55 protein-coding genes, 1 pseudogene and 1 riboswitch (1 of these 57 only partly in view) are annotated in these 56,081 nt (G+C 71.1%); of the genes and pseudogenes, 22 read left to right on the top strand and 34 right to left on the bottom strand.

The features are described 5' to 3' along the window. Positions 1–29: 29 nt before the first annotated feature. From IF11_RS0103215 to IF11_RS0103195, 5 genes are all read right to left on the bottom strand, one after another. Entirely contained in the window at positions 30–1,550 is a 1,521-nt protein-coding gene (locus tag IF11_RS0103215) for a mannitol dehydrogenase family protein (RefSeq protein ID WP_051745445.1), read from the bottom strand. A gap of 5 nt (positions 1,551–1,555) precedes the next feature. Next, entirely contained in the window at positions 1,556–2,779 is a 1,224-nt protein-coding gene (gene manD / locus IF11_RS0103210; RefSeq protein WP_030349846.1) for a D-mannonate dehydratase ManD, read from the bottom strand. Further along, the gene (locus IF11_RS0103205) at positions 2,776–3,813 is read right to left on the bottom strand and encodes a 2-hydroxyacid dehydrogenase (RefSeq protein ID WP_051745410.1); all 1,038 of its coding nucleotides are present in this window, start codon (positions 3,811–3,813) and stop codon (positions 2,776–2,778) included. The genes manD and IF11_RS0103205 overlap by 4 nt, the downstream gene beginning before the upstream one ends. Then, positions 3,810–4,850, bottom strand: coding sequence for a LacI family DNA-binding transcriptional regulator (locus IF11_RS0103200; RefSeq protein WP_037726823.1), 1,041 nt, complete (start codon positions 4,848–4,850; stop codon positions 3,810–3,812). Before IF11_RS0103200 ends, IF11_RS0103205 begins: the two co-directional genes overlap by 4 nt. A gap of 261 nt (positions 4,851–5,111) precedes the next feature. Continuing rightward, the gene (locus tag IF11_RS0103195) at positions 5,112–5,696 is read right to left on the bottom strand and encodes a helix-turn-helix domain-containing protein (RefSeq protein WP_030349843.1); all 585 of its coding nucleotides are present in this window, start codon (positions 5,694–5,696) and stop codon (positions 5,112–5,114) included. Positions 5,697–5,806: 110 nt separating this feature from the next. Between IF11_RS0103195 and IF11_RS0103190 the strand changes: the two genes are divergently transcribed. The 3 genes from IF11_RS0103190 to IF11_RS0103180 are packed head-to-tail and all read left to right on the top strand — an operon-like array spanning position 5,807 to position 8,066. Beyond that, positions 5,807–6,643 (top strand): EamA family transporter, encoded by an 837-nt coding sequence (locus tag IF11_RS0103190; protein ID WP_030349842.1) that lies wholly within the window; start codon positions 5,807–5,809, stop codon positions 6,641–6,643. Positions 6,644–6,669: 26 nt separating this feature from the next. Then, positions 6,670–7,317: an FMN-binding negative transcriptional regulator gene (locus IF11_RS0103185; protein WP_030349841.1), complete on the top strand. Its 648-nt coding sequence runs from the start codon at positions 6,670–6,672 to the stop codon at positions 7,315–7,317. 41 nt (positions 7,318–7,358) lie between these two features. Continuing rightward, complete coding sequence (locus tag IF11_RS0103180) at positions 7,359–8,066, top strand: B3/B4 domain-containing protein (RefSeq protein ID WP_030349840.1); 708 nt, start codon at positions 7,359–7,361, stop codon at positions 8,064–8,066. A 377-nt stretch (positions 8,067–8,443) separates the two neighbouring features. On the opposite strand, the gene purB is transcribed toward IF11_RS0103180, so the two are convergent. The 6 genes from purB to IF11_RS0103150 form a co-directional block, all read right to left on the bottom strand. Further along, positions 8,444–9,877 (bottom strand): adenylosuccinate lyase, encoded by a 1,434-nt coding sequence (gene purB, locus IF11_RS0103175; protein WP_030349839.1) that lies wholly within the window; start codon positions 9,875–9,877, stop codon positions 8,444–8,446. 59 nt (positions 9,878–9,936) lie between these two features. Beyond that, the gene (locus IF11_RS0103170; RefSeq protein WP_030349838.1) at positions 9,937–10,758 is read right to left on the bottom strand and encodes an SGNH/GDSL hydrolase family protein; all 822 of its coding nucleotides are present in this window, start codon (positions 10,756–10,758) and stop codon (positions 9,937–9,939) included. A 57-nt stretch (positions 10,759–10,815) separates the two neighbouring features. Beyond that, positions 10,816–11,829: a hemolysin family protein gene (locus tag IF11_RS0103165; protein ID WP_106979093.1), complete on the bottom strand. Its 1,014-nt coding sequence runs from the start codon at positions 11,827–11,829 to the stop codon at positions 10,816–10,818. Beyond that, positions 11,829–13,166: a hemolysin family protein gene (locus tag IF11_RS0103160; protein WP_030349836.1), complete on the bottom strand. Its 1,338-nt coding sequence runs from the start codon at positions 13,164–13,166 to the stop codon at positions 11,829–11,831. Before IF11_RS0103160 ends, IF11_RS0103165 begins: the two co-directional genes overlap by 1 nt. A gap of 78 nt (positions 13,167–13,244) precedes the next feature. Beyond that, the gene (locus tag IF11_RS0103155) at positions 13,245–13,673 is read right to left on the bottom strand and encodes a GNAT family N-acetyltransferase (protein WP_030349835.1); all 429 of its coding nucleotides are present in this window, start codon (positions 13,671–13,673) and stop codon (positions 13,245–13,247) included. 55 nt (positions 13,674–13,728) lie between these two features. Continuing rightward, complete coding sequence (locus IF11_RS0103150; protein ID WP_030349834.1) at positions 13,729–14,610, bottom strand: TIGR03621 family F420-dependent LLM class oxidoreductase; 882 nt, start codon at positions 14,608–14,610, stop codon at positions 13,729–13,731. 90 nt (positions 14,611–14,700) lie between these two features. Between IF11_RS0103150 and IF11_RS0103145 the strand changes: the two genes are divergently transcribed. Further along, positions 14,701–14,928, top strand: a complete 228-nt coding sequence (locus IF11_RS0103145; protein WP_030349833.1) for a hypothetical protein — start codon at positions 14,701–14,703, stop codon at positions 14,926–14,928. Next, on the top strand, positions 14,925–15,296 hold the full coding sequence (locus IF11_RS0103140) for a hypothetical protein (protein WP_030349832.1): 372 nt from the start codon (positions 14,925–14,927) through the stop codon (positions 15,294–15,296). Before IF11_RS0103145 ends, IF11_RS0103140 begins: the two co-directional genes overlap by 4 nt. Positions 15,297–15,311: 15 nt before the next feature. On the opposite strand, the gene bioD is transcribed toward IF11_RS0103140, so the two are convergent. Genes bioD through bioB form a run of 3 tightly spaced genes read right to left on the bottom strand, consistent with a single transcriptional unit; the run spans position 15,312 to position 18,480 of the window. After that, on the bottom strand, positions 15,312–16,049 hold the full coding sequence (bioD, locus tag IF11_RS0103135; RefSeq protein WP_030349831.1) for a dethiobiotin synthase: 738 nt from the start codon (positions 16,047–16,049) through the stop codon (positions 15,312–15,314). 3 nt (positions 16,050–16,052) lie between these two features. Next, a complete protein-coding gene (locus IF11_RS0103130) occupies positions 16,053–17,342 on the bottom strand; it encodes an adenosylmethionine--8-amino-7-oxononanoate transaminase (RefSeq protein ID WP_030349830.1) in 1,290 nt (429 codons plus the stop codon). After that, positions 17,335–18,480, bottom strand: a complete 1,146-nt coding sequence (bioB, locus tag IF11_RS0103125) for a biotin synthase BioB (RefSeq protein WP_030349829.1) — start codon at positions 18,478–18,480, stop codon at positions 17,335–17,337. The genes IF11_RS0103130 and bioB overlap by 8 nt, the downstream gene beginning before the upstream one ends. Before the next feature lie 142 nt (positions 18,481–18,622). On the opposite strand from bioB, the gene IF11_RS0103120 reads away from it, so the two are divergent. Then, on the top strand, positions 18,623–19,774 hold the full coding sequence (locus IF11_RS0103120; protein ID WP_030349828.1) for an 8-amino-7-oxononanoate synthase: 1,152 nt from the start codon (positions 18,623–18,625) through the stop codon (positions 19,772–19,774). A 4-nt stretch (positions 19,775–19,778) separates the two neighbouring features. Here the strand turns inward: IF11_RS0103120 and IF11_RS0103115 are convergent, their stop codons facing one another. Both IF11_RS0103115 and IF11_RS0103110 read right to left on the bottom strand, forming a co-directional pair. Then, entirely contained in the window at positions 19,779–19,985 is a 207-nt protein-coding gene (locus IF11_RS0103115; protein WP_030349827.1) for a DUF397 domain-containing protein, read from the bottom strand. A gap of 8 nt (positions 19,986–19,993) precedes the next feature. Continuing rightward, positions 19,994–20,848, bottom strand: coding sequence for a helix-turn-helix domain-containing protein (locus tag IF11_RS0103110; protein WP_030349826.1), 855 nt, complete (start codon positions 20,846–20,848; stop codon positions 19,994–19,996). Between the two features lie 256 nt (positions 20,849–21,104). On the opposite strand from IF11_RS0103110, the gene IF11_RS0103105 reads away from it, so the two are divergent. After that, complete coding sequence (locus tag IF11_RS0103105) at positions 21,105–21,536, top strand: ATP-binding protein (RefSeq protein WP_030349825.1); 432 nt, start codon at positions 21,105–21,107, stop codon at positions 21,534–21,536. A gap of 117 nt (positions 21,537–21,653) precedes the next feature. Here the strand turns inward: IF11_RS0103105 and IF11_RS0103100 are convergent, their stop codons facing one another. Beyond that, a complete protein-coding gene (locus tag IF11_RS0103100; RefSeq protein ID WP_030349824.1) occupies positions 21,654–22,127 on the bottom strand; it encodes a C40 family peptidase in 474 nt (157 codons plus the stop codon). A 3-nt stretch (positions 22,128–22,130) separates the two neighbouring features. Next, positions 22,131–22,313: riboswitch (cyclic di-AMP (ydaO/yuaA leader) on the bottom strand. A gap of 331 nt (positions 22,314–22,644) precedes the next feature. After that, positions 22,645–23,292 (bottom strand): ATP-dependent Clp protease proteolytic subunit, encoded by a 648-nt coding sequence (locus IF11_RS0103095; protein ID WP_030349823.1) that lies wholly within the window; start codon positions 23,290–23,292, stop codon positions 22,645–22,647. A 172-nt stretch (positions 23,293–23,464) separates the two neighbouring features. On the opposite strand from IF11_RS0103095, the gene IF11_RS0103090 reads away from it, so the two are divergent. From IF11_RS0103090 to IF11_RS0103055, 8 genes are all read left to right on the top strand, one after another. Then, positions 23,465–23,779 (top strand): type II toxin-antitoxin system Phd/YefM family antitoxin, encoded by a 315-nt coding sequence (locus tag IF11_RS0103090; RefSeq protein ID WP_030349822.1) that lies wholly within the window; start codon positions 23,465–23,467, stop codon positions 23,777–23,779. A 278-nt stretch (positions 23,780–24,057) separates the two neighbouring features. After that, positions 24,058–24,360 (top strand): urease subunit gamma, encoded by a 303-nt coding sequence (locus tag IF11_RS0103085; RefSeq protein WP_030349821.1) that lies wholly within the window; start codon positions 24,058–24,060, stop codon positions 24,358–24,360. A gap of 16 nt (positions 24,361–24,376) precedes the next feature. Next, positions 24,377–24,688, top strand: coding sequence for an urease subunit beta (locus IF11_RS0103080; RefSeq protein ID WP_030349820.1), 312 nt, complete (start codon positions 24,377–24,379; stop codon positions 24,686–24,688). Continuing rightward, entirely contained in the window at positions 24,681–26,402 is a 1,722-nt protein-coding gene (locus IF11_RS0103075) for an urease subunit alpha (RefSeq protein ID WP_030349819.1), read from the top strand. The genes IF11_RS0103080 and IF11_RS0103075 overlap by 8 nt, the downstream gene beginning before the upstream one ends. Continuing rightward, on the top strand, positions 26,402–27,076 hold the full coding sequence (locus IF11_RS0103070) for an urease accessory protein UreF (RefSeq protein WP_030349818.1): 675 nt from the start codon (positions 26,402–26,404) through the stop codon (positions 27,074–27,076). The genes IF11_RS0103075 and IF11_RS0103070 overlap by 1 nt, the downstream gene beginning before the upstream one ends. Before the next feature lie 52 nt (positions 27,077–27,128). Next, positions 27,129–27,806, top strand: coding sequence for an urease accessory protein UreG (gene ureG / locus IF11_RS0103065; RefSeq protein WP_030349817.1), 678 nt, complete (start codon positions 27,129–27,131; stop codon positions 27,804–27,806). Continuing rightward, on the top strand, positions 27,803–28,576 hold the full coding sequence (locus tag IF11_RS0103060) for an urease accessory protein UreD (protein ID WP_030349816.1): 774 nt from the start codon (positions 27,803–27,805) through the stop codon (positions 28,574–28,576). The genes ureG and IF11_RS0103060 overlap by 4 nt, the downstream gene beginning before the upstream one ends. A 143-nt stretch (positions 28,577–28,719) precedes the next feature. Beyond that, positions 28,720–30,297 (top strand): alpha/beta hydrolase, encoded by a 1,578-nt coding sequence (locus IF11_RS0103055; RefSeq protein ID WP_030349815.1) that lies wholly within the window; start codon positions 28,720–28,722, stop codon positions 30,295–30,297. A 63-nt stretch (positions 30,298–30,360) separates the two neighbouring features. On the opposite strand, the gene IF11_RS0103050 is transcribed toward IF11_RS0103055, so the two are convergent. Both IF11_RS0103050 and IF11_RS0103045 read right to left on the bottom strand, forming a co-directional pair. Continuing rightward, complete coding sequence (locus IF11_RS0103050) at positions 30,361–31,392, bottom strand: NAD-dependent epimerase/dehydratase family protein (RefSeq protein ID WP_030349814.1); 1,032 nt, start codon at positions 31,390–31,392, stop codon at positions 30,361–30,363. 85 nt (positions 31,393–31,477) lie between these two features. Continuing rightward, positions 31,478–32,194: a lysophospholipid acyltransferase family protein gene (locus IF11_RS0103045; RefSeq protein WP_030349813.1), complete on the bottom strand. Its 717-nt coding sequence runs from the start codon at positions 32,192–32,194 to the stop codon at positions 31,478–31,480. A 301-nt stretch (positions 32,195–32,495) separates the two neighbouring features. On the opposite strand from IF11_RS0103045, the gene IF11_RS0103040 reads away from it, so the two are divergent. The 5 genes from IF11_RS0103040 (at position 32,496) to IF11_RS0103020 (ending at position 38,546) form a co-directional block, all read left to right on the top strand. Continuing rightward, positions 32,496–32,738 (top strand): DUF6296 family protein, encoded by a 243-nt coding sequence (locus tag IF11_RS0103040; protein ID WP_030349812.1) that lies wholly within the window; start codon positions 32,496–32,498, stop codon positions 32,736–32,738. Positions 32,739–32,801: 63 nt separating this feature from the next. Beyond that, on the top strand, positions 32,802–33,197 hold the full coding sequence (locus IF11_RS0103035) for a DUF2267 domain-containing protein (protein ID WP_030349811.1): 396 nt from the start codon (positions 32,802–32,804) through the stop codon (positions 33,195–33,197). 221 nt (positions 33,198–33,418) lie between these two features. Continuing rightward, entirely contained in the window at positions 33,419–37,513 is a 4,095-nt protein-coding gene (locus tag IF11_RS0103030) for a Pls/PosA family non-ribosomal peptide synthetase (protein WP_063759112.1), read from the top strand. Continuing rightward, positions 37,510–38,181: a hypothetical protein gene (locus tag IF11_RS0103025; protein WP_037726821.1), complete on the top strand. Its 672-nt coding sequence runs from the start codon at positions 37,510–37,512 to the stop codon at positions 38,179–38,181. Before IF11_RS0103030 ends, IF11_RS0103025 begins: the two co-directional genes overlap by 4 nt. A 152-nt stretch (positions 38,182–38,333) precedes the next feature. Beyond that, positions 38,334–38,546: a hypothetical protein gene (locus IF11_RS0103020; RefSeq protein WP_030349808.1), complete on the top strand. Its 213-nt coding sequence runs from the start codon at positions 38,334–38,336 to the stop codon at positions 38,544–38,546. Positions 38,547–38,714: 168 nt separating this feature from the next. Here IF11_RS0103020 and IF11_RS0103015 read toward each other — a convergent pair whose 3' ends face one another. Then, positions 38,715–39,572 (bottom strand): alpha/beta fold hydrolase, encoded by an 858-nt coding sequence (locus IF11_RS0103015; RefSeq protein WP_030349807.1) that lies wholly within the window; start codon positions 39,570–39,572, stop codon positions 38,715–38,717. Positions 39,573–39,704: 132 nt separating this feature from the next. Further along, positions 39,705–40,154: a winged helix-turn-helix transcriptional regulator gene (locus IF11_RS0103010; protein ID WP_051745408.1), complete on the bottom strand. Its 450-nt coding sequence runs from the start codon at positions 40,152–40,154 to the stop codon at positions 39,705–39,707. Positions 40,155–40,221: 67 nt separating this feature from the next. On the opposite strand from IF11_RS0103010, the gene IF11_RS0103005 reads away from it, so the two are divergent. Next, positions 40,222–40,875: an NADPH-dependent F420 reductase gene (locus tag IF11_RS0103005; RefSeq protein ID WP_030349805.1), complete on the top strand. Its 654-nt coding sequence runs from the start codon at positions 40,222–40,224 to the stop codon at positions 40,873–40,875. Between the two features lie 116 nt (positions 40,876–40,991). On the opposite strand, the gene IF11_RS39890 is transcribed toward IF11_RS0103005, so the two are convergent. Further along, complete coding sequence (locus tag IF11_RS39890) at positions 40,992–42,176, bottom strand: LysR family transcriptional regulator (RefSeq protein WP_133243198.1); 1,185 nt, start codon at positions 42,174–42,176, stop codon at positions 40,992–40,994. A 106-nt stretch (positions 42,177–42,282) separates the two neighbouring features. Continuing rightward, positions 42,283–43,647 (bottom strand): annotated as a pseudogene (locus IF11_RS0102995) (ATP-binding cassette domain-containing protein); the annotation flags it as partial. 367 nt (positions 43,648–44,014) lie between these two features. Here IF11_RS0102995 and IF11_RS0102990 point away from each other — a divergent pair. Beyond that, positions 44,015–45,073: a chitinase gene (locus IF11_RS0102990; protein WP_030349802.1), complete on the top strand. Its 1,059-nt coding sequence runs from the start codon at positions 44,015–44,017 to the stop codon at positions 45,071–45,073. A gap of 27 nt (positions 45,074–45,100) precedes the next feature. On the opposite strand, the gene IF11_RS0102985 is transcribed toward IF11_RS0102990, so the two are convergent. The 10 genes from IF11_RS0102985 to IF11_RS0102940 form a co-directional block, all read right to left on the bottom strand. After that, positions 45,101–45,718, bottom strand: a complete 618-nt coding sequence (locus IF11_RS0102985) for a DedA family protein (protein ID WP_030349801.1) — start codon at positions 45,716–45,718, stop codon at positions 45,101–45,103. Positions 45,719–45,793: 75 nt separating this feature from the next. Further along, positions 45,794–46,495: a response regulator gene (locus tag IF11_RS0102980; RefSeq protein ID WP_030349800.1), complete on the bottom strand. Its 702-nt coding sequence runs from the start codon at positions 46,493–46,495 to the stop codon at positions 45,794–45,796. Then, entirely contained in the window at positions 46,492–47,964 is a 1,473-nt protein-coding gene (locus IF11_RS0102975; RefSeq protein ID WP_240627545.1) for a sensor histidine kinase, read from the bottom strand. The genes IF11_RS0102980 and IF11_RS0102975 overlap by 4 nt, the downstream gene beginning before the upstream one ends. Before the next feature lie 209 nt (positions 47,965–48,173). Further along, complete coding sequence (locus tag IF11_RS0102970) at positions 48,174–49,010, bottom strand: ABC transporter permease (RefSeq protein WP_030349798.1); 837 nt, start codon at positions 49,008–49,010, stop codon at positions 48,174–48,176. Then, entirely contained in the window at positions 49,007–49,942 is a 936-nt protein-coding gene (locus tag IF11_RS0102965; protein ID WP_030349797.1) for an ATP-binding cassette domain-containing protein, read from the bottom strand. The genes IF11_RS0102970 and IF11_RS0102965 overlap by 4 nt, the downstream gene beginning before the upstream one ends. Positions 49,943–50,194: 252 nt before the next feature. After that, the gene (locus IF11_RS0102960) at positions 50,195–51,058 is read right to left on the bottom strand and encodes an ABC transporter ATP-binding protein (RefSeq protein WP_078490369.1); all 864 of its coding nucleotides are present in this window, start codon (positions 51,056–51,058) and stop codon (positions 50,195–50,197) included. Further along, complete coding sequence (locus tag IF11_RS0102955; RefSeq protein WP_106979083.1) at positions 51,055–52,131, bottom strand: ABC transporter ATP-binding protein; 1,077 nt, start codon at positions 52,129–52,131, stop codon at positions 51,055–51,057. Before IF11_RS0102955 ends, IF11_RS0102960 begins: the two co-directional genes overlap by 4 nt. After that, positions 52,128–53,942, bottom strand: coding sequence for an ABC transporter permease subunit (locus tag IF11_RS0102950; protein ID WP_078490368.1), 1,815 nt, complete (start codon positions 53,940–53,942; stop codon positions 52,128–52,130). Before IF11_RS0102950 ends, IF11_RS0102955 begins: the two co-directional genes overlap by 4 nt. Beyond that, positions 53,939–55,441, bottom strand: a complete 1,503-nt coding sequence (locus tag IF11_RS0102945; RefSeq protein WP_030349793.1) for an ABC transporter substrate-binding protein — start codon at positions 55,439–55,441, stop codon at positions 53,939–53,941. The genes IF11_RS0102950 and IF11_RS0102945 overlap by 4 nt, the downstream gene beginning before the upstream one ends. Before the next feature lie 173 nt (positions 55,442–55,614). After that, a protein-coding gene (locus tag IF11_RS0102940; RefSeq protein WP_051745400.1) for a pectate lyase crosses the window boundary here: on the bottom strand, positions 55,615–56,081 show its 3' portion. It continues 343 nt past the right edge of the window; only the last 467 of its 810 coding nucleotides appear in the window; its start codon lies beyond the right edge, outside the window; it ends in the stop codon at positions 55,615–55,617.

The following is a 56,081-nucleotide window of genomic DNA, read 5'->3' as shown; positions in this document are numbered from 1 at the left end:
GGGGGCAAGGGGACGGGGGCAGGGAAGGGTCAGCGGACGGGCCGCGGTTCGGCCTCGGCGGCGCGGGTGGCATCCGCCGCGGCGGCGGCCGGCCCGTAACGGACGAGAACGTCGAGGAGTTCGGCGACCCGGCCGGCGAAGTCGGGGTACTCCGTCAGACCGTCGCCGAGCAGTCCGCTCTCCAGGACGGCTTCGACGAACGCGGTCCGGGATCCCGAGGGGGCGCGGTCCGCGATCCCGGTCAGTGCGGCGCGGGCCGGATCCACCATGGCGGCGGCGTGCGGACCCGGCGAGAAGCCGGACGGCGGCGCCACACAGCACAGATAGGCGGCGACGGTCAGCGCCAGATGATGGGGCATCCGCCCCGCGCGCAGATGCAGCAGCGCGGGCTCGGGCACCCGCTGGCGCAGCTTCACCGAACCGTCCGAGCCGACCTGCTGGGTGCGATGGCCCAGAGCCGTGTTGGCCCAGCGCTCGAAGAGCTGCCCGACGTACGCGTCCAGTTCGATATCGGCGGGCACGGCGAGACTCGGCAGATAGTCGCCGAACAGGACCCCGCGCGCCGCCTCGGCGATGAACGGCCTGCCGATCGAGTCCGGGATGGTCCCGCGCCCGTCCAGCGCGCCCAGGTAGGCGATCAGCGAATGGGTGCCGTTGAGCAGCCGGAGCTTGAGCAGCTCGTACGGCTCGACGTCGTCGGTGAACAGCGCGCCGCCGTGCTCCCAGCGCGGACGCCCCGCGGCGAACCGGTCCTCCATCACCCACATGCTGAACGGCTCGGCCGGCACCGGTACGTCGTCCCGTACCCCGAGCCGCGCGGCGACCGCGTCGCGGTAGACATCGGTGGTGGCGGGCACGATCCGGTCGACCATCGAGTTGGGGAACGCCACCGCGTTCTCCAGCCACGGCGTCAGATCGTCGCGCTCGGCGGTCGGCAGGGCCTCGGTGAACTCGCGGACCAGCCGCCGCGTCTGGTCGCCGTTGCCCACCAGGTTGTCGCAGCTGAGCACGGTCACGGGCGCGGCATTCGCCCGCCGGCGGCGCTGGAGCCCGCGGACGATCTGCCCGATGGTGGTACGCGGCGGACCGTCACCCGCCAGGTCCGCCCGTACCGCGGGTGCGTCGAGGTCCAGGCCGTGCGTGCGCGGCGAGTAGGTGTAGCCGTGTTCGGTGACCGTCATCGTGATGAGGGCCGTACCGGGCGCCGCGAGGGCGTCGAGCACATCCTCGGGCTGCTCAGCCGCCACCAGCGCGCCGGTGTGCACGGCGGGGACGGTGACATGGGTGCGCCCGGGCGAGATCTCCACGACCGCGTAGCGCATCTCCTGCTCACGCATCGCCCGCGCCACGCTCACCGAGCGCCCGGCCACACCGAGAATGCCCCACGGGCCATCGGTGTGGGCCAGCGCGGCGGCCGTGTGCACGGCCTGGTGGGCGCGGTGGAAGTTGCCGAGACCGAGATGCACGATGCCGGTCTCGGCGGGCGGACGCCGGCGCCCCGCCGTCCGCGCGGGCACGGTCGCGGCACCGAGCCGGGGAAGAACCGTCATCGCCGTCACCAGTCCGTCATCGAGCCGTCGCGACGGCGCGCGACCGGCAGATAGGCGGGCTCGTACGGATACCGGGCGGCCAGCGCCTCGTCGACCTCGATCCCGAGACCGGGCTGGTCACCGGGGTGCAGATATCCGTCGGCATAGGTCCACGCGTGCCGGAACACCTCATGGACGACCGGTTCGTAGCCCATGTACTCCTGGATGGCGAAGTTCGGGGTCGAGAGCCCGACATGCAGCGACGCGCCCAGCGCCACCGGCGACACATCCGAGGGGCCGTGCGGACCGAGCGCGATCTGCCAGATCTCGGCCAGCGCCGCGATCCGCCGCAGATGACTGATCCCGCCCGCGTGCGTCACACACGTCCGTACGTAGTCGATCAGCTGCTCGGTGATCAGGGACTGGCACTCCCAGACGGTGTTGAACACCTCGCCGATCGCCAGCGGCACGGTGGTGTGCTGCCGTACATGCCGCAGGACCTGCTGGTTCTCCGCCGGAGTGACATCCTCCAGCCAGAAGAGGTCCACCGCCTCCAGCGCGCCGCCGAGCCGTGCGGCCTGGCCCGGTGTGAGCCGGTGGTGCACATCGTGCAACAGCTTCAGCTCCGGCCCCACATGGTCGCGGGCCGCCGCGAGCACCTTCGGCGCGTGCCGGAGATACGACTCGGTGTCCCAGACCTCCTCCACGGGCGCGGCGCCCCGCCCGGCCGGCTCGTACCCCGGACCGCCCTTGGTGACGCCGTACACCATGTCGTGGCCGGGCACGCCGCTCTGTGCGCGTACCGCGAGGAAACCCCGCTCGCGCTGGGCGTCGATCGAGTCCAGCAGCTGGGGGATGTCCCAGCCGGTGGCATGGGTGTACGTCAGGATCCGGTCGCGTACCGCGCCGCCGAGCAACTGGTAGACGGGCTGGCCGGTCGCCTTCCCCTTGATGTCCCACAGCGCGAGGTCCACCGCGCCGATGGAGGTCATCGTCACGGGACCGCGCCGCCAGTAGACCCCGCGGTACAGGTACTGCCAGGTGTCCTCGATCCTCGCCGGGTCCCGGCCTATGAGGAGCGGCGCGACGTGGTCGCGCAGATACGAGGCGACGGCCAGCTCGCGGCCGTTGAGCGTGGCATCGCCCCAGCCGGTCAGCCCCTGGGCCGTGGTGATCTTGAGCGTGACGAAATTACGGCCCGGACTGGTGACGAGGACATCGGCGGCGACGATCGTGTCGGTCGTGCTCATCGGGCCACCACCACGACATCGCGCAGCTCTTCGCCCGCGGCCAGCCGCCCGATGTTGGCGGCGATATCGGCGGCCCGGCGCGCGAAGGTCTCGCGGGTGAGGCCCGAGGAGTGGGGAGTCATCAGTACGTTGTCCAGCTTCTCGAAGGGGTGGTGGCCGGGGGCGCCGGTGTGCCCGCCGGGCGGATACCGGTACCAGACGTCGAGCGCGGCGGCGCCGATGGCGCGTTCGCTCAGCGCCCGGTAGAGGGCGTCCTCGTCCACGACAGGTCCGCGGCCGACATTGATCAGCACCGCGTCCGGACGCATCCGGGACAGTTCGGCCGCGCCGATCAGCCCCGCCGTCGCCTCGGTCAGCGGCGCCGACACCACCACGATGTCGGAGGTCTCCAGCAGCGTCCCGAGATCGTCGACCGTGCCCGACCAGGCCAGCCGCCGGGCCGCCGCGTCGACATCACCGCGCCGGGTGACGGCCACGCCCCGCGCGCCGAACGCCCGGAACAACTCCCAGCAGCGCGCGCCGATATGACCGAAGCCGACGAAACCGACCGTCGCCGTGGCGAGGCTGTCCACCCAGGGGGAGCGCGGGTCGTACGCGGGGGAGTCCCACTCCCCGTGACGCAGCGCGCGGTGCTGACGCAGAAAGCCGCGGCGCAGCAGGATGGCGGACGAGAGGACGTACTCGGCCATCGAGTCCTCGTGGTGGAACGTATGGGCGACGACGGTGCCCGGCGCCAGCGAGCCGATGTCGATCTTCTCCGTGCCGGCGCCCGCGGCGTGGACCAGCCGGAGGCGCGGGGCGACGGCGGCCATCCGGGCGGAGCACACCGCCGATACGAGGACATCCGCGTCCGCGAGGGCCGCCTCGACCGCGCCGGCGTCCCCGGCATCCGGCCAGTTGACGGCCACGCCGGCGGGGAGAGCGGCCTCGAACTCCGCCCGCAGGGGCACGAGATTGGAGTCGGCGACCACGACGGTCCGTATGCTGGCGGCCGTTGCGGTCTTGCCGGTCTTGCCGGCCTTGTCAGCGGTCATGACGCGTCCTCCCACGCCCGGTCCACGGCGGCTTCCTGCCGGGAGGAGTGCGACGCGGCCGGTCCGCTCGACCCGCGCACGATGAGCTGGGTCGGCAGCCGGAGCATGCGCGGGGTCTGCCGCTCGCCCGCGATGATCTGTCCCAGCAGGTCCAGGCTGAGCGCACCGGCCTTGGCCATCGGCACCGCGATGCTCGTCAGGGACGGTTGTGACACCTCCGCGAACGGGATGTCGTCGACCCCTATGACACTGAGGTCCTCCGGGACGGCCAGCCCCAGCGCGCGGGCACCGGCGATCACACCGAACGCCATCAGATCGTTGTGCGTGATCACCGCGGAGGCGCCGGAGGCCATCACACTCGCCGCCGCGGCGGTCCCGCCCGCCACCGTCTCGGCCTGCCACCCCAGCAACTCCAGCCCGAGCCCGGCCCGTTCGGTCTCGGCCCGGATCAACTCGACGCGGTGCGCGTTGGACCAGGAGCGCTGCATGCCCTGCACATAGGCGATCCGCCGATGCCCGAGCGCGGCCAGATACTCGACGGCCTGCCGCATCCCGTGCGCGGCGTCGGCGATCACGCAGTCCGCGCCGGTCGTCTCGCGATTGACCAGGACGACGGGCGTGCGGCCACAGATGTCGAGGATCTCCTCCGCCTCCAGCCGGGGCGAACACACGATCAACCCGTCCGCGCGGTCCCGCATATGCGCGATCACCTCGCGCTCGCGGTCGGGGCTCAGATCGGTGTCGGCGAGCACGACGGTCTGCCTGCGATGCCACCCCTCACCCTGGGCGGCCTTCACGAAGGCCCCGAACACGGGGTTGGCGATATCGGGCACGACAACGGCCACGGTGGCGGTCTCGCCCTCGGCGGGCGGCTCCGCGAGGCGTGCGACGGATGGCTCGTATCCCAGCTCTTGCGCAACGGCAAGCACCTTGCGCAAGGTCTGGGGTCCGAGCCGGTCCGGGTCGCTGAAGGCGCGGGATGCGGTGGAAAGCGCGACGTTGGCGCGCTTGGCTACGTCGGTGAGGGTGGGGGCCATGGGGACTCCGCTACTGGTTCGACGGAGTGAGGTGGGTGAACGACATGTTGCATGGTCGTCACCGTTGCGCAAACTTGTCAAGGGTTGCCGAGAATTCGGCAAGGTTGCCGTGCGGTGGGGGGTGTTGTGGTGCGGTGCGCCTCCCGGCGGGGGGTCGTTGCGCGGGGTGCGTTGTGGTGGCGGGTGCCGGGGCCTCCGGCGGTCCCGGCAACCCGCCGCCCGGCTGGGGGTCGGGGGCGGGTGCGGCCCGGCGGCCGCGAGTCAGGTGGTGGAAGCGGGGCCCGGCGGCAGGTGGACCGTCATGATCAGGTGGCAGGTTTCGGTGCCCGCGCCGCGGTAGGTATGCGCGGCGTCGCCGTCGAACGTGGCGGTCTGTCCGGCTTCGACGGTGTGCTCGGTGCCGTCGACGACCAGGGTCATCCGGCCGGAGGTGACGCTGACGGTTTCCACGACTCCTGCCTGGTGGGGGTGGCTTGGGTATTCCTCGTCCGGCTCCAGCCGCCAGCGCCAGACCTCGACAGGGGCCGGGCCCGAGGTCGTCAGCATGAGCCGGGCCTCGCTGCCCTGTTTCCCGGTCCACAGCGGCGCGATGGCGTCGGCGGCCACGACGCGGACGCGGCCTTCGGCCGGTCCCTGCATCAGGGCGGACACCGAGATGCCGAGGGTGTCGGCCAGCCGGACCAGGGTGGCGAAGTTGGGGTTGCCCTGGGCTTTCTCCAGTCCCACCAGGGCGCCCTTGCTCACCTGGGCGCGTCTGCTGAGTTCGTCCAGGGACAGGCCGGCGCGCGTGCGGGCCGCCTTGACGTTGTGCGCCACCGCTCGCAGGGCTGCGGCCGTCTCGGTCATCTGATCTCCCATCCTTACCACTGGAATGCACCGTGCGGTCGGTTGGTTGACATCGACCGGTCGATCCGTTGTACGGTTTGGTCGTTCCAGTGAATAGTAAGGGATGCACCGTGATCGCTCTGCTGCTGGCCCTTGGCAGCTCACTCGCCTACGGATGCGCCGATTTCCTCGGAGGGCTTGGCGCCCGGAAAGCCCATGTGCTGCGTACCGTCATGATCGCTGCCCCGGCCAGCCTCGCCGTCGAACTGCTGCTGTGGCCGTTCCTCGGCGCCTCGTTCAGTGCCGGTGCTCTCGGCTGGGGTGCCGCATCGGGGGTCGCCTCGGCCGCCGCGTTCGCCCTGCTCTACCGCACCCTGGCGGTCGGTCCGATGAACGCGCTGTCGCCGGTGACCGCGCTGGTGTCCGCCGCGCTGCCCGTCGGGGTGGGCCTGCTGCAGGGCGAGCGCCTGGCCGCCGTCGGACTCATCGGCCTGCCGCTCGCGCTGGTGGCGGTCGTGCTGGTCAGCGCCGGACACGGCGCCGGCTCGGCGCGTCCCTCCCGGACGGCGCTGCTGCTGGCCTTGGGCGCGGGCGCGGCCATCGCCCTTCAGCTCGTTCTCCTGCACCAGACGCCCTCCGACAGCGGGGTGGCTCCCCTGATCATCGGCCGGGCCGTCTCCTCTGCTGTCACCCTGGCCGCAGCCGGGCTGATGCACCGCAAGCTGGGCCCGGAGCGGCCCGCGTACGCGATGTCGGCGGCCGCGGGTGTGCTGGACTCCGTGGCGAACCTGCTGTTCCTCCTCGCCGCCCGCAGCGGGGACCTCGCCGTCGTCGCCGTGATCACTGCCCTCTACCCGGCCGGCACGGTCCTGCTCGCCCGCGGCGTGCTCGCCGAACGTATCCACCGCGGCCAACTCGTCGGCCTGGGCGCCGCCGCCGTCGCCGTCAGCCTCCTCGCCCTCAGCTGAGCAGCCCACCACACAAGGAGACCAGCATGTTCATCCAGCCCTGGGACGCCACCCTCGGCGAAGCCGAATGGCAGACCTGGATCGCCGACGGCCACGACTTCGGACAGTTGAGCGTCAATGGCCTGCCCGGCCACCCGCCCACCGTCGTCCCCACCCACTTCACTTGCGACGACCGCCACCTTCTCATCCACCTCGCCCGGCCCAACCCGGTCTGGAAGGCGATCGAGCACGACCAGAACGTCGTCTTCACCGTCATCGGCGACTACGCCTTTATTCCCGGCCCCTGGCGCGCCAAGGCCGACACTCCGCCCACCGACGGCGTGCCCACCAGCTACTACGCGGCGGTGCAGTTCGCCTGCCGTGCCGGCATCGTCGATGAGCCCGAGGCCAAGGCCGAGCTGCTGCGCCGCCAGCTCGCCCACTTCCAGCCCGACGGCGACCACGCGCCGGTCGCCGTCGACCAGCCGCCCTACGGTCGGATGCTGTCCGGAATCCGCGGCCTGCGCCTGGAAGTCACCGAGGTACGGGCCAAGTTCAAGTACGACGACCACAAGCCCGTCGAGCACCGCACCTCCGTCGCCGACCGCCTCACTGAGCGTGGCCAGGGCCTGGACGTGCCCACCGCGCGCCAGCAGCTCCGCCGCCTGGACCGCATCGGCCCCTGGAAGCCCTGACCCCCACCCCCGCACGTACACAGAAAACGGAAACCCCGCTCATGCCCGCCTTCCGCATCGCCCCCGCCGTCGCAGACGCCTTCCCCGACACCCTCATCGCCCTGGTCACCGCCACCGGCCTGCGCGGCCGCGAACCCTGGCCCGACACTGCCGCCGCCCTGGAGGACTTGGAGCAGCGGCTCGCCGACGGCATCTGGCAGCCGGCCGACGAGACCGATCCCCGTATCGAGGCGTGGCACAGCGCCTACCGCTCCTTCGGCACCAACCCCCGCCGCATCCGCCCCAGCGTCGACGCGCTCGGCCGCCGCCTGGCCAAGAAGGGGGCCCTGCCGCGCATCAACCCGGCCGTCGACTCCTACAACGCCGTCTCCGTCCATCACGGCCTGCCCGCCGGCGCCTTCGACGTGGACCACGTCACCGGCGACGTCGACATCCGCCACGCGGACGGCACCGAATCCTTCACCCCGCTCGGCGAACCCGACACCGTCGAAACCCCCAAGCCCGGCGAAATCATCTACGCGGACACCACCGGCGTCCTGACCCGCCACTGGAACCACCGCGACGCCCACCGCACCCGCGTCACCGAGGACTCCACCCACATCGCCCTCGTCCTCGAAACCCTCCACGCAGACCGCGACGGGGACCTCCTCAAGGCCGCGGCACACGAGTTGCAGGGCCTGCTCGCCCTGCATGCCGAACAGACCGCCGTGCACTACCTCAGCCCGGCACAACCCCAGGCCACCGTCTGAGTCGTCCGCCAGACCGACCGCATCGCGTCCGGGAGCTCGGTCGTGCCCTGGCCTCCAGGGAAGAGAGCTCGGCCCCGCTCGGCCGGTGAACCCTCCGGGCCGAGGTGGCTTGTGCGGGCGGTGAAGGGGGGCGCGCAGGGGTCGTGTCCGGGACACTGAAGCGTGATTTGTGGCGCGCGACCGCCCGTCTTCCGACTGTGGCCCGTTAGGCGCCGTAAATCATGCCGTCCCGGGCGCGAGCCCCGGAGCGCACCCCGGCGACAACCCGCACTCGGAGTCCGGCCCGAGCCAAAGACCACCCGTACCGAACAACCCGCACTCGGAATCCGGCCCCAGCCAGAGACGACCCGCGCCATACAACCCGCTTCACGCGGAGGTCACAGGATCGAGCCCGGCGTATAGCCCGCGGCCTCCGGGTGGCGCTTCACGATCTCCTCGACGCGGGACACCACCGTCGCGATCTGGTCCTCCGCCGCGCCCGTGAAGGACAGCTTGTCCGCCATCAGCGCGTCCAGCGCGGCGCGGTCGAGCGGCATGCGGTCGTCCGCGGCCAGCCGGTCGAGGAGTTCGTTGCGCTCGGCGCCCTGTTCGCGCATCGCGAGGGCCGAGGCCACGGCGTGCTCCTTGATGACCTCGTGCGCCGCCTCGCGGCCCACACCGGCCCGTACCGCGCCCATCAGCACCTTGGTCGTGGCCAGGAACGGCAGATAGCGGTCCAGTTCGCGCGCCACGACCGCCGGGAACGCGCCGAACTCGTCGAGGACCGTCAGGAAGGTCTCCAGCAGCCCGTCGAAGGCGAAGAACGCGTCGGGCAGCGCCACCCGGCGGACCACCGAGCAGGAGACATCGCCCTCGTTCCACTGGTCGCCCGCCAGCTCGCCGGTCATCGACGCGTAGCCGCGCAGGATCACCATGAGGCCGTTGACCCGCTCGCAGGAGCGCGTGTTCATCTTGTGGGGCATCGCGGACGAGCCGACCTGGCCGGGCTTGAAGCCCTCGGTGACCAGTTCGTGCCCGGCCATCAGCCGGATCGTCTTGGCGACCGAGGACGGCGCCGCCGCCAGCTGCACCAGCGCGGTCACCACGTCGTAGTCGAGCGAGCGGGGATACACCTGGCCGACCGAGGTGAAGGCCTGGGCGAAGCCCAGGTGGCCGGCGATACGGCGTTCCAGCTCGGCCAGTTTCGCGGTGTCCCCGCCGAGCAGGTCGAGCATGTCCTGCGCGGTGCCGACCGGGCCCTTGATCCCGCGCAGCGGGTAGCGGCCGAGGAGGTCGTCCAGACGCCCGTACGCGACGAGCAGTTCGTCCGCGGCGGTCGCGAAGCGCTTGCCGAGCGTCGTGGCCTGCGCGGCGACGTTGTGCGAGCGGCCGGCCATGACCAGCTCCCCGTACTCGCCGGCGAGCTTGCCGAGGCGGGCCAGCACCGCCACCGTGCGGTCCCGCATCAGCTCCAGGGACAGCCGGATCTGGAGCTGTTCGACGTTCTCCGTCAGATCGCGGGAGGTCATTCCCTTGTGCACCTGCTCATGGCCGGCGAGCGCGTTGAACTCCTCGATCCGCGCCTTCACATCGTGCCGGGTGACCTTCTCGCGCTCGGCGATCGACGCCAGATCGACCTGGTCGAGGACGCGCTCGTAGTCGGCCGGCGCGGACTCCGGCACCTCGATCCCGAGGTCCCGCTGGGCCCGCAGCACGGCGAGCCACAGCTGACGCTCCAGCCTCACCTTCTGCTCGGGGGACCACAGCACGGCCAGCTCGGTCGAGGCGTAGCGGCCGGCAAGGACATTGGGGATACGAGGCTTGGCAGTCACGTGAAGGGATTCTATAGGCGCTTTGTGCAGGCCAGCGCCGCGGGCGTTTTTGTGGCTTGCTACGAGAGCCCCCGCGGGCCGGCGTCGGGCGCCGGTGTGCCGTCGGGCCCCGGTATCTCGTACGGCAGCAGCTCCGGCCGCTTCGCGGGCCGGCCGTCCCCCGAGGAGCGTCCCGTGACCCGGCGCATGATCCACGGCCCGAGATGCTGCCGGGCGAACCGGATGTCGCTCGTCCGCCGCGCGGGCCACCCCACGGGCACGGCCGGCGGCAGCTCCGCGCGCCAGTCGTCCTCGGCGTCCAGCCCCAGCGTCTGCCAGACGGCCTCCGCGACCCGGCGGTGGCCCTCGCCGGTGAGATGCAGCCGGTCCGCGTCCCACAGCCGTTGATCACCGAGCACCGGAGCCCCGTACAGATCGACGACGAGCGCGCCATGGCGCGCGGCCAGCTCGTCCACGAGGGAGAACAGCTCCTCCATCCTCGGCCGGAACCTCTCCATCACCGGGCCGTCGCGACCGGGGCTGCGCATCAGCACCAGCTGTCCGCAGGCCGGGGCGAGCCGTTCCACCGCCTCGGCGAGCAGCCCGCGCACCCGCCCCATGTCGACCTTCGGCCGCAGGGTGTCGTTGAGTCCGCCGACCAGCGTCACCAGGTCCGGTTTCATCGCGGCGGCGACGTCCACCTGTTCGTTGACGATCTGGCCGATGAGCTTTCCGCGTACGGCGAGATTCGCGTACCGGAACCCGGGGGTACGGGCCGCGAGCCGCGCGGCGAGCAGATCCGCCCAGCCGCGGTACGAGCCGTCGGGGAGGAGGTCGGACATGCCCTCGGTGAAGGAGTCACCGACCGCGACGAAACTGGTGTAGTTGGCATTCATCTCCATGGCGGAGTGATCGTACCGCTCGGTATGGACCGCGCCTTCCGAGGGTCCCCGGCGGGCCTACGCGTGCCTGCCGACCAGCTCGCGCAGTACGTCCTCCATCGTCACCAGCCCTTCGAGCCTGCCCTCGTCGTCCTCGACCGCGGCCAGATGCGTACGGCTGCGGCGCATCGCCGTCAGTACGTCGTCCATCGGCGTCGTGGCCCGTACCCGCGCGATCGTCCGCATCTCCTGGACGGGGAACGGTCCGTCGCGCGGTACGGCGTCCAGCGCGTCCTTCACATGGAGGTAGCCCAGGATCCGCCGCGAGGTGTCCACCACCGGGAAGCGCGAGAATCCGGTCTCCGCCGCCAGGCGCTCCAGGCCCTCCGGGGTGATCCCGAGCCGCGCGGTGACCACCCCCTCCAGCGGCATCACCACATCGCGCACCGGCCGGCGCCCCAGCTCCAGCGCGTCGTGCAGCCGCTCGGCCGCGCGGTCGTCCAGGAGCCCCGCGTGGCCGGCGTCCGTGACCAGCCGGGCCAGCTCGTCGTCGGAGAAGGTGGCGGTCACCTCGTCCCGCGTCTGCACCCGGAGCAGTCTCAGCAGCGCGTTGGCGAAGGCGTTGACCGTGAAGATCACCGGGCGCAGCGCCCGCGCCAGCGCGACCAGCGGCGGGCCGAGCAGCAGCGCCGCCCGCGCGGGACCGGCCAGCGCGACGTTCTTCGGCACCATCTCGCCGAGCAGCATGTGCAGATACGTGGCCACGGTGAGCGCGATCACGAACGAGATCGGATGCACCAGACCGTGCGGCACGCCCACCGCGTTGAAGACCGGCTCCAGCAGATGCGCGATGGCGGGCTCGGCGACGATACCGAGCACCAGCGTGCACAGCGTGATGCCCAGCTGCGCCGCCGCCAGCAGCGCCGACACATGCTCCAGGCCCCAGATGACGCGGCGCGCCCGCCGGTTGCCTGCCTCCGCCTCCGGCTCGATCTGGCTGCGGCGTGCGGAGATCAGGGCGAATTCGGACGCGACGAAGAAGGCGTTGACGACCAGCGTCAGCAGACCGATGAACAACTGGAGCGCGGTGATCATCGCTCCTCCTCACCGTTGTCCCCGGCCGCCGGGAGGGGCGCGCGCAGCAGCAGCCGGGCCGCGCGCCGGCCCGTGGCGTCCACGACCTCCAGCTCCCAGCCGTCCAGTTCGAGCCGGTCGCCCTCGGCGGGGATACGGCCCAGCTGCGTGGCGACCAGACCGGCGAGCGTCTCGTACGGCCCCTCCGGCATCCGCAGCCCCACGGCCCTCAGCTGGTCGGCCCGCGCCGCGCCGTCCGCCGACCAGAGCCCATGGCCCTCCGCGTCCTCGCCCAGCAGCGCCAGACCGGGGGTCTCCTGCGGATCGTGCTCGTCGCGCACCTCGCCGACGACCTCCTCGACGATGTCCTCCAGCGTCACGACGCCCGCCGTCCCGCCGTACTCGTCGATGACGACGGCCATCGTGGCGCCGCCCGACAGCCGGTCGAGCAGCTGGTCCACCGTCAGGCTCTCCGGCACCAGCAGCGGTTCGCGCAGCAGACCGGCCACCGGCTGCCGGGGCCGCCCCTCGGCGGGGATCGCCAGGACGTCCTTGATATGGACGGTTCCGACGACGGTGTCGAGGCTGCCCCGGTAGACGGGAAATCGAGATAGCCCGGTGGCGCGGCTGGCGTTGGCGACATCCTCCGCCGTGGCGCGTATGTCGAGGGCCATCACCTGCACCCGGGGGGTCATCACGTTCTCGGCGGTCAGCGCGGACAGGCTGAGCGTCCGTACGAACAGCTCGGCGGTATCCGCCTCCAGCGCGCCCTCCTTCGCGGAGTGCCGTGCCAGGGCGGCCAGTTCCTGCGGGCCGCGGGCGGAGGCCAGCTCCTCGGTGGGCTCAAGACCGAAGCCGCGCACGATCCGGTTCGCGGTGCTGTTGAGATGGCCGATGAACGGACGGAACGTCGCGGTGAAGTACCGCTGCGGGGTGGCCACCACCTTGGCGACGGCCAGCGGCGACGAGATCGCCCAGTTCTTCGGGACCAGCTCGCCGACGACCATCAGGACGAGGGTCGACAGGGCCGTGCCGATCACCAGCGCCACCGAGGAGGCGACGGAGGGGGACAGCCCCACGGCCTCGACCGGTCCGCGGATCAGCTTCGCGATGGACCGCTCGGAGAGCATGCCCACGACCAGATTCGTGACGGTGATCCCGAGCTGCGCGCCGGAGAGCTGGAACGTGAGGCTCCGTACGGCCTTCAGTGCCCCCGCGGCGCCCCGCTCCCCGCGCTCGGCGGCCCGTTGCAGCTCTCCGCGCTCGACGGTGGTGAGGGAGAATTCCGCCGCCACGAAGGCTCCGCAGGCGAGCGAGAGCAGCACCGCCACGACGAGCAGAAGCACCTCGGTCATCGATTACACCTCCGTCCCATGATCGGTCAGGGAGGGGAGGACCGCGCGACATCGGCCGTCCCGCGTGCTGCCGATGGATCAGCCGTCCCCCAGCGGCTTCACCCAGCGGGTCCACTGTGGCTGAGGGCCGTAGCCGGACGCCCGCCAGGCGTGGTGCGCCAGTTCGTTGCCGTCCAGCACCATCGCGTCGCCGCGCCGCCCGCCCAGCCGTACGAAGCGCTCCTCCGCCGCGGTCAGCAGCGCCGTGCCGATGCCCAGGCGCCGCTGGTCCGGATGGACCGCGAGCCGGTAGAGATGACAGCGCCAGCCGTCGAAGCCCGCGATCACCGTGCCCGCGATCGCGCCGTCGCGCTCCGCGAGGATCAGGGACTCGGGGTCGCGGGCCACGAGCCGCTCGATGCCGTCGCGGTCGTCCGTGATGCTGGTGCCCTCCGCGGCGTCCTTCCAGAAGGCCAGCACCGCGTCGAGGTCGGCCGGCGTCGCGGCCCGTATCCGGAAATCGTTCATACCGGCGATCCCATCACTGTTCGGACAGGCAGGTCGAACGGTTTCCGCCCTGTGGTCAGCTGCCGCTCAGCTCCTCGATCACCGGCCCGAACGCCTCCATGAACGGGGCGAGGACACAGAGATAGCTGAAGCCGAACCGTTCCCGCAGTCCCCGTAGCTGGTCGGCGATCTGCCGTACGGTGCCGACCGCGATCAGCGGCAGATCCAGCAGCTCGTCCTCGGTCAGCTCCGGCGCGATCGGGGTCAGCTCCCGGACCGCCGCCCTGCGGTCCGGGGTGACGGCGACGTACTGGAGCAGCAGATTCAGCTCGGCGGGGACCGCTCGCCCGGCCGCGAAGCCCCGGTACGCGTCGACGCGCTCGGCCAGCTCCCGCGCGGCGAGCGCGCGCAGCCCCCCTTCCTTGGTGGCCCGGCCCCCGGCGAACGCGGCGATCTCCGCGTGCTCGGCCGCCAGCCGCAGCACCCGGTCGCCGTTCCCGCCGATCAGCAGGGGCGGCCGGGGCAGCTGTACGGGCCGGGGCAGCTCCACCTCGTCACCGAGCAGCCGGTCCAGCTCCGTGACCGTACGGATCAGATGACCCACCCGTTCGCCGGGCGGAAGGAACTCCAGACCGGCCCGCTCATGCTCCTCCCGCACATAGCCGGCGCCGAGCCCGACCTCCAGACGCCCGCCGGTCAGCGCGTCCGTGGTCGCGATCTCCCGGGCGAGCAGCGCGGGGTTCCAGAAGGCGGCGTTGAGGACGAAGGTGCCGAGCCGGGGCCGCTCGGTCGCCGCCGCGGCGGCCACCAGCGCCGGGAAGGGCGCCACCATCCCCAGATGGTCCGGCACGAGGATCACGTCATAGCCGAGGGCCTCCGCCCGTACGCACCGCGCGCGCCAGGCTTCGCCGATATCGGGCGTCGTCATGTTCACACCGAATCGAAAAGGGCGTGTCATGCCGCCGACCCTAGGCGCCCCGCCGTACGTCGGGTAGGGCGCGTGCCTGCCGTGTTGCCGTTGCTAGCACCCGCGCGCTAGCTTTGGCGTATGGCCAAGACGCAGCTGAACGTACGTGTGGACGAGACCACCGCGGAGGCCGCGCGTCTGCGGGCCTCCGAGCGGGGGATGAGCGTGAACCGCTATATCGAAGAGCTGGTCAAACGGGACGCGGGCGAGGCCGGACGTACGTTCGTGGAGTCCGCCGCCGACTTCATGAAGCAGTACGAATCGGTCTTCACCGAGGAGTTCGGCGCGGAGCGCGCGGGCGCGCGTTGACGCTTCGGATCGAGCTCGCCTGGCTCCTCATGGTCGCGGAGCACCACACACCCGGGGATCCACAGGTCACCGACTGGGGCGCGCTGGTCGCCGCCGTCAGCCGCCATGAGGCGGAGATATTCGGCACCCCCGTGTACGGCGACCCGCACGCACGGGCCGCCGCCCTGCTGCAGTTACTGCTCCACGTCCCGGCCCTGGAACGCTCCAACGCGCTGTTCGCCTCCGCCGTGGCCTACGGCTATCTGGTGGCGAGCGGGCTGCGGGTCGCGACCTCGCCCGAGCGCGTCCGGGACCTGGCGAAACTGGTCAAGGACGGCACGGCCGACATCGATGCCATCGCCGCGGAACTGCGCGACTGGAGCCTCTGAGACCCGCCGGACCCCCTATGGAGTTCCGGTGGCTCCCGGCGCGTCCGCTTCCCGTGCGAACGTCCGCGCGTCCCACCGTCCGTCCAGCCGGGGTGCCAGCCAGGACACCGCGCGCTCCCGGAACTCCGCGGGAGTCAGCGCACCCGCGCCCTCCGGGACCGCGCCCAGCAGCGGCGCGCCCGCCGACTCCGGCAGATCCCCCAGATTGCAGCGCGCCGCGAGGTCGGGCACGGCCGGCCAGCGGCCGATCACGACCCCTTCGAGCGTCAGTGACCTCGCCCGCAGCGCCTCCGCGGTCAGCGCGGTCATATTGAGCGTGCCGAGCCCGGCGGGGGCCACCACCAGCACCGGAGCCCCCAGCAGCCGGGCCGCGTCCGCGAGCGTCGCGCCCGTCCCGTCGAACCGTACGAGCAGTCCGCCCGCGCCCTCGACCAGCACCAGATCGTGCTCGGCCGCCAGCTTCTCGGCCGCGTCGGCGATCTCCTCCGGCCCCACCGGCGCCGCGCCGGCCCGCCGCGCCGCGGTCGCCGGGGCCAACGGGTCGGGGTACCGCGCCAGTTCGACGGCCGTGACCGGTCCCGCCAGTCGCGCCACCTCGGCCGCGTCACCTGTCTCACCCGGCCCTAGACCGGTCTGTGCGGGCTTGAGCACCGCGACCGTACGCCCACGCGCCAGCGCGACCGCGGCCACCGCCGCCGTGACGACGGTCTTGCCGATCTCCGTCCCGGTTCCCGTCACGATCATCACCGGCATGCTTCAGCCCTCTCCCGCCGCCGCCGTCACCGCGCGGCAGATCCGTTCGACATCCCGGTCATCCGTGACATACGGCGGCATGGTGTACACGAGATCGCGGAACGGCCGCAGCCATACGCCCTCCCGTACCGCCGCCCTCGTCGCGGCCTCCATGTCCACGGCGTGGTCCAGCTGGACGACGCCGATGGCGCCCAGCACCCGTACCTCCCGTACGCCGGGAAGGGACGCGGCCGGCGCGAGCCCCTCGCGCAGGCCCGCCTCGATCCGCTTGACCTCCCGCGCCCAGTCCTGGTCGAGCAGCAGCTCGATCGAGGCGCGGGCGACCGAGGCAGCCAGCGGATTGCCCATGAACGTCGGTCCGTGCGCCAGCACCGGCACCTCGCCCCGCGAGATGCCCTCGGCCACGCGTGACGTGCACAGCGTCGCCGCCATCGTGAGATACCCGCCGGTCAACGCCTTGCCGATACACATCACATCGGGCGAGATGCCGCCCTGCTCGGCGGCGAAGAGCGTCCCCGTCCGTCCGAACCCCGTCGCGATCTCGTCCAGGATCAGCAGCACATCGTGCGCGTCGCACGCCTCCCGCAGCACCCGCAGATACGCGGGGGAGTGGAAGCGCATCCCGCCCGCGCCCTGTACCACCGGCTCGACGATGACCGCGGCCAGTTCGTCCGCGTGGCGGGCGATGAGCGCGCGCAGACCGTCGGCGTACGGCTCCTCGTACCCGACGGGCGGCGCGTCCGCGAAGATCTGCCGGGGCAGCACCCCCGACCAGAGGTCATGCATCCCGCCGTCGGGGTCGCACACGGACATCGGCTGCCAGGTGTCGCCGTGGTAGCCGCCGCGCCAGGTCAGCAGCCGTTGCTTCGCCGGACGGCCCACCGAACGCCAGTACTGGAGACACATCTTCACCGCGACCTCGACCGACACCGAGCCCGAGTCGGCGAGGAACACATGGCGCAGCGGCTCCGGAGTGATCTCGACGAGGAGCGCCGCGAGCCGCACGGCCGGCTCATGGGTGAGCCCGCCGAACATCACATGGCTCATCCGGTCCAGCTGGCCGTGCGCCGCCGCGTTGAGCACGGGGTGGTTGTAGCCATGGATCGCCGACCACCAGGACGACATGCCGTCGACCAACTCGCGCTGTCCCTGGGCGGGTTCCGCGAGCCGCAGCCGTACCCCGGACGCGGACTCCACGACCAGCGGTTCGGCACGGCCGGGCATGGGGCCGTACGGATGCCAGACATGGGCCCGGTCCAGGGCCAGCAGTTCGCCGGGGGCCGTGTCAGGCATTGGGCGCCAGGTCGGTACCGGCGCCGCGGCGGCGTACCGCCACCAGGTCCGTACGGGGCGCCCCGGTGTTCGTGACCGGTTCCGCCGGAGCGGACTGCCCGGAATCGCCCGATCCGCACGGACCGCATCCCTCGCGACGGTGCTCGGGCAGCGTGGTCGTGTCCGCGCCCTCCACCTCGAAGCCCGCGTCCGCGATCATCTCCAGGTCCGCCCGGCCCTCCTGGCCCTCGCTGGTGAGATAGTCCCCGAGGAAGATCGAGTTGACCAGATGGAGCGCGAGGGGCTGCATCGAGCGCAGATGCACCTCGCGCCCGCCCGACAGCCTGACCTCCACATCGGGGCAGACGAACCGCGTCATGGCCAGAATGCGCAGACAGTGCTGCGGGGTGAGGTTCCACTCCTTGGCGAGCGGCGTCCCCTCGAACGGGATCAGGAAGTTGACCGGCACCGAGTCGGGGTCCAGCTCGCGCAGCGAGAAGACGACATCGACCAGATCCGCGTCGCTCTCCCCCATGCCCGCGATCAGCCCCGAACACGCGGACAGCCCGGCGGTCTGCGCCCGTCGCACCGTGTCCACCCGGTCGGCGAAGGTGTGGGTGGTGGTGATGTCGCCGTACGTGCCCTCGGACGTATTGAGGTTGTGGTTGTACGCGTCGGCGCCCGCGGCCCGCAGCCGCTCCGCCTGGCCGTCCGAGAGCAGCCCGAGACAGGCACAGATCTCGACGTCCTCGTTCTGCTCCTTGATCGCCTCGATGGTCTGCGAGACCCGGTCGACATCGCGGTCCGTCGGACCCCGGCCGCTCGCGACCAGACAGACCCGCTTCGCCCCGCCCGCCACTCCGGCGGCCGCCGCCTTCGACGCCTCGTCGGGCTTCAGCCAGGTGTACTTGAGGATCTCGGCCTTGGAGCCGAGCCGCTGCGAACAGTACGAGCAGTCCTCGGGGCACAGCCCGGACTTCAGATTGACCAGATAGTTGAGCTTCACCCGCCGCCCGAACCACTGACGGCGCACCTTCCCGGCCGCGGCCACCACTTCGAGCAGATCGTCGTCGGAGGTCGCCAGTACGGCGAGCGCTTCTTCGCGGGTCGGCAGCTCGCGCCGCAGGCCCTTCTCCACCAGCGTGTTCAGCAGGTCCATGGTGCTGATCCTTGCCCATCGAGGACGTCCGGGAAAAGGAGGAACCCCACAACACCGTCGGAACGACGTGTGTGTATGACCACACCCTGACCCGGTCGCGACCCGGCTAAGGTCTGTGCGCTGCCTACAAAAGGACCGGACCATGGAGCGCGACCCCTTCGACTGGACCGACGACGAGGCCCGCCGCCGTGAACGGTCGGGGCTGGTCCGTACGCTCCGGCCGCGCCCGGCTGAATCCGGGCTGCTGGACCTGGCGAGCAACGACTATCTGGGGCTCACCCGCCACCCCGCGGTGACCGGCGCGGCGGCGGAGGCGGCGCGCCGCTGGGGCGCGGGCGCCACCGGCTCCCGGCTGGTCACCGGCAGCACCGAGCTGCACGCCGATCTGGAACGTGAACTGGCCGCGTTCTGCGGCTTCGAGGCCGCGCTCGTCCTCTCCTCCGGCTACGCGGCCAATCTGGCCGCCCTCACCGCGCTCACGGCCCGCGACTCGCTGCTGCTGTCCGACGCGGGCAATCACGCCTCGATCGTGGACGGCTGCCGGCTCTCGCGCGCCGAGACCGTGGTCGTACCGCACGCCGAGCCCGAGGCCGTACGCAAGACACTCGACGCGCACGCCGGGCGGCGGGCGCTCATGGTGAGCGACGCGGTGTTCTCGGTGGACGGCGACGCGGCCCCGCTCGGGGAACTGGCCGAGGTCTGCCGTACCCGCGGCGCGGCCCTCCTCGTCGACGACGCGCACGGACTGGGCGTGCTCGGCGCGGGGGGCCGGGGCACGCCGGACGCGGCGGGCATCGCCGGGGCGTCCGGTGTGGTGGCCACCGTCACGCTCTCCAAGTCCCTGGGCAGCCAGGGCGGCGCGATACTCGGCCCGGCACGGGTCATCGGCCATCTGGTCAACGCGGCCCGTACGTTCATCTTCGACACGGGACTGGCGCCGGCGGCCGTCGGCGGCGCGCTGGAGAGTCTGCGGCTGCTGCGCCGGGAGCCCGCCAGAGCGGACCGGGCGCGCGAAGTGGCCCGTACGCTGCACCGGCTGCTGACCGGGGCGGGCCTGACGGCCGTACGACCGGACGCCGCCGTGGTCTCCGTACGAGCACCGTCACCCGAGGCGGCCGTGCGCTGGGCCGCGGAGTGCCGTGCGGCGGGACTGCTCGTGGGGTGCTTCCGTCCGCCGTCGGTGCCCGACGGCGTCTCCAGGATCCGGCTCACCGCCCGTGCCGATCTGACGGATCAGCAGATCGGCACGGCGGTGGACACGATCGTCTCGCTCGCGCCCGGGGACGCGAGCTGAGCGGTCAGCGGGCCGGCGCCTCGTCACGCAGCGCGGAGACGAAGGAGGTCCAGGCGTCCCCCGAGAAGAACAGATGGGGTCGGGTCACTTCCTTGGAGTCACGTACGGCCAGTCCGCCCGCGTCATTGGGGGCGCACTCCACGCAGTTGTTCGCGCCGGTGCTGTAGCTGCTGCGATGCCATGCGGATGGCCATGTCAGGTGGGGGGTCATGATGCTCCCTAGGCGCCGTCACCGATCCCGGCGATGAGATCCAATGAATCCTCGGTCGAGAGGGCATGCGCCTGCATTGTGCCGAACGCCGCGCAGTACGCCTCAAGGTCTTCTTTCCGCTCCAGATAGAGGCTATTCGTCAAATGGTCGAGAACGACCAAATCCAGATCAGTAATGTGCGGAAACGAGAAGATAACGAAAGGACCGGTGAGTCCCACATAGCCGCCCCCCGTGAACGGCAGCACCTGAAGACAGATGTGCGGAAGACGGGCCAGCTCCGACAGCTGTAGCAGCTGCTCCCGCATCACGCCCGGCCCGCCCACCTGACGGCGCAGCACGGCCTCGTCCAGCACGGCGTGCAGCTTCAGGGGTATGCCGGCGCGCAGCACCTCCTGGCGGGCGAGCCGCACCTCGACCAGGGAGTCGACCGTCGCGGAGGGCATCCCGCCGAGCGCCGCACGGGTTACGGCGCGGGCGTACGCGGGGGTCTGGAGCAGCCCCGGGACCACGGAAGTCTCCAGCGTGCGCGCGGTACGGGCCTGGGACTCCAGGCTGATGAAGTCCCGGTACTGTGGCGGGATCACGCCGCCGTACGCCATCCACCACCCCTGGCCGTTGCTGGTGGTCCCGGCCAAGGCGCCCAGCAGCAGCCGCAGTTGCGGATCGCTGACGCCGAGCGCGTCGAGCAGCCCGGCCAGATCCTCGTCCTTCACCCCGCTGACGCCCGTCTCGATCCGGCTGACCTTCGACTGATGCCAGCCGAGCAGCCGCGCGGTCTGGCCGCTCGTCAGCCCCGCGCTCTGCCGCAGCTTGCGCAATTCCTCACCGAGCCTGCGCCGGCGCACCTCTGGAATATGCCGCATGAATGATTGCCTCCCCGCCCTGTGTTCGTCGCGCCCTTGGGCGCCGCGGCGGAGAAGATATCTTTTCGGCGCCCAAATACGGTCTCGCGTTGCAGAGTTCACCGCTTTGAGCGACAGATATATGCAGATCTCGGTGGATCGGCCCTGGGAACGGCACGATCAGTGGCAGGCTGGCGCGAAGCACGGTCCGAGGCCGTCCGCGCAGTCATCCGCTCTGTGCCGGAGCCAGGCCCGGCGGGAAAGGGACGGCGTCGCCATGGCAGACCACCAGGAAGCATCCATCACCCTGCCGAGCGATCCCGCCTCGGTCACCGCGGCGCGAAGATACGTCGTGGACCTGCTGGCCGAGTGGGGGCTGCCGGCGCGGGAGGACATGGCCGAGACGGTACGGCTGATCGTCTCGGAACTGGCCACGAACGCGGTGCAGCACACCTTCGGCCAGTCGCCCACGTTCACCGTGGAGATCAGGCTCGAACGCGACGAGCAACTGCGCGTCGGAGTCACCGACAGCCATCCGCGCTGGCCGCAACGGCTGCCCGCGGCCGTGCAGCAGGACAACGGCCGCGGCATGGTGATCGTCCGCTCGCTCACCGCCGAGCAGGGGGGACAGGTCACGGTCACCCCGACCGCGGAGGGTGGCAAGACGGTCTGGATCGTCCTGCCGTGGACGGTCCCGGTCTCCAGCTGACCGGGGGCCGTCCTGGGGCTGTCCCCGCCGGGGCGTGGACAGCCCCTTCGACGCGTCGTCAGCGTCCTTACGTCCGGGGGGCTGTGGCTCGGGGAGGGCCGGTGCGGGCGGCCGGGGTCAGTTCACCCGGCCGTACAAGACGCTCGGGGACCAGATCCGCTCCAGCCGTACCAGCGCCCCGGTCTTCGGCGAGTGCCAGATCTTTCCCCTGCCGGCGTAGATCCCGACGTGGTAGACGTAGCCGCCCCAGTGGAAGAACACCAGGTCCCCCTTGCGCCGTTGGGAGGGCGCGATATGTCGGGACGAGTTGTACTGCTGCTGGGCCGTGCGGGGGAGCTTCTTGCCGACCTTCTTGTACGAGTAGAGCGTCAGCCCCGAGCAGTCGAAGCGATGGGGCCCCGTGGCTCCCCACCGGTACGGCGAGCCCTCCTTCGAGGCGGCGATCTTGAGGGCCTTGACCGCGCGCGTGGCGGCCTCGGCCTCGGACGTGGCGCCGGGCACGAGCATCGTGCCGCCGAGCGCGGCGAGTGTGAGGACCGAAACCGCACCGGTCCTGGACAACAGAGACGGGACATTCGTCTGCGCGGTCATGCGCAACCCTTCGTCAGCCGCCTGTGAAGGATGACCTGTCGGGTTCGGGCTGGCGAAGTTGCCCGGCCGCTCTCACGGCTTCACCCCGAGGGACGACCACACCGGGCGTCGTCCCGTACTGCCTGGGTCCTCCACTCCTGCCGATCCACTCCTGTCGACCTGCATCCGGTGCGGCGGCAGGACTCGGCGTCCGCCCGGACCGCCCCGCCGCGGTGGCGGGGGCTTGTCGTCCCAGGGATCTTGACGCAGGAACAGGTGGATATCCGAGACGAAACGACCATATGTGAAGTTCGTCACGACTGATCCGAAAGTGTGGCGAAGGGGTGTGTCGCGCCGAGGGCGTGACCCCTGATGAGGGCCGTACCTGCAAGGGAGTTCGGGGGTGCTTCGCGGATCAGGTCGCTCCGCGCAACTTGACCCCCCGTACTCGTCCAGTCGGTTCATACGCCGAACGTGCGAGTCGTTCCCGTATGGGCGGCGTCCATACGGGAACGGCTCGCCGTGTCGGCGCAGGCGTTCACCGCGCGTCGAAGAGGTCGCGTGACGCGTTGAGGGACGTCTTGCGGTTCTGTACGACGTGATCGAGCAGCCCGTACGCCCGGGCGGCCGGCGCGTCGAAGATCGTGTCCCGCTCGATGTCCTCGGTGATCCGCTCCGTGCTCTGCCCGGTGTGCCGCGCCAGCATGGATGTGAGCAGGGACCGCAGCCGGAGCATCTCCTGCGCGTGGATCGCCAGATCGGACATCTGCCCCTGGACCGGCTCCTCGATGGCGGGCTGCTGGAGGACGAGCCGCGCTCCGGGCAGAGCCATCCGCTTCCCCGGCGCCCCGGCGGCCAGCAGTACGGCGGCGGTCGAGGCCGCCTGTCCGAGGCAGATGGTCTCCACGTCGCAGGTGACGATCTGCATCGTGTCGTAGATCGCGGACATGGCGCTGATCGAGCCGCCCGGGGAGTTGATGTAGAGCGAGATGTCCCGGTCGGGCGCGGCGTATTCGAGGTGGATGAACTGCGCGATCACATCGTTGGCCGCGGTGTCGTCGACCGGGGTGCCGAGGAAGATGATCCGCTCTTCGAGGAGCTTGGAGTACGGGTCGAGGGTGCGGGTCCCGTTGGTCGTCCGCTCGGTGAACTCGGGCAGGACGTAGCGGGCTGAAGGACGGTTCATGGCGTGCCTCTCCTCGTACGAGGGTCTCCGTAGGTCTCTGTGAAAATGTACAGGACGTACAGAACGTCAGGCACGGGTATGCGCGGAGATCCGGACGGAACACGGGCCCTCGCCGGTGGCGGCGGGGCGCCGCACCTCGGTTCATGGCGTGTCGCCCTTTTAAGCTGGGGGCATGGCCTACGAGATTCCGGTGACGCAAGCCCGGGCAGAGCTCGCCGATCTGATCAACCGCGTGGTCTACGGCGGTGAGCGCGTGGTGGTGACCCGGCACGGGAAGCCGCTGGTCGCGCTGGTCTCCGCCGCTGACCTGGAACGGCTTGAGAGCGAGCCCGACGCGGCCGAGGAGCAGGTGATCAGCTCGGTCTCGGCCATCCGGCCCGTACCGTCCGCCCCCGGTGAGCGGCGGCGGTTCGGGATCGCGGCCGAGCACCGGCCGGACCGCCACGGCCCGGAGGGCGGTGACCGGCCGCCGGGCCCCGGCAGGTGACGCCGCCGGCTGTGCCGCCGACTCCGTATACGACTTGTGAGGCGACCCGTGCCGGTCCGCGCGGCCGATGTCGCCAGGACCGCGATCGCGGCGGCTCGGGGTGCGTGCCCCGATGTCCAGGGGCCGGCAAAAGATCAGTTAACGCGTTGGAAAAACTTCCGCCCTAACGTGCAATGCCTGGCTGTGACCACCCCGATCACAGTTCAACGGAATGTTGAAGTTGGCTAGGGTTCGGCTGCGCCCGGCCGTCACCGGGCCGGAGACGATGAGGTGGAAGCGTGCAATTGACCCCGCACGAGCAGGAGCGTCTGCTCATCCATGTGGCCGCGGATGTCGCGGCCAGGCGCAGGGAACGCGGACTGCGGCTCAACCATCCCGAGGCGGTCGCCCTGATCACCTCGCACATTCTCGAAGGCGCCAGGGACGGCCGTACCGTCGCCGAGCTCATGGCCTCGGGACGCACGGTGCTCGGCCGGGACGATGTCATGGAAGGCATCCCCGAGATGATCCACGACGTCCAGGTGGAGGCCACCTTCCCGGACGGTACGAAGCTTGTCACCGTCCATGACCCGATCGTCTGACGGGGGAGCGCCGCCGATGATTCCCGGAGAGATCCTCTACGCCGACGGGCCGATCGTCCTCAACGAGGGCCGCGAGGTCACCGCGCTCACCGTTCTCAACACCGCCGACCGGCCGGTCCAGGTCGGCTCCCACTACCACTTCGCCGAGGCCAACCCGGGTCTGGAGTTCGACCGGGCCGCCGCGCGCGGCAAGCGGCTGCATATCGCCGCCGGTACCGCCGTGCGCTTCGAACCCGGCATTCCCGTCGATGTCGTACTCGTACCCCTCACCGGTCTGCGCGTCGTACCGGGCCTGCGGGGAGAGACCGGAGGTCCCCTCGATGACTGAGCTGTCCCGCGCCGGATACGCCGATCTGTTCGGCCCCACGACCGGCGACCGGATTCGTCTCGCCGACACCGATCTGCTCGTCGAGATCGAGGAGGACCGCTCCGGCGGGCCGGGACTCGCCGGGGACGAGGCGGTGTTCGGCGGTGGCAAGGTGATCCGCGAGTCGATGGGCCAGTCCCGTACGACCCGGGCCGAGGGCGCGCCCGACACCGTGATCACCGGCGCGCTGATCATCGACCACTGGGGCATCGTCAAGGCCGACATCGGGGTACGGGACGGCCGGATCACCGGAATCGGCAAGGCCGGCAACCCCGACACCATGGACGGCGTCCACTCCGAGCTGGTCATCGGGCCCGAGACCGAAGTCATCTCCGGCAACGGGAAGATCGTCACCGCCGGCGCGATCGACGCGCATGTCCACTTCATCTCGCCGACGATCGTCGACCAGGCGCTGGCGAGCGGAATCACCACTCTCGTGGGCGGCGGCACCGGACCGGCCGAGGGCACCAAAGCCACCACCGTCACCCCCGGGGCCTGGCATCTCGCGCGGATGTTCGAGGCGCTGGAGACGTTCCCCGTCAATATCGGGCTGCTCGGCAAGGGCAACACGATGTCCCAGGACTCGATGCGTGCCCAACTGCGCGGCGGAGCACTGGGGTTCAAGATCCATGAGGACTGGGGCGCCACCCCCGCCGTCATCGACGCCTGTCTGCGCGTGTGCGAGGAGTCCGGCGCTCAACTCGCCATCCACACCGATACGTTGAACGAGGCGGGCTTCGTCGGCGACACCCTCGCCGCCATCGCGGGCCGCACCATCCACGCGTACCACACGGAGGGCGCGGGCGGCGGGCACGCCCCCGACATCATCACCGTGGTCAGCGAGCCGTACGTACTGCCGAGCTCCACCAACCCGACCCGGCCGCACACCGTCAACACCATCGAGGAACACCTCGACATGCTGATGGTCTGCCACCACCTCAACCCGGCCGTGCCCGAGGATCTCGCCTTCGCGGAGTCCCGTATCCGGCCCTCCACCATCGCGGCCGAGGATATCCTGCACGACCTCGGGGCCATCTCGATCATCTCCTCCGACTCCCAGGCCATGGGACGCGTCGGTGAGGTGATCATGCGCACCTGGCAGACCGCGCATGTGATGAAGAAGCGCCGCGGCGCACTGCCGGGCGACGGCCGCGCCGACAACCACCGCGCCCGCCGCTATGTCGCCAAATACACCATCAACCCGGCGGTCGCCCAGGGGCTCGACCGGGAGATCGGCTCCGTCGAGACCGGCAAACTCGCCGATCTGGTGCTCTGGGACCCGGCCTTCTTCGGCGTCAAGCCACAACTCGTCCTCAAGGGCGGGCAGATCGCGTACGCGCAGATGGGCGACGCCAACGCCTCCATCCCGACCCCTCAACCGGTGCTGCCGAGGCCGATGTTCGGCGCGCTGGGCCGCGCGGCGGCGGCGGGCTCGGTCAACTTCGTCGCGGAGGCGGCGATCGAGGACGGGCTGCCCGAACGCCTCGGCCTGGCGAAGAGGTTCGCGCCGATCGGCAACACCCGGGGGGTCACCAAGGCGGACATGCGGGAGAACGACGCACTGCCGCGCGTCGAGGTCGACGCCGACAGCTTCACGGTGACCATCGACGGCGAGCCGGTGGAGCCCGCGCCCGCCGCCGAACTCCCGCTGGCCCAGCGTTACTTCCTGTTCTGATGAACCGCGCCGCACTGCTCGTGCTCGCCGACGGCCGGTTCCCCGCCGGTGGTCACGCCCACTCGGGCGGGGCCGAACCGGCCGTCAGGGCGGGGCGGATCCACGACGCCCGGAGCCTGGCCGCGTTCTGCCGGGGCCGGCTGCACACCACCGGACTGACCGCGGCGGCCCTCGCCGCCGCGGCGGCCGGGGGCCTCGACCCGCTGGAACTCGACGAGGCCGCCGATGCCCGTACCCCCTCACCCGCGCTCCGGGCGACCGCGCGCAAGCTCGGCCGGCAGCTGATGCGCGCCGCCCGCGCCACCTGGCCCAGCGGCGAACTCGACGCGCTCGCCGCCGCCCGGCCGCGCGGCGCGCACCAGCCGGTCGTCCTCGGCCTCACCGCCCGCTCCGCCGGGCTCGCCCCCGAGGACGCCGCGTACTGCGCGGGGTACGAGACGGTCAGCGGCCCCGCGACCGCGGCCGTACGGCTGCTCAGTCTCGACCCCTTCGAGGCCACCGCCGTCCTCGCCCGCCTCGCGCCCGAACTCGACCGGGTCGCCGGGCGGGCCGCGGAGCTGGCGGGGCGGGCGGCGCGGGAGGGTCTGGACGCGCTGCCCGCCGCCTCGGCGCCGCTGCTCGACATCACCGCGGAGGCGCACGCGGGGTGGCCGGTGCGGCTGTTCGCCTCGTAACCGCCCCAACGCCTCGCGTCCTCTTCCCGTACGCCCCGACAGGAGCCGCACCATGCATCTCGACCACAGCCACTCGGGCCCGGCCGCCGTCAGCGCCGACGCCCTGCGCCCCGACGGCAGGCGGCGCGCTCTCCGTATCGGCCTCGGCGGACCCGTCGGCTCGGGCAAGACGGCGACCGTCGCCGCGCTCTGCCGCACCCTGCGCGACCGGCTGTCACTCGCCGTCGTCACCAACGACATCTACACCCGCGAGGACGCCGAGTTCCTGCTCCGGCACGCGGTGCTGCCCCCCGAGCGCATCCAGGCGGTCGAGACCGGCGCCTGCCCGCACACCGCGATCCGTGACGACATCTCCGCCAACCTGGAAGCCGTCGAGGATCTGGAGGACGCCGTCGGACCGCTCGACCTGATCCTCGTCGAGTCCGGCGGCGACAATCTCACCGCGACCTTCTCCAAGGGCCTCGTGGACGCCCAGATCTTCGTCATCGACGTGGCGGGCGGCGACGACATCCCGCGCAAGGGCGGGCCCGGGGTCACCACCGCCGATCTGCTCGTGATCAACAAGACGGACCTCGCGCCGTACGTCGGCTCCGACCTCGGCCGGATGGCCCGCGACGCCAAGGAGCAGCGCGGTGAACTGCCCGTCGCCTTCACCTCGTTGACGGGCGAGGACGGGGTGCGGCCGGTCACGGACTGGGTGCTGGCGCGGCTCGCCGCCTGGACCGCATGAGCGTCCACGCCACCGCACGTATCGTCGCCACCCCCGCCGGACTGCCCGTACTGACCGGTGAGGGACCGCTGGCACTGCGCCGCACCCGTGCCACCGGGGCAGGCGCCCGGGTCACCGTCGTCGGCGCGATGAGCGCACCGCTCAGCGGCGACCGGCTCGCGATCGAGGCCGACGTACGGGACGGCGCGCGGCTCACCGTGGACGCGGCTGCGGCGACCGTCGCCCTGCCCGGACGCCCAGGCCCTGTCCCGGCCGAACCGGCCCACTACGATGTGCGGCTGACCGTGGGGGAGGGCGCGGAGCTGCACTGGCTTCCGGAGCAGCTCATCTCGGCGTACGGCAGCGATCTGCGGATGCGTACCCGCGTCGAACTCGCCGCCACCGCCCGGCTGGTGCTGCGCGACGAGCAGATCCTCGGCCGGCACGGCGAAGGGCCCGGCACGCTGCTGACCCGGCTCACCGTCCACCGCGCCGGACGCCCGCTGCTCGACCAGGAACTCGCCCACGGACCCGGCGCGGCCGGCGGCTGGGACGGCGGAGCGGTCCTCTGCGGCTACCGGGCCGTCGGTCAACTCCTGCTCGTGGGGCAGGAGTTCGAGGAGAAGCCGGTGGAACCGAGGCTGCTGGGCGACACCGCCGTCCTCACCCCGCTCGCCGGACCCGGGGCGCTCGTCACGGCGGTCGCCCCGGACGCCCTGCGGCTGCGGCGGGTCCTGGACGAGGTGCTGCGCGCGCATCAGACCCACGGATCCGTCTCCGCGTACCGCTGAGCGGGACAGCGCGTACCGGTTATTGGTTCGGTAAAGAAATGGCCGCGTGGCCTGTTCTCAGCCACCACACAGACGAAAGGATCCCGGGGAGTCCAATCGAACGCGTTGCCGCAGGCAGCGCATCACGGAGGGGGAGGTTCCACTTGAGACGCACCGCAGTGCTCGGCTCGGCCGGCACGCTGCTCACGGGAACGCTCATAGCGGGTGCGATAGCCGCCCCGGCGGCGACCGCCGACGGCCGCCACCAGGGTGACCCGGCGGCGTACGGCGCCACGGTCGCCGCCGAGCGCGCCGCGCAGAAGGGCATCGACTGGCAGGACTGCCCGGCCGACTGGGCACTGGAGAAGCCCATCCAGTGTGGCTGGGTGAGCGTCCCGCTCGACTACGCGAAGCCCAACGGCCGGCAGATCAAGATCGCCGTCGACCGGATCGGCAACACCGGCACCCAGCAGGAGCGCCAGGGTTCCCTGGTCTACAACCCGGGCGGTCCCGGCGGCTCCGGCATGGCGTTCCCGCGCCGGGTCGTCACCAAGAACGCGATCTGGGCCGACGCCGCGAAGGCGTACGACTTCGTCGGGTTCGACCCGCGCGGGGTGGGCCGCTCCACGCCCATCTCCTGTGTCGACCCGCAGGAGTTCGTCAAGGCGCCGAAGCTCGACCCGGTCCCCGACAGCGAGGCCGACAAGCGCGCGCAGCGCAAGCTGGCCGCGGAGTACGCGGACGGCTGCCAGGAGCGCAGCGGCTGGATGCTGCCGCACATGACGACGCCCAACACCGCACGCGACCTGGATGTCATCCGGGCCGCGCTCGGCGACAAGAAGCTCAACTACGTCGGCGTCTCCTACGGCACGTACCTCGGCGCGGTCTACGGCACGCTCTTCCCGACGCATGTGCGCCGTATGGTCGTCGACAGTGTGGTCAACCCGTCGAAGGAGAAGATCTGGTACCAGGCCAACCTGGACCAGGACGTCGCCTTCGAATCCCGCTTCCAGGACTGGATGGAGTGGGTCGCCAAGAACGACGCGTCCTTCCACATCGGGACCACCGCCGCTCAGGTCGAGAAGCAGTGGGACACCCTGCGCGCCGCCGCCAAGAAGAACCCCATCGGCGGCGTCGTGGGACCGGCCGAGCTGCTCGGCCTGTTCCAGAGCGCTCCGTACTACGACTCCAGCTGGGTGCCTGTCGCCACGGTCTGGAGCAAGTACCTCGCCGGTGACACGCAGGCGCTGATCGACGCGGCCGCCCCCGACATGTCCGACACCGTGGGCAACGCCAAGTCCGAGAACGGCAACGCGGTCTACACCGCCGTCGAGTGCGCCGACGCCAAGTGGCCGACGAGCTGGAAGCAGTGGGACCGGGACAACACCCGGCTCCACCGCGACCACCCGTTCCTCACCTGGTCCAACGCCTGGATGAACCTGCCGTGTGCCACCTGGGGCGCCAAGCAGCAGACCCCGGTGGAGGTCAAGACCGGTAAGGGGCTGCCGCCGGTGCTGATCACGCAGTCCACGCGGGACGCCGCCACGCCGTACGCGGGCGCCGTCGAGCTGCACAAGCGGTTCAAGGGATCGCGTCTGATCACCGAGCGCGACGCCGGTTCGCACGGCATCACCAATGTGCTGAACCCGTGCATCAACGACCGGGTGAAGTCCTACCTGCTGACGGGGGCGCTGGACAGCGCCGATGTGACGTGCGCTCCGCACGCCACGCCCAAGCCGTAGGACTCCGGGACGGGGGTGACCGGTTCGCCGGCCGCCCCCGTCCGTTCGTCTCCGGGCCGGTTGCTATCCGGCTGTCCGGTCGTGCCGCGCCAGCCAGGCGTCCTCGGCCGCGTAGTCGAAGAGCCCGTCCCGCCCGTAGTTCCGGACCATCTTGGGGAAGGCGTCCGCCCAGTCCCGGCCGCGCAGTCGCTCGGTGAGCCAGGCGACGGTCCCGGGCAGGGACTCGGCGTAGTCCGTGACCGGCCGGTACCCCAACTCCCGCTCCGCTGCGGCCATGTCGTAGATCACGGGATGCTCCAGGCTCCAGGGGGTGTCGCCGACGCCGTCCTCCGGTGCCCCGTCGATCAGTACCGTCTCGGTCTCACGGTCCAGCACCTTGTCGATCTCCGCGCCGATCTCCGCGACGGTCGGGGCCTGCGGATCACCGGCGTTGAGCACGCGAGAGCCGGGGCGCGCCGCCGCCAGTCTGATCAGCTCGGCGAGATTGGCGACATGGACCGGATGGAAGCGGCTCCGGCCGCCGTACGCCAGTACGCGCCGCCGGCGGCCGTCCAGCAGCCGTTTGACGAAGTACAGCTCACGCGGGGTGCGGCAGTACGGGCCATGGATCGCGCCCGCCCGCAACAGCGTCACCGGCGGTGCGTCGCCCGCCGCCAGCAACTCGCGCTCCAGCAGCACCTTTCGCGTGCTGTACGTCGTCTCGCCGGGCGCCACCGTCCGCTGTGTCTCGGAGATCGGCACCGGATAGCGCGGGCCGCCGTCGGGTTCGTTCTGGGTGTCGAAGCCCCGGCCCCGATCGTCCTCGTACACCGCGCCGCTGGAGATGACGACCGCCGAGCCGATCCGGCCGGCGAGCCCGGTCAGCTGGCGGGCGTGTGTCCGCCCGAACGCGGCCATGTCCACGACGACATCGCAGCCGTCGCCGATCACCGAGGCCAGCGCCGCGTCATCCTCACGGTCCAGCCGTACCGTCCGTACGTCCTCGGGCCAGTGCTCGTCCCGGCCGCCGCCGCGCGAGGCCGCGCGTACCTCCCAGCCGTCCTCGGCGAGCGCCCGCACAGCGACCCGCCCCGTCTGTCCTGTCGCACCGATCACCACTACGTTTCCCCTGGTCATACGGGGGACGCTAGAGGTACGGGAACCCCGCGCCCAGGGGAGTTCGCCGGTGGCGAATCTGCTCTCAGCGACGCAGCCGCGGGAACTTCCCGGCCGGCTCGGCCTTCGCCTGCTCCGCCTTCACCTCGGCCGCGTAACGGTCGACGTACTCCTGCCCGGAGAGCCCGAGGATCGCGTACATGATCTCGTCGGTGACCGCGCGGACCGCCGCCTTCTCGTTCTCCAGACCCGCGTAGCGCGCGAACTCCAGCGGCTCGCCGAACCGGATCGTCACCCGCTTGATCCTCGGGACGACCTGCCCCGGCGGCTGGATCTCGAAGGTGCCGACCATGGCGCAGGGCACCACCGGCACCTGCGCCCTGATCGCCATCACGGCGACCCCGACCTTGCCCTTGTAGAGCCGGCCGTCGTGCGAGCGGGTGCCCTCCGGATAGATCCCCAGCAACTCGTCCTTGGCCAGCACCCCGAGCCCTTCCCGGATCGCCGCCCGCCCGGCCTCCTTCCCCGACCGGTCCACCGGGATCTGCCCGGCACCGCGGAAGAAGAACGCCGTCAGCCGCCCTTTCAGCCCCGGGCCGGTGAAGTACTCGGCCTTGGCGAGAAAGGTGATGCGCCGCTTGAGGATGGCCGGCATCAGGAAGTGATCGGAGAACGACAGATGGTTGCCCGCGATGATCGCGGCGCCATCGGCGGGTATGTGCTCAAGGCCCTCGATCCGGGGCCGGAACAGCAGCCGCAGCAGGGGCCCCAGCAGCACATATTTGAGGACGTAATAGAACACGGAGAGCGCTCCTCACTGGCCCGGCCGGCCACAGAACGGCGTTGTCCCAGGTCAACAGGGTGCCCGGCGGTGGCAAGTGTATGTGCGGGTGAGGTCCCCCGTAACCGTCTCGGGGCAGAGCGGGGCAGGGCCATGCTGAACCCACGGCGGCCGCGTGCGGCCGGGATGCGGCCGTAGGGTCCGTTTGGTTTGATCGGTGGTGGGGCCCGCCGGTGGCGGGGCCCACTCGCCGTGCCTACGGGTTCCCCGATGCCACAGAGGCGCCGCTCTCCGTGAGAGGTGAGCTGTTTCAGGAGGCCGCATGGGAATGTCGGATACGTACACGCTGGTCTTCGCGTACCCGGACGCGCCCGACAGGGCTCCGGAGGACGAGGACGTCGTGGTGGTGCACCGTACGGACCGGCTGGGGCCGGGCGGGCACGCGTTGTACGCGGACGAGACCGGCATCGTCCTTGCGGAGATCAGCGACCAGGACGAGGTACGGATGGTCGCCAGTGGCGGACACCAGGATCTCAAGGTGTCGGTCCGGGCGCACCCGGCCTGAGCCGCGGGCTTCCCGACGGGGCAGGAGCTTCGGGGCAGGAGCTGAGGAGGAGGTGCGGCCGCCATGGTGATGCGGTGGGACGCGTTCCTGGCCGCGGTCCAGGAGCGTGGTGAGTACTCCACGCCGCAGGAAGCCGAACGGGCGGTCCGTGTCGTGCTGGCGCTGCTGGGCGCCCATGTGGTCGGGGCCGAGAGGGCCGAACTGGCCGCCCGGCTGCCGGAATCCTGCGCCCTGGTGCTCCTCGACCCGCTCCCGGCCGCCGAGCCGCTCACCCCGGAGCGGTTCGTCCGGGCCACCGCAGCGTGGATCGAGGGAGCGAACGAGGAGACCGCGAAGTGGGACGTGGGCGCCGTTCTGAGCGTCGTGGCCGACTCCGCCGGCGAGGAACTGATGCGCCGGGTCCTCCTCCAGCTCCCGCCCGGGTACGACCTCCTCTTCGGCCGGTCGCAGCCGACCTGAGCGCACCGACCCCGGAGCCCGTCCGCTCAGGATGCCGAAACGCGTGGATGCCGTTTCACTGATGAAGCGGCTTGATCGATCGCTGGATCGAACGATTCGCCGGACAGTGGTGGGCCCCGTGCCCCCCGTCCGGGCTGGTGGCTCTCCCGTCGTATGACATCCCGGGATTCGGAACCTCACCCCCGAAGTCCCGCCGTGCGCCGCGATGAAGGAAAGACGTCATGAGATTGCTCGACTCCGCGCGTGGACTGCCGTCAGGAGGGGCGGGCCGGCGCCTGCACTCCGTCTTCGAGGCCGCCTGTGACCGTACCCCGTCGGCCACGGCACTTGAGTGGGCGGACCACGCACTGACCTACGCCGAACTCGACGCGCGCGCCAACCAGCTCGCGCACTTCCTCCATGGTCTCGGGATAGGCCGGGGGGCCCGGGTCGCGATCCTGATACCGCGGTCGGTGGAGGTGTATGTGTCCCTGCTCGGGGTGGGGAAGGCCGGAGCGGTGTTCGTGCCGATCGATCCGGCGTCCCCTCCGGACCGGCTCGCCTTCATCATGGAGGACGCCGCCGTGGATCTGGTGCTGACCACGTCCGCTCTCGCGCCGGCTGTGGACGGTCTCGCCTGCCGGGTGGTCGAGCTGGACTCGTACGGCCGCGAACTCGCCGTCGTACCCACCACCCGGCCGCTCCCGCACGAGCCCGGCCCCGAGGACGGTCGCCCCGCCGCGTACATTATGTACACCTCCGGGTCGAGCGGCAGGCCCAAGGGGGTGAAGGTCGCCCAGTCGAGCATCTGCAACTTCCTCGATGTCGTGCCCAAGGTCTACGACGTGCGGCCGGAGGACCGGGTGTACCAGGGCATGACGATCTCCTTCGACTTCTCCATCGAGGAGATCTGGCCGACCTGGTCGGTCGGCGCCACGGTCGTCGCGGGCCCGGACGGCTCCGGTCATCTCGGCGCGGAACTCGGCGAGTTCCTGCACAGCCGGCGGATCACGATGCTCTACTGCGTGCCGACGCTGCTGGAGACGATCCCGGCGGAGCTGCCGTACATCCGCAGCATCGTCGTCGGCGGTGAGGCCTGCCCCGGACAGCTGGTCGAGCGCTGGAGCAGGCCGGGGCGGCGCATGCTCAACACGTACGGCCCGACCGAGGCCACCGTCACGGCGACCTGGGCGGAACTGACGCCGGGCAGGGCGGTGACGATCGGAAGACCGCTGCCGACCTATTCGGTGGTGCTGCTCGACGAACAACTCCGGCCCGTGGCCGACGGCGAGACCGGTGAGATCTGTATCGGGGGCCCCGGCGTCGCCGACGGCTACGTCGGGCGGCCGGAGCTGACCGCCGACCGGTTCATCGAGCACCCGCTGGCCCCCCGGGGCAGCCGGCTCTACCGCACCGGGGACCTCGGCCGGATAACCCGGGACGGCGAGGTCGAGTTCCTGGGCCGGGCCGACGACGAGGTGAAGATCCGGGGATACCGGGTGGATCTCGGCGAGATCGACAGCGTCCTGCTGGAGGATCCCGGCGTGGCCGAGGCGGTCACCGCCCTGACGCCCCCTCCGGACCGCGCCGGTGGCGGGGGAAGCAGTGAACTGTGCGCCTACGTGGTGCGCGCACCAGGCCGCGAGGAAGAGGAAGACACCCTGATCACCCGGGTGCACGAAAGCCTGTGGCGCAGACTCCCCGCGTACATGGTGCCGTCCTTCCTGGACATCCTCCCCGGTCTTCCCGCCATGGCCAGCGGCAAGGTGGACCGTAAGCGGCTGCCCGCCCCCACCGGCCGGCGGCTGGTGGGCGGCGGCCGGCTGGTCGCGGCCGAAGGCGCGCTGGAGACGCGGGTACGGGACGCCTGGGCGGAGGTCCTCGGGATCGGGCCCGAGGCGCTGTCGGCCGAGGCGGATTTCTTCACCGACCTCGGGGGCCACTCGCTGCTTGCGGCCCGGGTCGTATCGGTGTTGCGCGGCCGGGACATCGGCGCGAACACCGCGCTGCGCGACCTCTACGCGTATCCGACCGTGCGCGGTCTCGCGGCCCGGCTGAGCGCCACGGAGAACACGACGCAGCTGTCCGCGCCACCCCGCCCCGCGCCGATCCGTCACACCAACGGCCGTATCGCGGGCGCGGGGGCGGCCCAGGCGGGTGTGATCTACCTGCTGCTGCTCGTGCTCAGCCTGCCGGTGGCGTACGTGTACAGCCGGCACGGCGGCCGGATCTCGGTCCGGACGTCGGCGCAGACGACGCTCGGTGTGTATCTCAGCTATCTGGTCGTGCGCTGGCTCGTACCGGTCGCTCTCGTGCGCCCGCTGTCGGCGGGCATCCGGCCGGGCCGCTACCCGCTGTGGGGCCCGGTCTACATACGGCTCTGGGTGGTGCATCTGCTGCTGAGCTTCGGGCCGCTGCCGGTGCTGAGCGGTTCGCCCATGATGGCAGCCTATCTACGGCTGCTCGGCGCGCGTATCGGACCGCGTACCACCATCGCCACCCACACGATCACGCTGCCCGCCCTGCTGCGCGTCGGCGGGGACACCTCGATCGGCTACGGCGTCTCCGTGAGTCCGTGGCGGGTGGCGGACGGCTGGGTGACGGTCGCCCCGATCGAGATCGGGCCGCACGCCTTCGTAGGAGCCAACGCGGTCCTCGAACCCGGCGCACGCATGGGAGCGGGGGCCGGCCTCGGCGAACAGTCCGTCATCGGACAGGACGAGGCGATTCCCGCCGGCGCGCGCGTGGCCGGATCGCCGCCGCGCCCGGTGGACGCGCTCGCCCCCGGCGTCGAGGCCATGATGCGCGCCCAGCGTCGTACGGACGGATGGCGGCCGCGCCATCTCGCCGCCGCGCTCGCCGGACTGGTGCTGCTGGAGACCGCCGCAGTGGCGATGACTGTGCCGGGGATCGCGCTGTTCTGGTGGGCGACGCTGACCTGGGGCCTCGCGGCCGGCGTCGTCGCCACGGCGCTGTCCGGTCCGGTGTTCGTGGTCACGGTCTGCTGTGTGGTCGCCGTGGGCAAGCGGCTGATCCTGCGGAGAGTGCCGGTCGGTATCCATCCGGTGCGCTCCTCGCTCGGCGTACGCAAGTGGGTGTCGGACAAGCTGCTGGAGATCAGCCTCACCTTCACCAACTCGCTGTACGCCACCCTCTGCACCGCGCCCTGGCTCAGGCTGCTCGGCGCGCGGATCGGCCGGGGCGCCGAGGTTTCCACCGTCTCGCACATCGACCCGGGCCTGCTCACCCTCCGCGACGGCAGCTTCGTCGCGGACCTGGCCAATGTCGGTGGTGCCACCTTCGCGGCAGGGCAGGTCGCGTTCGGCCCCACCGAGGTCGGGGAGCGCGCGTTCATCGGCAACTCCGCGCTCCTGCTCGCCGGAACGCGCACCGGACCAGGGTCCCTGGTCGGAGTGGGTACGGTCCCGCCGCAGGGTGACGTACCCGACGGCACCACCTGGCTGGGCTCGCCCGCGATCCGGCTGCCTGTCCGCCAGAGCAGCGGATCGTTCCCCGAGGAACTGACCTTCCGGCCGACCCGCAGGGCCGTACTCCAACGCCTGGGCATCGAGTTCTTCCGCATCACGATGCCCGCGTCGGTGCTGGCCGTGAGCGCGTACCTGTATCTGCTGGCGCTGTCCTGGCTGACCCGCCGTCCCGGCCTGCTGGTGCCCGTGCTGCTGGCGCCGGTCCTCGTGATGATCGCGAGCCTCATGGTGATCTCGTACTGCGCGGCGGTCAAGCGGGTGGTGATCGGGGTCTACCGGCCCCGGGTCGAACCGCTGTGGAGTCTGTTCGTACGCCGCACCGAGTTCGTCACCGGCCTCTTCGAGGCGGCGGCGGTGCCGGCCGGGGTGGGCTTCCTGATCGGAACGCCGTATCTGCCGGTGATCCTGCGGCGGTTCGGGGCGCGCATCGGACGAGGCACCTGGATCGGCACGACCTTCCTCACGGAGTTCGACCTCGTGGACATCGGGGACAACGCCGCGGTCGGTCTGCGCGTATCGCTGCAAACGCATCTGTTCGAGGACCGCGTCATGAAGATGTCGCTGGTCACGGTCGAGGACGGGGCGAGCGTCGGCACCCGCGCGGTCGTGCTGTACGACTCCGTCGTCGGCGAGGACGTCCAGCTCGGCGCGCTGTCGCTGCTGATGAAGGGCGAGCACCTCACACCGGGCACGAGCTGGCGCGGTATCCCCGCCGAAGGCGTTGTCGAGAGGCGCCCCGTCCCGGAAAGCGACGCCCCGGAAAGCGACGCCCCGGCCCGCGACGCCCCGGCTCCGCATGTCCGGGCTTTCGACATCCCGGCTTTCGATGCCCGGACGCGAGGCTCATGACACCCGCCGGACCGGACCGGGCCCTCGTCTACCGAGGGCCCGCCGCCAGGCCCGGCTGCCCGGAGGCCGTGGCCGTGCTGCTCGCCGCCGGCCCCTGGGGCCTGGATGTCCGCTACACCGGTCCGGACGAGGAACTGCCCCTGTCGGCAGAGTCGTTGGCCCGCGCGCGGGTGTACGCGCAGCCGGGCGGCGGGACGTTGTCGCACGGCTACCGGCAACTGGAGCGACAGCGCGGCGCCGTCCGTGCGTACGTCCGGGGCGGGGGGTGTTATCTGGGCTTCTGCCTCGGCGGCTATCTGGCCGGGGCCACCCCGGGGTTCGCTCTGCTGCCGGGCGACACCGACCAGTACAACTCCTCGGCCGGCTCAACGGTCCACGACGACAACGACACACTGGTCGAGGTGCGATGGCGCGGCCGGCCACGCACCCTCTTCTTCCAGGACGGACCCCTCTTCCTCCTCGACAACGGCGCGGACGCCACGGTCCTGGCCACCTACCCCAATGGCACGGTCGCCGCGCTCGTCGCACCGTTCGGCGCGGGCCGCGTCGGGGTCGTGGGACCGCACCCCGAGGCCACCGAGGAGTGGTACACCGATGTCCACCTCCCGGTGCACCACACGCGCGACCTCGCTCTCGACCTGGTGAACGAGGTGATGGCGAGGCAATGACGGGAGAAGCCCGTCCTGTACTCAAGTACCGCCGCTGTAGGTCGTAAGACCGAAGACGGCGGACCTCGGGCCTGTCTTCAAAGTCCCGCCTGCCCGGCGACGCCCGGCACGACCGCAGGCCGCCGAGGCCCGCCAGATCGACCGCCGCGGCCGTGGCCGTGGCCGTGTGCAGCGTCAGCCACCAGGCCGACAGCGGTATCAGCAGCGTCAGCGCCAGGGGCCTCATGGACCCGCGCCTCGCGTTCGGTATCGCCCTCGTCGTCGCCCTGCTGCTGAGCGGCTGGTCGCGGGCCGGCGCGCGGGCGTCGGCCGGCCGCCGCGCCGTGCCGGTGCCCCGCCCCCGCTGTGGTGGGGGCGGGGTGTAGGTTCCCCTTGATCGTTAGCACTGGGCCCTGCGGAAACGCCGGAATCCGGATGTCGTGAGCACTGGCCGCGTCGGTGCATGGTGAGCAATCCGGTGCCTGGTGGTCGGCGAGGGCGGTTACTTTCCGTTGTGCCACGTGGTTTCGTCCGGGGAACGTCCACGGCTGGGGTTATGACGACGGGGCGGTGATGTGTCCCAGGAAAGCTGCGGTGGTCGCCACGAACTGGTCGGCGTCGTCGAGCCACGGGTAGTGTCCGGCGCCGGGCTGGACGACGAGTTCGGCGTTCGGGAAGAGGTCCGCGAACTCGGCCATGGTGTGGGGAGGGGCTCCGAGGTCGGCTTCACCGGCCAGGAGGAGGACCGGCGGGGTGAACTGGGCGAGTGCGGTGCGGGTGGTGTCCGGGGTGAAAGCGCCTTCGGCGCCGAAGGCAGCGACGATCTCCGGGTTCATCCGCTCGTCCCCGGCGGCCTGATGCGCCTGGGCCGCCTGGTCCCAGCGGCCGTAGGAGAACGGTGCGATGGCATTCCAGCTGTCGGCGGTGGCCTTGCCCGCCACGATCGCTTCCAGGGCCGCGAACGCCTGTGGGAACCACGGTTCGTTCCGGCGGAGTTGTGCGGTCTTCAGCCGGAGGTCTCCTGTGATCGTGAGGCCCACAGCCCTGACGCTTGGCGTGATCAGCGCGAGCTTGCTGACGTTTTCGGGGTGGCGGCTCACGTAGAGCGTGGCCAGATTGGCGCCGGCGGAGTGCGCGAGCAGATCCATCTGGGCGAGGCCAAGGTGATCGCGCAGGGCCTCGACGTCGTCGACGAGCCGGTCGCAGCGGCAGGAGGCGGTGTCCTGTGGTGTCGCGGACTGGCCGGTGCCCCGGAGGTCCAGCCTGATCAGCTGCCGGTGGGCGGAGAGGCCGCCGAGGTCGCCGAGGTAAGCGGAATCCGTCGGGCCTCCGGGGAGGCAGACCACCGGAGGGCCGTCTCCGAACACGTGATAGGCGAGCTTGGTCCCGTCGTGCGCGGAGAAGGTAGGCATGGCCGGGACATTGTCAGCGGCGTTCGGATCGGGCAACTGGGTTTCCATGACGTGCTCGTTGTGGAGTAGGTCAAGCAGTGCCTCGTGTTGGCGTGACCTGTGGGAACGCCAGAAAGGCTTGCCAGAGGGTATTCATCCGGCTCGTTGCGTCTCTGACGGGGGCGCCGCCGAGTCGGATGGTCTCCGTGCCGCGTTCTCCTGGGCTTCGAGAAGCTCGTCACCGTGCTCGATTGCCCAGCGTCCGAGCGCCATCATGGGACCCTCGACGAGGCTCTGCCCCAGGCTTGTGAGGCTGTATTCGACGCGAGGTGGCGCTTCGGCGTGTGCGTGGCGGTCGACCAGGCCGCTGGAGAGCAAACGATGCAGGGTGTCGGTCAGGACCTTGTCGCTGATGCCGCCGATCGTGGCGCGCAGCTCGCGGCGTCGACGCGGGCCCGTGCGAAGAGCCGCCAGCACAACGGGATCCCATGTGTGGGCGAAGAGATCGGTGGCCGCGCGCAGACGGCAGTCAGCGACCAACTCGTAGCAGTGGCATTCGTGATCAGTCATCTCGTCGCCCATCATCGCGTGGTCGTTGCGCACCGTTCGGTGCGTAACACCTTCCCTAATGTGACTGCCCAATCTGACTGCCACTTGAGAGGAAGCGACGATGCGCATCGGGATCCTGGGAACAGGGACGCTGGCGGCGGCCTTGGGTGAGGGCTGGTCACGCGCAGGGCACGAGGTGGCGATCGGCGGGCGGTCGCAGGTCAAGGCGGAGAAGCTTGCTGAGCGGTTGGGGCACGGAGTGCTCGCCGTCGCGCCGCGTGAGGCGGTCATCGGGCGTGATGCGGTGCTCCTCGCCGTGTCCTGGGACGGCGTCGAGGACATGCTGGGCTTGGTGGGCGCGTCCGACGGCGTGCTTGAGGGGATGCCGTTGATCGATCCCACGAACGCTGTCGCGCATGGTGTCGGCGTTCTGCTCACCGAGCACGGCGAGTCGATGGCGAGGCGGATCGCCGGACTTGCTCCGGGAGCTCATGTTGTCAAGGCATTCCATCTCTTTCCCGCTGACCAGTGGACGAGCTCTCCCGAGAGTGGCCGGTCCGGCGTGACTGTGGCGATGTGCGGCGACGATTCTGCGGCACTGCATGTCGTCGGCGAGTTGGTGCGCGATGTCGGCGGGACGCCAGCGATTCTTGGGGCGCTGGATCGCGTCCTCCAGCTGGAGGAGGTGGCGGGCTTCGTCATTGGACTGGCGTTCGAAGGCTTCGACCCCAACTCCGCAGTCCCTCGCGTCCCCTCATCGGCTGTGACGAACTGACCTGCTGTCCGCATCAGACGGGAGACCCAGTCCAGACTCTCGTGGTCCGAGAGCAGTGCGCACTGATCGCATCGTCTGGAATTGGGCATCCTCCTGCTCCTGGCGGTGTGCAGCGGTCACGCTGCGCGGTTATCGAGCAGGGAGAGGAGATGCATGGCTTCGTCGAGGAAGCGACGTCCGTCTTCCGTGATGGTGAGGGGCCGGGACCGTCGGATGTCGATGATGGTGAAGCCCGCCGTTTCCTCGATCCGCTTCAGTTGGTATTTGAGAGTGCTCCAGGTGACGCTGAGTTCGTCAGCGGCGTCCTGGAGAGTGCTGTGTCTGGAGGTCACGGTGAGGTGCCGTAGGCGCTGGACGCAGTTCTTCGTCCGGCTGACGGCGTGCATCGCGGGCGACAGCTCGGTGTCGAGTGATGCAAAAGGATTGGTGAACTGACTGGTGGGGTGTCGGGGGATGCCCCACTTGTTCACCAGCCGCATCACATCGTTCTTGCCGACGCCCAGTTCGCGCGCGATGTCGGGCGACGAGCGTCCCTTGTGGGGGTACTCCTTCTCCAGCCAGGCGCGGGAGATGGTTTTCTCAAGGTGGCCGACTGGGCGGCGTGTGCGGATCTGGATGCCCGCTTCGTCGAGTGCCTGCCGGACGGTGTTGATGCTGCATCCTGCCAGCTCGGCAATTTGGTGCTGCAACAACTTCTGCTCCTGGTAGAGCCGTTGAAGGCTTTGCGGGGCCAGGGCTCCCTGCCGCGGGGTGCGCCGACCCGGGGCAGGCGGCCGCTGCTGGCGGGGTTGCGGTGCGGTGGTGCCGAACGTCTCGATCGCGAGGAGGAGACGAGCGTCGTCCAGGCCGAGCAGGCGGCCGAGCTCGGCCGGCTCTGGTCCGTCCGCGGCATGCTGCGCGAGCTGGCTGCGTTTGATCGTCTCGGGACCAGGTGGAAGGACGGGATCCGTGATCCAGTCTGGCGGTGGATCCCAGGTCACGGGCTCGTCGATGCCGTGGGCTCTCAGATTCGCGGCTGCCTGATCGCGCAGGAGCTCATGCAGGTCGGGGTGGAGCCGATAGTGGAAAGCCAGGTGTCCGGCGGGTGTGCGTGAGGCGGCTCCGGGATCTGCGCCCAGCAGGAGTCGTGCCAGGTGCCAGTGCAGGCGCTTGATCTGGACGGGAGCCTGCATCCGCCAGCCGTGGCGTCGGCAGAGCGCCTGGTAGGCGATGTGATCGAAGTGGACGCTGTCGGGGCTGAAGAGTCTGCGGCGGCGGTCATAGTCGATCGGGACGGGGTGGCGGTCCAGGGCCTGCGCCAACGCGGGCAGGACCGTGAGCAGGGTCTCGGTCCCTGAGGATGCCACGGCCACGTCCAGTGCCCGGCGGTTGCTCTTGGGGCTGGTGTTGCCCAGGAGCGATGCCGCTTGCGGTATCCGCGCCGTTCCAGGTCACCCGGCCGTTGTCGGCGAGGTAGATGCCGGTGATGAGACGGGTGAGAGTGGACTTGCCCGAGCCGTTCACCCCGACGATCGCGACGATCTCCCCACGTCGCAGGGTGAGGGAGACACCGTCGACGGCCGGCCTGTCCTTCCCCGGGTACTGGTAGGTGACCTCTGTCAGCCGGATCTCCTCCACCGGTGCGCTCACGGCCAGTTCGCCGCGCTGGGGCGCCCGTTCGCCGGCGTCGTCGAGGAACGCCTGCATGTCGCTCAGGTAGAGGCTCGTATGGAACACCGCGGCCCCGTTCACAATGACCTGCGACAGCGCGGCCAGCGTGGTCTGCACGGCGACGACCGCGGTGGCGGCGATGGCGAGCGCGACCCGGCCCGTCACGGCCAGCCAGGCGAGGGCCGCCCAGGTGGCGACGAGGAACACTCCGCCGGTGAACGACGACACCAACGCGATGCGCAGCGTCCGTGGAGCCGCGGCGAGTGTGCGCCGGTCGACGCGTTGCGACAGGGACCGGTACCAGTACAGCAGGTAGTCGGTCATGCCGTTGGCACGGACCTCGTCGCCGTACTTGGGCGTTGTCGACCACCACCGCATCATGCCCCGTACGTTGCGGTCGGCGATGTTCGCGTAGTGGATCTCGTAGTCGACGCGGGCGGTGAGCACCGCTCCGATGCCGGCCGGGAGCACCGCGAGGAGAAGCAGCGGCAGCATCAGTACGTTCAGGACCGACAGCACACCGCCCGCCGTGACCATCCTGATCAGCGCCGACATGAAGCGTTGTGCGTCGGTGACCATCACATGGGTGCGGAGCACGCCCATCTCCGCGGCCTCCTGCCGGTCGGCGAACCCGTCCACCGCGTAGGCCGCCGCTTCGACCCGGCAGACCGCCTCCACGAGGGCGGTGTCCGTCGCGGTCGTGAGCTTGGGTGTGATCCGCCGCGACGCGTACGTGGCGAGGGCGCCGGCGGCGCGGGTGAGGGCGGCCGCCCCGGCCACGAGGAGCAGGGCCGGCAGGGCCTGGTGCAGCCGGTCCGTGATGGCGCCGCCGGCCAGGATGGGACGCATCGCCCCGGCGGTGGCGGTCAGCAGCACCGCCGCGGCCACGCCGGTGACCAACTGGCAGGCCACGAGCAGCAGTACGGCCCGGCGATCGATGTCCCAGGACATCCGGGTGATGCGGCGCAGGACCGACGGAAGCTGGGCACACAGCTTGCGGAAGGAGACTTCACCGAGTGGGTTCACGGAGTATTCCCCCGTGTAGGTGATCTCGGCGGGCGGTGGCGGCGGCGGTGTGACGGCTTGCGCGGCTCGCGTGTTCTTGGTGTCGACTGAGGTCAACTGCACTCCTTCTGCACGGTCGTTGGAGTCTGCTCAGGTTCACCGTGGTCAACGACGGGAGCGCGATATCGAACGCACGTGTTTGAGACGGGACGGATTTCGCAGGGGAGCGCGATATACGCAACGTGCGTGATGCATCCACCCTTGGGGCGTGCGGACCGGGTACGGATACGGTGATGGCCGAAACGCCGTGGCCGATAGGCATGTGACGGATGGGGCATGCGGTCAATTGGTCCAGACCTGGTTGGTCCAGACCTATTGACGGCAGGTCTGGACCACTCTACGGTTCCCCCAACTACCCGGCGTACGTTCCCAGTCCGCCGCACCGACGCGGTCGCGGGCGGGCATGGTCGGAAGGGAGCACAGCATGATCCGCCGAATATCGCGCGTGCTGGGGGTCGGCCTCGCCATGGCCTTCGTCATGCAGACGCTGGTCGCCGCGGCGGCGCCCGGCGCCGCTCCGGCCGCCGACACCTGCGCGGTCAAGTCGAAGCCCACCGGCAAGGTGCTCCAGGGCTACTGGGAGAACTGGGACGGCGCGGCGAACGGCGTACATCCGCCGCTCGGATGGATTCCGATCACGGATGCCCGTATCCGCGACCACGGTTACAACGTGATCAACGCGGCGTTCCCGGTCATCCGCTCGGACGGCACCGTCCTGTGGGAGGAGGGGATGGACGCGACAGTGAAGGTCGCGACCCCGGCCGAGATGTGCCAGGCGAAGGCGTCCGGTCTCACGACCCTGATGTCCATCGGCGGCGCGGCGGCCGGGATCGACCTCAGCTCCAGCGCCGTCGCCGACCGGTTCATCGCGACGGTGGTGCCGATCCTGAAGAAGTACAACTTCGACGGCATCGACATCGACATCGAGACCGGGCTCGTGGGCAGCGGCAACATCAACACACTGTCCGCCTCGCAGGCCAACCTCATCCGCATCATCGACGGCGTACTGGCCCAGATGCCCTCGAACTTCGGTCTGACGATGGCGCCCGAGACGGCCTATGTCACCGGGGGCAGTGTGGCGTACGGCTCGATCTGGGGCGCGTATCTGCCCATCGTGAAGAAGTACGCCGACAACGGCCGGCTCTGGTGGCTCAACATGCAGTACTACAACGGCAGCATGTACGGCTGCTCCGGCGACTCGTACTCCGCCGGTACGGTCCAGGGGTTCACCGCGCAGACGGACTGTCTCAACAGGGGGCTGGTCGTCCAGGGCACCACGATCAAGGTCCCCTATGACAAGCAGGTGCCGGGACTGCCCGCCCAACCGGGCGCCGGGGGCGGGTATATGGCGCCGAATCTGGTGTCGCAGGCCTGGCACACCTACGGCAACGGGCTGAAGGGTCTGATGACCTGGTCGCTCAACTGGGACGGGTCGAAGGGCTGGACGTTCGGCAACAACGTCAAGGCGCTGCAGGGCCGTTGAGGCCGGACGGCCCGGGGCGGGACTTGGTCAGTGGTGCGGTGGGTGTGTCCGGCGGTGCCGCCGGTACGCCCACACGGCCAGCGCGAGCACGACCACCCCGGCGATCACGGCCCCGGCGATCTGCCCCACCTGTGACTCGATCCTGGTGAACGCGGCCCCGGCGAAGTAGCCCACGGCCGTACAGCTCACGCCCCAGCACAGCCCGCCCATCGCGTTGAAGAACAGGAACCGTCGGTACGGCACGTCCGAGAGCCCCGCCAGCGCCGGCATCAGCGCGCGGAGGAACGCGATGAAGCGGGCCACGAACACCGCCGAGGCGCCCCGCACGCGAATCATCTCGCGCGCCCGCTCGACCTGGTCCTCGCGCTTGCGCAGGCTCCGGGTCGCCAGGATCCGGTCGCCGAAGTGGTGGCTCACCGCATAGCCGGTGCTGTCGCCCAGGATCGCGGCGACCACCACGACCACCGTCAGCCACCACACCGACACCTCGCCGTGGACGGCCAGCAGCCCGCCCAGTACGGCGGCGGTCTCGCCGGGCAGCACAAGGCCGAAGAAGAAGGCGTCCTCGCAGAAGACGAGCGCGCCGACCACGGCGTAGATCACGGGGCCGGAGAGACCGCCGAGCCAGTTGGTGATCGTATTCATCCGGCGCGTCCCTCCGTTCCACCGATGCCGATGCCGATGCCGATGCCGATGCTGATGCCGACGCCCGGGTCCTCATCACCGGGACGGGGGCCGGTCCGTCCGGGCGATACCGGTCTCATAGGCGATGATGACAGCGTGTACACGGTCACGGGCGCCGATCCTCGTCAGCACCCGGCTGACATAGGTCTTAATGGTCGATTCCGACAGCACCAGCAGCTCGGCGATCTCACCGTTGGTCAACCCGCGGGCCATGGCCGACAGCACCTCCCGCTCACGCCCGGTCAGGGCCGCCAGCCGGGCATCGGTCTCCGCCCGGCCCGCGCGGTCGGAGAGCGCGTGTTCGGAGGGGGCCGGGACGCGCTGGATGAAGGTGTCCAGCAGCCGGCGGGTCAGCGCCGGGGCGACCACCGCGTCACCCGCGGCGACCGCGCGGATTCCGGCGAGCAGCTCGTCGGGCAGCGCGTCCTTGAGCAGAAACCCACTGGCTCCGGCGCGCAGCGCGCCGTAGGCGTATTCGTCCAGGTCGAAGGTGGTGAGGACGAGTACGCGCGAGCGGCTCCCGGAGGCCACGATGCGACGGGTGGCCTCGACGCCGTCCATCCCCGGCATCCGGATGTCCATCAGGACCACGTCCGGCCGCAGCGCCGCCGTACGCTCGACGGCCTCGGCGCCGTGCCCGGCCTCGCCGACGACCGTGGTGCCGGGGTCGGCTTCGAGCAGCAGGCGGAAGCCGAGGCGTTGCAGCGGCTGGTCGTCGACGATGAGCACGGTGGTCATGGGGGCGGTTCCTCTGCGGAGCGGGGCGGAACGGGCGGTGGAGGGGGAGGAGGAGAGGGATGGGGAGAGGGAGAGGGAAGGGGCTGAGACCGGGGAGGCGGCGGGAGCAGCGGCAGGACTGCGTGCACCATCCAACCGCCGTCCTCGGTGGGCCCCGCCTCGGCGCTGCCGCCCGCGAGAGCCGCGCGCTCCGCGATCCCGACCAGACCCTGCCCCGTGTCGCCGCCGGGTCCGGACGCCGGTGAGCCGTCGGGACGCCCGCTGTCCCGGACGCGTATGTCGGCCTCCCGGTCGGTGACGCTCAGTACCACACGTACGGTCGTCGCCGGCCCGGCGTGCTTCAGGCTGTTGGTCAGCGCCTCCTGGACGATGCGGTACACGGCGAGCTGTACGCCCGGGGCCAGGGTGTCCGGGTCGCCGGCGCCGCGATACGTGACCTGTGGCCCGGCGGCCCGGATACGGTCCAGCAGCCCGGCGAGGTCGGTGATGCCCGGCTGGGGGTTCAGCTCGACGGCGTCGTTGATCCCGTCGGGGCGTTCGCGCAGCGCGCCCAGCGTGCGGCGCAGTTCGCTCAGCGCCTGTCGGCCGGTGCCCGCGATAAGACGCAGCACCTCGGCGCCGCGGGCCGCGTCCGGGGCGGCGGCGGCGCCGTCCGCGAGGCCGATGATGACGGCGAGGTTGTGGCCGACGATGTCGTGCATCTCGCGGGAGACTCTGGACCGCTCGGCGAAGGTGGCCAGCTGGACGCGTTGCTCACGTTCGATCTCCACCTGCGCCGCCCGGTCGGCCAGCGCGCTGAGCTGGGCCTGGCGTACCCGCACCACCAGCGCGAGCGCCACGGCGGCGGTGGCGGCGGCGCACAGCAGGAACAGACTCGACAGGGACTGCGCGGTGAGCGGCGGCACCCGGAACGCCGCCACACTGAGCGCCGCCGCAGTGCACAGCGCCGCCCACGGCAGCCTCTTGACCGAGTCGTACCGCGCCAGGGAGTAGAGCGCGACCATCAGACCGACCGCGCTGCGCAGCGGCACGCCCAGTGACCACTGGAGTACGCAGCAGAGGAGCACCGCCGCCAGCACGGCCGACGGTGCCCGGCGCCGCCAGACCAGCGGCAGGGCCTGCCCGGCCAGCGACACCAGGATCAGTGCGAGGGGTACGTGCTGCTCGGCGAGCGTCAGGGAGCTGGCGAAGGTGCCGTGCCGCCCGCCCTCCCGGTCCCCTCCCGCCGGCAGGAACAGATTGCCCAGCCCGATCGCCAGGACGGCGAGGGCGAGCAGGGAGTCGAGCAGTACGGGATGTTCGCGGCTCACCCTTCGCAGTCGGCGGGCCGTACCGGCGGCCCGGCGCACCAGTGGACTGCTCCACAACGCGTCGAGTTCGGGCGGGAAGGGCTCGCCGTGCGGAGTGCCCTTGAGCACGCGCCGCGGTGCGCTGCTCGGCCCGCCCCGCGGGGTGCCGCTGCTTCGCACGGCCTCGCCCCCTTCTCCTTCGGGCCGGTCCGTACCGCACTGCGATCACTGTAGAGCGACCGGAGGCGGCGGACCGGCACAGGTCACACGTCCGGGCGCGAGATCACGCACCCGAGCAGGTCACGCGCCTGACCCGGGTCACGCGCCTGACCCGGGTCACGCACCAGACCCGGGTCACACACCAGACCCGGGTCACGCGTCCGAGCAGGTCACGCGTCCGAGCGCGCGAGCCGCCAGGCGGCGCCGGCGAGGGCCAGCACGACCCAGCCGGCGAAGACCGCGAGCCCCGCCCCCGGGCTGAGGGCATCGCTCGCCGGGTGCAGCGCGAACATCGAGCCTCCCGCGCTGCTGGGCAGATACGGGGTGATGTTGTCCCTCAGCGTGGTGGGCAGCAGGCTGGTGAGGAGCGGCAGCAGCATCAGTGTGGTGACCAGCAGTCCGATGCCACCGGCGACCGAACGGATCAGCGCGCCCAGCGCGACCCCCAGGACGCCGACCAGTGCGAGATAGGCCCCGGCCCCCAGGAGAGCGCGCACCACGCCGGGGGAGGAGATGCCGAGCGCGATGTCCGTACCGTCCAGCATCCTCCCGCTCGCGAAGAAGGACACGAACACCGTGACACCGGCGGTGAGGAACGCCGTCCCGCCATAGCTGATGACCTTGGACCACAGCACGGGCAGCCGGGTCGGGACCGCGGCGAGTGTGGAGCGGATCGTGCCGGTGGAGTACTCCCCGGCCATGACCAGCACGCCCAGCACTCCGATGGCCAGCTGGGCGAAGTTGAGGCCGCCGAGAGCGACGGCGACCGCGTCCGCGGCCTCCGCGCCGGGGCCGCGTGCGTCGGCACCGGGCGCGTAGGTCGAGGCGAAGATCATGCCGAGCGCGATCAGCAGCGCCAAGGACAGGCTCAGGGTGATCCAGGTGGAGCGCAGCGACCAGAGCTTGGCCCATTCGGCGCGCAGGACGCGTGGGCCGGTCACCTTGTAGGCGGGCCGGCCCCGGGTGTCGGCAGCGGCGGGGGCAGGGGCAGGGGTCAGGGTGGTCATGCGGCGCTCCCGAGAGGGGTTGCGGCGAGGCTGCCGTGGTACTCGACGGCGTCGCCTGTCATTCCCATGAACGCCTCCTCCAACGAGACGGTCTGCGGGGTGAGTTCATAGAGCGGAACCCCGTGGTCGAACGCCGTCGCACCGATCTGCCGCGCGTCCAGCCCGACGACCTGGAGCTCCTCCGCGCTCTCGCCCGCGGTGATCTCCACATCGGGGCCGCGCAGCAGATCCCGCAGCCGGGCCGGGTCGGCGGTGACGACCTTCACGCTGTGACCCCCGGCGTCCTGGATGAACCGCTCGACCGTGGTGTCGGCGAGCAGCTTGCCCCGCCCCACGACCACCAGATTGGTCGCTGTCAGCGCCATCTCGCTCATCAGATGGGACGAGACGAAGACGGTGCGGCCGTCGGCGGCGAGTCCGGTGAGCAGGTTACGTATCCACAGCACGCCCTCCGGATCGAGACCGTTCACCGGCTCGTCCAGAATCACCGTCTGCGGATCCCCGAGCAGCGCGGCGGCGATGCCCAGACGCTGTCCCATCCCCAGCGAGAACGCGCCCGCCCGCTTACGGGCCACCTGACTGAGACCGGCCTGCTCGATGACCTCATCCACCCGGCGGCGCGGAATGCCGTGGGTGAGCGCGAGGGCGTTGAGATGGTGGAAGGCGGACCGTCCGGGGTGGATCGATTTGGCCTCCAGCAGCGCCCCCACCTCTTGGAGTGGCGCGCGGTGCGTGGCGTAGCGGCGGCCGTTGACCGTGACCGACCCGGCGCTCGGCTCGTCCAGTCCGACGATCATGCGCATCGTGGTGGACTTGCCCGCGCCGTTGGGGCCGAGAAAGCCCGTGACCACTCCGGGCCGGACGGTGAAGTCGAGGCCGTCGACGGCGGTCTTCTCGCCGTATCTCTTGACCAGCCGATTGATCTCGATCATTTCGCATCCCCTGATATCCGTGGCGGATCCGGCCCGCGGACTGTCCCGCCGGCGGCCATGTCTCCACAGTAGGAATGCGAAACCGCTGAACAGCAGCTACCAGCGGATGATTCTCGGCCGTGGACGGTACCGCGGTACCACGGCCGATGAGACCGAAGAATGACGACCGTGCGCAGGCCGGGCGGCGTCGATTACGTGTGATTCGGCTGCGTGCAATTCCGCATTCCGGGCGGAAGGCCGGATGAGAATTTCTCATGAATTCGGGGGAGCGTGAGATACGGCGGACAGCAGTTCGCGCGTGTACGGGTGGGCGGGCGCCGCGTACACCTCCTCGACCGTGCCCGACTCGACGATCCTGCCCCGGCGCATCACCGCGACCCGGTGTGCCACATGCCGGACCAGCGCGAGATCGTGGGAGATGAGCAACTGTCCGATTCCAAGGTCCTTCTGAAGCTCCGTCAGCAGATTCATCACACCCGCACGGACGGACGGGTCCAGCGCGGAGACCGGTTCGTCGAGCACCAGCAGCTTCGGTTCGCAGGCGAGCGCGCGGGCGATACCGACGCGCTGGCACTGGCCGCCGGACAGCTCGTGCGGCAGCCGGGAGGCCAACGGCGCGTCCAGCCCTACGAGTTCGAGCAGTTCGGCGACGCGGGCGGGTCCGGTCAGCGGGTCCCAGCGGCCCTGGACCCTCAGCGGTTCGGCGATCGCGTCGCGCACCCGGAGCCGGGGGCTGAGGGATCCGTACGGGTCCTGGAAGACCGGTTGCAGCGCGGGGCGCAGCGTACGCAACTCCGGCTCGTCCAGCGTCGTCAGCTCCCGTCCGAGGAAGCGCACCGAACCGGATTCCGGGCGGCGCAGCATCAGTACGGCCATGGCGGAACTGGTCTTGCCCGACCCGGACTCGCCGACCAGTGCGAGGGTCTCCCCGGGCTGTACGGCGAAGGACACCCGGTCCACGGCGAGTACGGGCAACGCCCGCCGCCCGTGACCTGTGTGACGTACCGTCAGTTCGCGTACGTCGAGCAGTGCCGGCGTGCCGTCGGGGGCCCGCGTACCGTCCGGGACCCCCCGGCCGTCCGGGGTCCGCTTGTCGCGCGGGTGCGGGGCGCTCATCCGGCACACTCCTCGAACAGCCCGGTCACGGGCGAGGGCAGTTCCCGCCACCGATGGCAGGACACTGTCCGGCCGTCCTCGGTGACCGGCTCGGGCAGGCTCCGGCCGCACATGTCCGTGGCGGCCGGGCAGCGCGGGGCGAAGCCGCAGCCGGGCGGCAGCGCGAAGAGCGAGGGCGGGGAGCCGCCGATCGAGGGCAGCCTTCCGCCCGGCCGGCGCAGTCGCGGCAGCGAGGCGATCAGCCCCGCGGTGTACGGGGCGCGCGGGGCCGCGAACACCTCGGCGACCGGGCCCGATTCGGCCACCCGCCCCGCGTACATCACCAGCACCCGGTCCGCGTGGCCCGCGACGACGTCCAGATCGTGGGTGACCAGGACGAGCGCGGCGCCGGTCTCCCGCCGGATGCCGGTCAGCAGCTCCAGGATCCGTGCCTGCGTGGTGGGGTCCAGCGCGGTGGTCGGCTCATCGGCGAGCACCAGCTCGGGCTCATTGATCACCGCCATCGCGATCACGGCGCGCTGCCGCATCCCGCCGGAGAACTCATGCGGATAGGCGCGGACCCGGCGCGCGGCGTCGGGGATGCCGACCCGGTCGAGTGCGGCGACCGCCAGCTCCGCCGAGGCCCGGCGGCCCACGCCGCGCACCGACCGTACGGCCAGGGCCAGTTGCTCGCCGACGGTGTGCACGGGGCTCAGCACGGACAGGGCATCCTGCGGTACGAAGGCCAGCCGGCTGCCGCGCAGCCCCCGGTACCCCGCCGTCCCCGCCCCCAGCAACTCCCGTCCCGCGAACCGCACACCGCCCCGGACCTCGGCCCCGGCGGGCAGCAGCCCCAGGACGGCCCGCGCGGTCAGGGACTTCCCCGCCCCGGACTCCCCGACGACGGCCAGCGCCTCCCCGGCCCGCACCTCGAACGAGATCCCGCGTACGGCGTGCAGCCCGTTCACGGTGACCCGCAGATCGCGTACGTCGAGCAGCGGTTCGCGTACGTCCAGCAGCGCGCCCGCCGGGTCGGGCAGCGGCTCGCGTCCGTCGCGCGGCGCGTCCGCGCACTCTTCGGTGTCCGCACTCATCGCGCGGTGCTCCTTTCCGGCCGGAGCGCACGGGCTCGTGCGCGGGCGATCGGTCCGCGCCCCGCCGCCGGAGCCGGCAGTGTCGACAAGGAGACCGCCAGCATGGCCAGCAGCAACAGCATGGCCGCGGGCGTCAGTACGGCCCAGGGCGCGCGTTCGACATAGGGGAGGGACTCGGACAGGGTCAGACCCCACTCCGGGGCGGGCGGCTGGGCGCCGAGGCCGAGGAAGCCGAGTGAGGCGAGGGCCAGGGCGATACCGGGCAGACGCAGGACCGCGTGCCGGGCGACCGGCCCGGCGACGGCGGGCAGCAGATGGTGGAGCAGGATCCAGCGGGGCGGTGAGCCGATCGCGCGCTGGGCCGTGAGGTGGCCGGCGGCGCGCGTCTCCTGCACCAGGGCGGCGGCGTGGGCCGCGAGCGCGGGCCAGGACACCAGGGCCACCGCGATCGACGCCCCCAGCGAACCGGGGCCGAGCACCGCCGCCACGAGAATGCCGGCGATCACCGGCGGCACGGCGTTCGCGGTCTCCGAGGCGCCGGACGCCAGGGCCGGCAGAAAGCCGACGATCATCGCGAGCAGATACGAGCCGAGGCACACCAGCACAGCGATGCCCACGGTCGTCGCCGCTCCGTGCCCCACCCGGGCCAGCACATCGCGGCCCAGCGCGTCCGTACCGAGCGGATGTGCCCCGCTCGGCGCCCCGAGCCGCGCGGCGGTGTCCACGTACAGGGGGTCGAGCAGCAGACCCCACCCGATGACGACCAGAAGCAGCACCGCGCACCCCACGGGCACGGCGACACGCAGCCGCGACGCCCGCGCCGGACGTCGCGCGGCCAGCGACAGGCTCGCGTCCCGCAGCCCAGGCCCGAGCATCCACCGCCGCGCCGTCTGCGCGATCAGCCCGGCCAGCAGGCCGAGGAGTACGAGGGCCAGCACCGAGCCCTGGAGCAGCGGCAGATCCTGCGACTCGGCGGCGCCCAGCGCGGTACGCCCGATGCCGGGCACCGCGAACACCGTCTCGACGGCCACCGCGCCGCCCGTCAGACCGACGGCCACCAGACCGAGCTGGGGCAGTACGGCGGGCAGGGCCCGGCGCAGGGCGGCCCGCCCGATACGGCCCGCCGTACAGCCCGAGGACCGCCACAGCTCCACCCAGCGCTCCGTGAACACCGCGGGCAGCGCGTCCTCGGCCAGCCGCCCGAGCAGCCCGCCCGCCGGAATGCCCAACGCCAGGGCGGGCAGCACCAGATGGCGTGGCTCCTGCCAGCCGTACGGCGGGAACCAGCCCAGCCACACCGACAGCGCCACCATCAGCAGGGTGGCGATCAGGAACTCGGGCAGTGCGGCGAGCGCCGCCGCGGGTGCTCCCGTACCGCCACCACCACCCTCACGCGTGTCGAGCGTCCCGCGCGCTCCGCGGATCAGCGTCCGCGCGCACAACGCGCAGGCCAGTACGAGGGCGAGGAACAGCGCCGCGCCCATCAGCGCCAGCGAGACACCGAGCCCCGACAGCACGGACGGCAGCACCTCGCTCCCGCTCACCCAGGAGCGTCCGAGGTCGCCGCGCACCGCCGCGCCGAACCAGTCGCCGAGCAGGGCCACCGGGCCGGATTCCAGGCCGAGTTGCTCCCGTACCGCGCGCAACGCCTCCTCGGTCGGCTCCTGTTCGGCGGACCGGGCCCGCAGAACGGACAGCGCCGGATCCCGGCCGGAGAGCCAGGGCAGCAGTCCGACCACGGTGACGACGGCGAGGAGCGCGGCGGCGCGCGCGAGCAGCACGCCGGTGCGTTCCTTGCGGGGAGTGGTCACTTGAAGCGGGTGTCCGAGGTGACGAGGAGCCGCTCGCGCGGGTCCTTCGCCGAGCCGGTCAGCGAGGTCGCGTCGCCCTGGATGACGCGTTCGTGCAGCATCGGGATCGCCGCGTCGGTGCGGAGTACGGCGGCCTCGGCGGCCAGCACCGCCGCGCGCCGCGCGTCCCCGGCGGGCGTGGCGGACGCCTTCCGCACGGCCTCGTCGACGCTCTTGTCGCAGAGCCGCGCGAGGTTGAAGGAGCCGTCGCAGGTGAAGTCGCTGCGCAGATACGCCACCGGGTCACCGGAGTCGAGCACGGTGGCGCGGGACAGGATGAACGCGTCGAACTTCCCCGCGAGCGCGTCCTCCTCGATGTGCGCGTACTCGCGCACCACCTGCTTCACCTTGAACCCGGCCTGCTGGAGCTGCTGTTGCAGCACGGAGGCGACCTCGGGCAGTTCGGCCCGGTCGGAGAAGGTGGCGAGGGTGATCGTGGTCCCGCCGGGGTCCGCGGCCTTCGTGCGGCCGGTCAGTTCCCGGCGCCCCTCGGCGGCCCAGGGCAGCGCGGGCCCCAGCAGCCCTCCCGCGCGGTCGGCACGTCCCTCGTACACACCCTTGACCAGTTCCGCGGGCTTGATCGCCGCGCGTGCGGCGGCCCGCAGTCCCGCGTCCTCGAAGGGCCCCGAAGCGGTGTTGAGATACAGCGTGTTGGTGCGCGGCATCGGTACTTCCGTGACCGTCTCCGGGGCGAGCAGCGACGCCTGCGAGACGGGCACGGACTCGGCGATGTCCGCCTCGCCGCTCCGGATCGCGGCGGCGCGCGCCGCGCCGTCCGGTACGAAGGAGACATCGATTCCGGCCGCGCGCGCCTTCTTCCCCCAGTAGCCGTCGTAGCGGTCGAGGGCGGCGGTCGTGGTGCCGTTCACCTTCACCAGTGCGTACGGGCCGCTGCCGGCGCCGACCGGATCGATCCGGCCGTCCTTCCCGTACGCGCTCTTCGCGAGGATCGACAACTGCGGGGAGGAGAGCCGCTGGGGGACCAGCGGATCGGTCTCGTCCGTGGTGACGACGACCTTGCCGCCCCTGGCCTCGGCCGTCAGCTCGACACCGTCGAGGATCCTCGGCTTGGGCGAGGCCGTGGCGGCCCGGCTCAGGGAGTGTGCGGCGACCTCCGCGGTGAGCTCGCTGCCGTCGTGGAAGGTCACGCCCTCCCGGACGGTGAACTCCCAGGTCCGGTCGGAGGTCCGCGTCCACCGGGTGGCGAGCCCCGGACGCGCGTCGCCCAGCGGGTCGAGGGTGACGAGGGTCTCCGCGGTGCTCCAGCGCGAGAGCTTGAACGCGTCGTCGCTGAGCGGGGAGAGCCCGGAGCGCGGCGGCTGCATCATCGCGAGCCGGATACGGCGGTCGTCGCCGGATCCCGGCTTCGCGGAGTCCTCGGAGGGGGCGAAGCAGCCGGTCAGGAGCAGTGCGGAGACGGTGACGAGACCTGCGGCGGGCAGGGGTATGCGGAGGTGCACGGGTTCTCTTCCGGGCGGAGCGGTAGCTGGGAGTGAGAAGCTAGCACATGACAATCATTGCCAATACGGTGCCATGGGTCGCCCGCCCGGACCGCGCCACGGCCGGAAGAGGCGCGCGCCGCGCCCGTCGTACCGCCGATGACCGGCGGAGGAGGGCACGGCGCGCGCTCGGCTCACCTGTAGGTGAGGTCGGAGGCGCTGTACTTGCAGTACGTGCCGTCCGCGTCGGAGCCGTTCTTGGTCGGCTCGGCGCCGGTGTTGTTCCCGATGTACTTCTGGCACGGCACGATCTTCTTGCTGCTGTCCCCGACGATGGTGATGCCGCGCAGGGTCAGTGAGTCGCCGTAGTTGGTGTTGATGCCGCCGATGACACCACCGGGGGCGGTGATCTCGGTGTTGGTCACATTGATCGTGCGCTTGTACTGACTTGAGCAGTTGCCGCAGGAGCGGACGAAGGTCTTGAAGTCCTGGCCGGCGAAGTTGGAGATGTTCAGCGTGCCGCCGCCGTTGAACTGGAAGATCTTGTCCGCGGCCTTGCGGGCGCCGCCGCCGTTGACCGTGAACGTCTTGCCGGTGCCGCGGAAGGTGGCCGCGTCCTCGCCGACATCCTCCCACCACACGTTCTGAAGTGTGCAGCTGC

This window comes from Streptomyces scopuliridis RB72 (genome assembly GCF_000718095.1).
Taxonomy (GTDB): domain Bacteria; phylum Actinomycetota; class Actinomycetes; order Streptomycetales; family Streptomycetaceae; genus Streptomyces; species Streptomyces scopuliridis.
This window is presented reverse-complemented; position numbering and strand designations above follow the sequence as displayed.

Excerpts from the sequence above, each read along its gene's own strand:
- IF11_RS0103215 (WP_051745445.1), bottom strand. The coding sequence starts at position 1,550 with ATGACGGTTCTTCCCCGGCTCGGTGCCGCGACCGTGCCCGCGCGGACG.
- manD (WP_030349846.1), bottom strand. The coding sequence starts at position 2,779 with ATGAGCACGACCGACACGATCGTCGCCGCCGATGTCCTCGTCACCAGT.
- IF11_RS0103205 (WP_051745410.1), bottom strand. The coding sequence starts at position 3,813 with ATGACCGCTGACAAGGCCGGCAAGACCGGCAAGACCGCAACGGCCGCC.
- IF11_RS0103200 (WP_037726823.1), bottom strand. The coding sequence starts at position 4,850 with ATGGCCCCCACCCTCACCGACGTAGCCAAGCGCGCCAACGTCGCGCTT.
- IF11_RS0103195 (WP_030349843.1), bottom strand. The coding sequence starts at position 5,696 with ATGACCGAGACGGCCGCAGCCCTGCGAGCGGTGGCGCACAACGTCAAG.
- IF11_RS0103185 (WP_030349841.1), top strand. The coding sequence starts at position 6,670 with ATGTTCATCCAGCCCTGGGACGCCACCCTCGGCGAAGCCGAATGGCAG.
- IF11_RS0103180 (WP_030349840.1), top strand. The coding sequence starts at position 7,359 with ATGCCCGCCTTCCGCATCGCCCCCGCCGTCGCAGACGCCTTCCCCGAC.
- IF11_RS0103170 (WP_030349838.1), bottom strand. The coding sequence starts at position 10,758 with ATGGAGATGAATGCCAACTACACCAGTTTCGTCGCGGTCGGTGACTCC.
- IF11_RS0103160 (WP_030349836.1), bottom strand. The coding sequence starts at position 13,166 with ATGACCGAGGTGCTTCTGCTCGTCGTGGCGGTGCTGCTCTCGCTCGCC.
- IF11_RS0103155 (WP_030349835.1), bottom strand. The coding sequence starts at position 13,673 with ATGAACGATTTCCGGATACGGGCCGCGACGCCGGCCGACCTCGACGCG.
- IF11_RS0103150 (WP_030349834.1), bottom strand. The coding sequence starts at position 14,610 with ATGACACGCCCTTTTCGATTCGGTGTGAACATGACGACGCCCGATATC.
- IF11_RS0103145 (WP_030349833.1), top strand. The coding sequence starts at position 14,701 with ATGGCCAAGACGCAGCTGAACGTACGTGTGGACGAGACCACCGCGGAG.
- bioD (WP_030349831.1), bottom strand. The coding sequence starts at position 16,049 with ATGCCGGTGATGATCGTGACGGGAACCGGGACGGAGATCGGCAAGACC.
- IF11_RS0103130 (WP_030349830.1), bottom strand. The coding sequence starts at position 17,342 with ATGCCTGACACGGCCCCCGGCGAACTGCTGGCCCTGGACCGGGCCCAT.
- bioB (WP_030349829.1), bottom strand. The coding sequence starts at position 18,480 with ATGGACCTGCTGAACACGCTGGTGGAGAAGGGCCTGCGGCGCGAGCTG.
- IF11_RS0103120 (WP_030349828.1), top strand. The coding sequence starts at position 18,623 with ATGGAGCGCGACCCCTTCGACTGGACCGACGACGAGGCCCGCCGCCGT.
- IF11_RS0103115 (WP_030349827.1), bottom strand. The coding sequence starts at position 19,985 with ATGACCCCCCACCTGACATGGCCATCCGCATGGCATCGCAGCAGCTAC.
- IF11_RS0103110 (WP_030349826.1), bottom strand. The coding sequence starts at position 20,848 with ATGCGGCATATTCCAGAGGTGCGCCGGCGCAGGCTCGGTGAGGAATTG.
- IF11_RS0103105 (WP_030349825.1), top strand. The coding sequence starts at position 21,105 with ATGGCAGACCACCAGGAAGCATCCATCACCCTGCCGAGCGATCCCGCC.
- IF11_RS0103100 (WP_030349824.1), bottom strand. The coding sequence starts at position 22,127 with ATGACCGCGCAGACGAATGTCCCGTCTCTGTTGTCCAGGACCGGTGCG.
- IF11_RS0103095 (WP_030349823.1), bottom strand. The coding sequence starts at position 23,292 with ATGAACCGTCCTTCAGCCCGCTACGTCCTGCCCGAGTTCACCGAGCGG.
- IF11_RS0103090 (WP_030349822.1), top strand. The coding sequence starts at position 23,465 with ATGGCCTACGAGATTCCGGTGACGCAAGCCCGGGCAGAGCTCGCCGAT.
- IF11_RS0103080 (WP_030349820.1), top strand. The coding sequence starts at position 24,377 with ATGATTCCCGGAGAGATCCTCTACGCCGACGGGCCGATCGTCCTCAAC.
- IF11_RS0103075 (WP_030349819.1), top strand. The coding sequence starts at position 24,681 with ATGACTGAGCTGTCCCGCGCCGGATACGCCGATCTGTTCGGCCCCACG.
- IF11_RS0103070 (WP_030349818.1), top strand. The coding sequence starts at position 26,402 with ATGAACCGCGCCGCACTGCTCGTGCTCGCCGACGGCCGGTTCCCCGCC.
- ureG (WP_030349817.1), top strand. The coding sequence starts at position 27,129 with ATGCATCTCGACCACAGCCACTCGGGCCCGGCCGCCGTCAGCGCCGAC.
- IF11_RS0103060 (WP_030349816.1), top strand. The coding sequence starts at position 27,803 with ATGAGCGTCCACGCCACCGCACGTATCGTCGCCACCCCCGCCGGACTG.
- IF11_RS0103040 (WP_030349812.1), top strand. The coding sequence starts at position 32,496 with ATGGGAATGTCGGATACGTACACGCTGGTCTTCGCGTACCCGGACGCG.
- IF11_RS0103035 (WP_030349811.1), top strand. The coding sequence starts at position 32,802 with ATGGTGATGCGGTGGGACGCGTTCCTGGCCGCGGTCCAGGAGCGTGGT.
- IF11_RS0103030 (WP_063759112.1), top strand. The coding sequence starts at position 33,419 with ATGAGATTGCTCGACTCCGCGCGTGGACTGCCGTCAGGAGGGGCGGGC.
- IF11_RS0103025 (WP_037726821.1), top strand. The coding sequence starts at position 37,510 with ATGACACCCGCCGGACCGGACCGGGCCCTCGTCTACCGAGGGCCCGCC.
- IF11_RS0103015 (WP_030349807.1), bottom strand. The coding sequence starts at position 39,572 with ATGCCTACCTTCTCCGCGCACGACGGGACCAAGCTCGCCTATCACGTG.
- IF11_RS0103005 (WP_030349805.1), top strand. The coding sequence starts at position 40,222 with ATGCGCATCGGGATCCTGGGAACAGGGACGCTGGCGGCGGCCTTGGGT.
- IF11_RS0102990 (WP_030349802.1), top strand. The coding sequence starts at position 44,015 with ATGATCCGCCGAATATCGCGCGTGCTGGGGGTCGGCCTCGCCATGGCC.
- IF11_RS0102985 (WP_030349801.1), bottom strand. The coding sequence starts at position 45,718 with ATGAATACGATCACCAACTGGCTCGGCGGTCTCTCCGGCCCCGTGATC.
- IF11_RS0102980 (WP_030349800.1), bottom strand. The coding sequence starts at position 46,495 with ATGACCACCGTGCTCATCGTCGACGACCAGCCGCTGCAACGCCTCGGC.
- IF11_RS0102970 (WP_030349798.1), bottom strand. The coding sequence starts at position 49,010 with ATGACCACCCTGACCCCTGCCCCTGCCCCCGCCGCTGCCGACACCCGG.
- IF11_RS0102965 (WP_030349797.1), bottom strand. The coding sequence starts at position 49,942 with ATGATCGAGATCAATCGGCTGGTCAAGAGATACGGCGAGAAGACCGCC.
- IF11_RS0102960 (WP_078490369.1), bottom strand. The coding sequence starts at position 51,058 with ATGAGCGCCCCGCACCCGCGCGACAAGCGGACCCCGGACGGCCGGGGG.
- IF11_RS0102955 (WP_106979083.1), bottom strand. The coding sequence starts at position 52,131 with ATGAGTGCGGACACCGAAGAGTGCGCGGACGCGCCGCGCGACGGACGC.